Annotated in this window: 65 protein-coding genes, 3 tRNA genes and 1 pseudogene (2 of these 69 running past the window's edge); 40 read left to right on the top strand and 29 right to left on the bottom strand. The window is 67.4% G+C overall.

Annotated features, from left to right (window positions below):
- From BMW35_RS14625 to BMW35_RS14615, 3 genes are all read right to left on the bottom strand, one after another.
- On the bottom strand, positions 1-377 hold the start of the coding sequence (locus BMW35_RS14625) for a bifunctional metallophosphatase/5'-nucleotidase (RefSeq protein ID WP_089670285.1). The gene continues 1675 nt to the left of window position 1, outside the view; 377 of the gene's 2052 nt are visible here — the first part of the coding sequence; the start codon lies at positions 375-377; the stop codon falls past the left edge of the window.
- Positions 378-486: 109 nt separating this feature from the next.
- The gene (locus BMW35_RS14620; protein ID WP_089670445.1) at positions 487-1344 is read right to left on the bottom strand and encodes a DMT family transporter; all 858 of its coding nucleotides are present in this window, start codon (positions 1342-1344) and stop codon (positions 487-489) included.
- A gap of 87 nt (positions 1345-1431) precedes the next feature.
- Positions 1432-1722: a hypothetical protein gene (locus BMW35_RS14615; protein ID WP_089670284.1), complete on the bottom strand. Its 291-nt coding sequence runs from the start codon at positions 1720-1722 to the stop codon at positions 1432-1434.
- Positions 1723-1829: 107 nt separating this feature from the next.
- Between BMW35_RS14615 and BMW35_RS14610 the strand changes: the two genes are divergently transcribed.
- Complete coding sequence (locus BMW35_RS14610) at positions 1830-2060, top strand: DUF7542 family protein (RefSeq protein WP_089670283.1); 231 nt, start codon at positions 1830-1832, stop codon at positions 2058-2060.
- Between the two features lie 6 nt (positions 2061-2066).
- Here the strand turns inward: BMW35_RS14610 and BMW35_RS14605 are convergent, their stop codons facing one another.
- Positions 2067-2621, bottom strand: coding sequence for an NAD(P)/FAD-dependent oxidoreductase (locus BMW35_RS14605; protein ID WP_089670282.1), 555 nt, complete (start codon positions 2619-2621; stop codon positions 2067-2069).
- Between the two features lie 31 nt (positions 2622-2652).
- A complete protein-coding gene (locus tag BMW35_RS14600) occupies positions 2653-3135 on the bottom strand; it encodes an SRPBCC family protein (RefSeq protein ID WP_089670281.1) in 483 nt (160 codons plus the stop codon).
- Between the two features lie 118 nt (positions 3136-3253).
- Here BMW35_RS14600 and BMW35_RS14595 point away from each other — a divergent pair, with 118 nt between their 5' ends.
- Positions 3254-4396 carry a pyridoxal phosphate-dependent aminotransferase gene (locus BMW35_RS14595; protein ID WP_089670280.1) on the top strand — a complete coding sequence of 381 codons (1143 nt, stop codon included), beginning with the start codon at positions 3254-3256 and terminating at the stop codon, positions 4394-4396.
- A 6-nt stretch (positions 4397-4402) separates the two neighbouring features.
- Here the strand turns inward: BMW35_RS14595 and lrpA1 are convergent, their stop codons facing one another.
- From lrpA1 to BMW35_RS14580, 3 genes are all read right to left on the bottom strand, one after another.
- On the bottom strand, positions 4403-4831 hold the full coding sequence (gene lrpA1 / locus BMW35_RS14590; RefSeq protein ID WP_089670279.1) for an HTH-type transcriptional regulator LrpA1: 429 nt from the start codon (positions 4829-4831) through the stop codon (positions 4403-4405).
- A 114-nt stretch (positions 4832-4945) separates the two neighbouring features.
- Positions 4946-5884: a thiamine pyrophosphate-dependent enzyme gene (locus BMW35_RS14585; protein WP_089670278.1), complete on the bottom strand. Its 939-nt coding sequence runs from the start codon at positions 5882-5884 to the stop codon at positions 4946-4948.
- 2 nt (positions 5885-5886) lie between these two features.
- Positions 5887-7773 carry a 2-oxoacid:acceptor oxidoreductase subunit alpha gene (locus BMW35_RS14580; protein ID WP_089670277.1) on the bottom strand — a complete coding sequence of 629 codons (1887 nt, stop codon included), beginning with the start codon at positions 7771-7773 and terminating at the stop codon, positions 5887-5889.
- Between the two features lie 253 nt (positions 7774-8026).
- Here BMW35_RS14580 and BMW35_RS14575 point away from each other — a divergent pair, with 253 nt between their 5' ends.
- Positions 8027-11287, top strand: a complete 3261-nt coding sequence (locus tag BMW35_RS14575; protein ID WP_143052211.1) for a PKD domain-containing protein — start codon at positions 8027-8029, stop codon at positions 11285-11287.
- 136 nt (positions 11288-11423) lie between these two features.
- Positions 11424-12233, top strand: coding sequence for a hypothetical protein (locus BMW35_RS15400; protein WP_143052210.1), 810 nt, complete (start codon positions 11424-11426; stop codon positions 12231-12233).
- Here BMW35_RS15400 and BMW35_RS14570 read toward each other — a convergent pair.
- Positions 12230-12445, bottom strand: a complete 216-nt coding sequence (locus BMW35_RS14570) for a DUF7976 family protein (RefSeq protein ID WP_089670275.1) — start codon at positions 12443-12445, stop codon at positions 12230-12232. The two genes, BMW35_RS15400 and BMW35_RS14570, sit on opposite strands and share 4 nt — an antisense overlap.
- Entirely contained in the window at positions 12442-13473 is a 1032-nt protein-coding gene (locus BMW35_RS14565) for an Mrp/NBP35 family ATP-binding protein (RefSeq protein ID WP_089670274.1), read from the bottom strand. Before BMW35_RS14565 ends, BMW35_RS14570 begins: the two co-directional genes overlap by 4 nt.
- 238 nt (positions 13474-13711) lie before the next feature.
- Here BMW35_RS14565 and BMW35_RS14560 point away from each other — a divergent pair.
- From BMW35_RS14560 to rpsB, 13 genes are all read left to right on the top strand, one after another.
- A tRNA-Ser gene (locus BMW35_RS14560) sits at positions 13712-13794 on the top strand.
- A 21-nt stretch (positions 13795-13815) separates the two neighbouring features.
- Positions 13816-14328 carry a 30S ribosomal protein S13 gene (locus BMW35_RS14555; RefSeq protein WP_089670273.1) on the top strand — a complete coding sequence of 171 codons (513 nt, stop codon included), beginning with the start codon at positions 13816-13818 and terminating at the stop codon, positions 14326-14328.
- Positions 14328-14840: a 30S ribosomal protein S4 gene (locus BMW35_RS14550; RefSeq protein WP_089670272.1), complete on the top strand. Its 513-nt coding sequence runs from the start codon at positions 14328-14330 to the stop codon at positions 14838-14840. Before BMW35_RS14555 ends, BMW35_RS14550 begins: the two co-directional genes overlap by 1 nt.
- 6 nt (positions 14841-14846) lie before the next feature.
- Positions 14847-15230: a 30S ribosomal protein S11 gene (locus BMW35_RS14545; RefSeq protein WP_089670271.1), complete on the top strand. Its 384-nt coding sequence runs from the start codon at positions 14847-14849 to the stop codon at positions 15228-15230.
- A gap of 4 nt (positions 15231-15234) precedes the next feature.
- Entirely contained in the window at positions 15235-15981 is a 747-nt protein-coding gene (locus tag BMW35_RS14540; protein WP_089670270.1) for a DNA-directed RNA polymerase subunit D, read from the top strand.
- Between the two features lie 126 nt (positions 15982-16107).
- Positions 16108-16192, top strand: a tRNA-Leu gene (locus BMW35_RS14535).
- Between the two features lie 33 nt (positions 16193-16225).
- Complete coding sequence (locus BMW35_RS14530; protein WP_089670269.1) at positions 16226-16579, top strand: 50S ribosomal protein L18e; 354 nt, start codon at positions 16226-16228, stop codon at positions 16577-16579.
- Complete coding sequence (locus BMW35_RS14525) at positions 16576-17013, top strand: 50S ribosomal protein L13 (protein WP_089670268.1); 438 nt, start codon at positions 16576-16578, stop codon at positions 17011-17013. The genes BMW35_RS14530 and BMW35_RS14525 overlap by 4 nt, the downstream gene beginning before the upstream one ends.
- Entirely contained in the window at positions 17007-17405 is a 399-nt protein-coding gene (locus BMW35_RS14520) for a 30S ribosomal protein S9 (protein WP_089670267.1), read from the top strand. The genes BMW35_RS14525 and BMW35_RS14520 overlap by 7 nt, the downstream gene beginning before the upstream one ends.
- A gap of 12 nt (positions 17406-17417) precedes the next feature.
- Entirely contained in the window at positions 17418-17618 is a 201-nt protein-coding gene (locus BMW35_RS14515; RefSeq protein WP_089670266.1) for a DNA-directed RNA polymerase subunit N, read from the top strand.
- Positions 17615-17794, top strand: coding sequence for a DNA-directed RNA polymerase subunit K (locus BMW35_RS14510; protein ID WP_089670265.1), 180 nt, complete (start codon positions 17615-17617; stop codon positions 17792-17794). Before BMW35_RS14515 ends, BMW35_RS14510 begins: the two co-directional genes overlap by 4 nt.
- 1 nt (position 17795) lies before the next feature.
- Positions 17796-18992: a phosphopyruvate hydratase gene (eno, locus tag BMW35_RS14505; RefSeq protein WP_089670264.1), complete on the top strand. Its 1197-nt coding sequence runs from the start codon at positions 17796-17798 to the stop codon at positions 18990-18992.
- On the top strand, positions 18989-19744 hold the full coding sequence (rpsB, locus tag BMW35_RS14500) for a 30S ribosomal protein S2 (RefSeq protein ID WP_089670263.1): 756 nt from the start codon (positions 18989-18991) through the stop codon (positions 19742-19744). Before eno ends, rpsB begins: the two co-directional genes overlap by 4 nt.
- Before the next feature lie 75 nt (positions 19745-19819).
- On the opposite strand, the gene BMW35_RS14495 is transcribed toward rpsB, so the two are convergent.
- Complete coding sequence (locus BMW35_RS14495) at positions 19820-20635, bottom strand: VOC family protein (protein WP_245708182.1); 816 nt, start codon at positions 20633-20635, stop codon at positions 19820-19822.
- 106 nt (positions 20636-20741) lie between these two features.
- Between BMW35_RS14495 and mvk the strand changes: the two genes are divergently transcribed.
- The 6 genes from mvk (at position 20742) to BMW35_RS14465 (ending at position 27325) form a co-directional block, all read left to right on the top strand.
- Positions 20742-21728, top strand: coding sequence for a mevalonate kinase (gene mvk / locus BMW35_RS14490; RefSeq protein WP_089670262.1), 987 nt, complete (start codon positions 20742-20744; stop codon positions 21726-21728).
- Positions 21725-22462 carry an isopentenyl phosphate kinase gene (locus tag BMW35_RS14485; RefSeq protein ID WP_089670261.1) on the top strand — a complete coding sequence of 246 codons (738 nt, stop codon included), beginning with the start codon at positions 21725-21727 and terminating at the stop codon, positions 22460-22462. The genes mvk and BMW35_RS14485 overlap by 4 nt, the downstream gene beginning before the upstream one ends.
- Before the next feature lie 267 nt (positions 22463-22729).
- Complete coding sequence (locus BMW35_RS14480; protein WP_089670260.1) at positions 22730-24076, top strand: ribonuclease J; 1347 nt, start codon at positions 22730-22732, stop codon at positions 24074-24076.
- A complete protein-coding gene (gene idsA3 / locus BMW35_RS14475; protein ID WP_089670259.1) occupies positions 24077-25123 on the top strand; it encodes a geranylfarnesyl diphosphate synthase in 1047 nt (348 codons plus the stop codon). It abuts the gene before it with no gap.
- 101 nt (positions 25124-25224) lie between these two features.
- The gene (locus BMW35_RS14470; RefSeq protein ID WP_089670258.1) at positions 25225-25446 is read left to right on the top strand and encodes a hypothetical protein; all 222 of its coding nucleotides are present in this window, start codon (positions 25225-25227) and stop codon (positions 25444-25446) included.
- Positions 25447-25567: 121 nt separating this feature from the next.
- Positions 25568-27325: a glutamate--tRNA ligase gene (locus tag BMW35_RS14465; RefSeq protein WP_089670257.1), complete on the top strand. Its 1758-nt coding sequence runs from the start codon at positions 25568-25570 to the stop codon at positions 27323-27325.
- On the opposite strand, the gene BMW35_RS14460 is transcribed toward BMW35_RS14465, so the two are convergent.
- Together BMW35_RS14460 and tmcA are read right to left on the bottom strand one after the other, a co-directional pair.
- Entirely contained in the window at positions 27326-27799 is a 474-nt protein-coding gene (locus tag BMW35_RS14460) for a DUF456 domain-containing protein (RefSeq protein WP_089670256.1), read from the bottom strand.
- A gap of 52 nt (positions 27800-27851) precedes the next feature.
- A complete protein-coding gene (tmcA, locus tag BMW35_RS14455) occupies positions 27852-30080 on the bottom strand; it encodes a tRNA(Met) cytidine acetyltransferase TmcA (protein WP_089670255.1) in 2229 nt (742 codons plus the stop codon).
- A gap of 205 nt (positions 30081-30285) precedes the next feature.
- Here tmcA and rpl7ae point away from each other — a divergent pair, with 205 nt between their 5' ends.
- From rpl7ae to BMW35_RS14430, 5 genes are all read left to right on the top strand, one after another.
- Positions 30286-30648, top strand: a complete 363-nt coding sequence (gene rpl7ae, locus BMW35_RS14450) for a 50S ribosomal protein L7Ae (protein ID WP_089670254.1) — start codon at positions 30286-30288, stop codon at positions 30646-30648.
- Between the two features lie 6 nt (positions 30649-30654).
- Positions 30655-30879, top strand: coding sequence for a 30S ribosomal protein S28e (locus BMW35_RS14445; protein WP_010902833.1), 225 nt, complete (start codon positions 30655-30657; stop codon positions 30877-30879).
- Complete coding sequence (locus tag BMW35_RS14440) at positions 30879-31067, top strand: 50S ribosomal protein L24e (protein ID WP_089670253.1); 189 nt, start codon at positions 30879-30881, stop codon at positions 31065-31067. The genes BMW35_RS14445 and BMW35_RS14440 overlap by 1 nt, the downstream gene beginning before the upstream one ends.
- Complete coding sequence (gene ndk, locus BMW35_RS14435; protein ID WP_089670252.1) at positions 31068-31550, top strand: nucleoside-diphosphate kinase; 483 nt, start codon at positions 31068-31070, stop codon at positions 31548-31550. It abuts the gene before it with no gap.
- A 103-nt stretch (positions 31551-31653) separates the two neighbouring features.
- Complete coding sequence (locus BMW35_RS14430; RefSeq protein WP_089670251.1) at positions 31654-31929, top strand: hypothetical protein; 276 nt, start codon at positions 31654-31656, stop codon at positions 31927-31929.
- Here BMW35_RS14430 and BMW35_RS14425 read toward each other — a convergent pair.
- From BMW35_RS14425 to BMW35_RS15765, 9 genes are all read right to left on the bottom strand, one after another.
- Positions 31926-32990 (bottom strand): methionine synthase, encoded by a 1065-nt coding sequence (locus tag BMW35_RS14425; protein ID WP_089670250.1) that lies wholly within the window; start codon positions 32988-32990, stop codon positions 31926-31928. The genes BMW35_RS14430 and BMW35_RS14425 overlap by 4 nt on opposite strands.
- Entirely contained in the window at positions 32987-33994 is a 1008-nt protein-coding gene (locus tag BMW35_RS14420) for a 5-methyltetrahydropteroyltriglutamate--homocysteine methyltransferase (protein ID WP_089670249.1), read from the bottom strand. Before BMW35_RS14420 ends, BMW35_RS14425 begins: the two co-directional genes overlap by 4 nt.
- Before the next feature lie 60 nt (positions 33995-34054).
- Positions 34055-34630 (bottom strand): HemK2/MTQ2 family protein methyltransferase, encoded by a 576-nt coding sequence (locus BMW35_RS14415; protein WP_089670248.1) that lies wholly within the window; start codon positions 34628-34630, stop codon positions 34055-34057.
- Entirely contained in the window at positions 34623-35759 is a 1137-nt protein-coding gene (locus tag BMW35_RS14410; RefSeq protein WP_245708181.1) for a mechanosensitive ion channel family protein, read from the bottom strand. Before BMW35_RS14410 ends, BMW35_RS14415 begins: the two co-directional genes overlap by 8 nt.
- Entirely contained in the window at positions 35756-36595 is an 840-nt protein-coding gene (locus BMW35_RS14405) for a 16S ribosomal RNA methyltransferase A (protein ID WP_089670247.1), read from the bottom strand. Before BMW35_RS14405 ends, BMW35_RS14410 begins: the two co-directional genes overlap by 4 nt.
- Positions 36596-36632: 37 nt before the next feature.
- A complete protein-coding gene (locus BMW35_RS14400) occupies positions 36633-37199 on the bottom strand; it encodes a DUF655 domain-containing protein (RefSeq protein WP_089670245.1) in 567 nt (188 codons plus the stop codon).
- Positions 37200-37239: 40 nt separating this feature from the next.
- The gene (locus tag BMW35_RS14395; RefSeq protein WP_089670243.1) at positions 37240-37599 is read right to left on the bottom strand and encodes an RNA polymerase Rpb4 family protein; all 360 of its coding nucleotides are present in this window, start codon (positions 37597-37599) and stop codon (positions 37240-37242) included.
- A complete protein-coding gene (locus BMW35_RS14390; protein WP_089670241.1) occupies positions 37599-37892 on the bottom strand; it encodes a 50S ribosomal protein L21e in 294 nt (97 codons plus the stop codon). Before BMW35_RS14390 ends, BMW35_RS14395 begins: the two co-directional genes overlap by 1 nt.
- Positions 37893-37985: 93 nt before the next feature.
- Positions 37986-38129 (bottom strand): zinc-ribbon domain-containing protein, encoded by a 144-nt coding sequence (locus BMW35_RS15765; protein ID WP_177170858.1) that lies wholly within the window; start codon positions 38127-38129, stop codon positions 37986-37988.
- A gap of 109 nt (positions 38130-38238) precedes the next feature.
- On the opposite strand from BMW35_RS15765, the pseudogene BMW35_RS14385 reads away from it, so the two are divergent.
- The 4 genes and pseudogenes from BMW35_RS14385 to BMW35_RS14370 all read left to right on the top strand — a co-directional run.
- Positions 38239-38445, top strand: a pseudogene (locus BMW35_RS14385) (universal stress protein); the annotation flags it as partial.
- A gap of 110 nt (positions 38446-38555) precedes the next feature.
- A complete protein-coding gene (locus BMW35_RS14380; protein WP_089670239.1) occupies positions 38556-38930 on the top strand; it encodes an Ig-like domain-containing protein in 375 nt (124 codons plus the stop codon).
- Between the two features lie 64 nt (positions 38931-38994).
- A complete protein-coding gene (locus tag BMW35_RS14375; protein ID WP_089670237.1) occupies positions 38995-40170 on the top strand; it encodes a cystathionine gamma-synthase in 1176 nt (391 codons plus the stop codon).
- Between the two features lie 63 nt (positions 40171-40233).
- Positions 40234-40902: an MBL fold metallo-hydrolase gene (locus BMW35_RS14370; protein ID WP_089670235.1), complete on the top strand. Its 669-nt coding sequence runs from the start codon at positions 40234-40236 to the stop codon at positions 40900-40902.
- 23 nt (positions 40903-40925) lie between these two features.
- Here BMW35_RS14370 and BMW35_RS14365 read toward each other — a convergent pair whose 3' ends face one another.
- The 4 genes from BMW35_RS14365 to BMW35_RS14350 form a co-directional block, all read right to left on the bottom strand.
- A complete protein-coding gene (locus tag BMW35_RS14365) occupies positions 40926-41192 on the bottom strand; it encodes an elongation factor 1-beta (protein WP_089670233.1) in 267 nt (88 codons plus the stop codon).
- A gap of 2 nt (positions 41193-41194) precedes the next feature.
- The gene (locus BMW35_RS14360; protein WP_089670231.1) at positions 41195-41368 is read right to left on the bottom strand and encodes an HVO_2753 family zinc finger protein; all 174 of its coding nucleotides are present in this window, start codon (positions 41366-41368) and stop codon (positions 41195-41197) included.
- 72 nt (positions 41369-41440) lie between these two features.
- Positions 41441-42025: a DUF2391 family protein gene (locus BMW35_RS14355; protein ID WP_089670229.1), complete on the bottom strand. Its 585-nt coding sequence runs from the start codon at positions 42023-42025 to the stop codon at positions 41441-41443.
- A gap of 25 nt (positions 42026-42050) precedes the next feature.
- Complete coding sequence (locus BMW35_RS14350; protein WP_089670226.1) at positions 42051-43943, bottom strand: ATP-binding protein; 1893 nt, start codon at positions 43941-43943, stop codon at positions 42051-42053.
- 120 nt (positions 43944-44063) lie between these two features.
- Here BMW35_RS14350 and BMW35_RS14345 point away from each other — a divergent pair, with 120 nt between their 5' ends.
- The 3 genes from BMW35_RS14345 to BMW35_RS14335 all read left to right on the top strand — a co-directional run bounded on the left by BMW35_RS14345 (position 44064) and on the right by BMW35_RS14335 (position 46688).
- Positions 44064-44897, top strand: coding sequence for an NOP5/NOP56 family protein (locus tag BMW35_RS14345; protein ID WP_089670225.1), 834 nt, complete (start codon positions 44064-44066; stop codon positions 44895-44897).
- Positions 44894-45526: a fibrillarin-like rRNA/tRNA 2'-O-methyltransferase gene (locus tag BMW35_RS14340; RefSeq protein ID WP_089670223.1), complete on the top strand. Its 633-nt coding sequence runs from the start codon at positions 44894-44896 to the stop codon at positions 45524-45526. Before BMW35_RS14345 ends, BMW35_RS14340 begins: the two co-directional genes overlap by 4 nt.
- A 79-nt stretch (positions 45527-45605) precedes the next feature.
- Positions 45606-46688 carry a glutamate--cysteine ligase gene (locus BMW35_RS14335; protein WP_089670221.1) on the top strand — a complete coding sequence of 361 codons (1083 nt, stop codon included), beginning with the start codon at positions 45606-45608 and terminating at the stop codon, positions 46686-46688.
- Here BMW35_RS14335 and BMW35_RS14330 read toward each other — a convergent pair.
- Together BMW35_RS14330 and BMW35_RS14325 are read right to left on the bottom strand one after the other, a co-directional pair.
- Entirely contained in the window at positions 46685-47341 is a 657-nt protein-coding gene (locus BMW35_RS14330; RefSeq protein WP_089670219.1) for a potassium channel family protein, read from the bottom strand. The genes BMW35_RS14335 and BMW35_RS14330 overlap by 4 nt on opposite strands.
- Positions 47342-47343: 2 nt before the next feature.
- The gene (locus BMW35_RS14325; protein ID WP_089670217.1) at positions 47344-48789 is read right to left on the bottom strand and encodes an APC family permease; all 1446 of its coding nucleotides are present in this window, start codon (positions 48787-48789) and stop codon (positions 47344-47346) included.
- Positions 48790-49073: 284 nt separating this feature from the next.
- Between BMW35_RS14325 and BMW35_RS14320 the strand changes: the two genes are divergently transcribed.
- The 3 genes from BMW35_RS14320 (at position 49074) to BMW35_RS14310 (ending at position 51786) form a co-directional block, all read left to right on the top strand.
- Positions 49074-50525 carry a methyl-accepting chemotaxis protein gene (locus tag BMW35_RS14320; protein ID WP_089670216.1) on the top strand — a complete coding sequence of 484 codons (1452 nt, stop codon included), beginning with the start codon at positions 49074-49076 and terminating at the stop codon, positions 50523-50525.
- Positions 50526-50598: 73 nt separating this feature from the next.
- On the top strand, positions 50599-51261 hold the full coding sequence (locus tag BMW35_RS14315; RefSeq protein WP_143052209.1) for a winged helix-turn-helix domain-containing protein: 663 nt from the start codon (positions 50599-50601) through the stop codon (positions 51259-51261).
- A 39-nt stretch (positions 51262-51300) separates the two neighbouring features.
- Positions 51301-51786, top strand: coding sequence for a phosphopantetheine adenylyltransferase (locus tag BMW35_RS14310; RefSeq protein ID WP_089670215.1), 486 nt, complete (start codon positions 51301-51303; stop codon positions 51784-51786).
- On the opposite strand, the gene BMW35_RS14305 is transcribed toward BMW35_RS14310, so the two are convergent.
- Positions 51787-52098 carry a transcription initiation factor IIB family protein gene (locus BMW35_RS14305; protein WP_089670213.1) on the bottom strand — a complete coding sequence of 104 codons (312 nt, stop codon included), beginning with the start codon at positions 52096-52098 and terminating at the stop codon, positions 51787-51789.
- A gap of 133 nt (positions 52099-52231) precedes the next feature.
- Between BMW35_RS14305 and BMW35_RS14300 the strand changes: the two genes are divergently transcribed.
- Positions 52232-52315: transfer RNA gene (locus BMW35_RS14300), tRNA-Leu, on the top strand.
- A gap of 130 nt (positions 52316-52445) precedes the next feature.
- Positions 52446-52646: the start of a diadenylate cyclase DacZ gene (dacZ, locus tag BMW35_RS14295; protein ID WP_089670211.1), read on the top strand. The gene runs 612 nt beyond the window's last position; the window shows 201 of its 813 coding nt (coding positions 1-201); it begins with the start codon at positions 52446-52448; its stop codon lies off the right edge, out of view.

The following is a 52646-nucleotide window of genomic DNA, read 5'->3' as shown; positions in this document are numbered from 1 at the left end:
CCGATGCCCTCGGCGTCCGGCTGAATCTCGTTCAGCACGTCGACTGGCGTCCGCCACTGCGTGAGCGGAGACAGCGAGTGCGGGCTGACCTCGTCGCCAGCGCCGAACACGAACGTGGGGTTGTCGTGGGCGGCGCGGCGCTCGTCGACGAGCGTCGCCAGCCGCGGCACCGTCCCGTTCTGGGCGGCCGCGGTCTGGATGTCGTTGTAGGAGAGCAGTGTTACAGTAGAGTTGTTCGCCTGAGTCGTCACACCCGTAGCGACCGTCGTCCCCGCGTCTTCGGTGGGGGCGTCGGCGGGTGCTGCGGCCGCTGCTGCCGGGGCTGCCGCCGACAGCACGACCAGCGCCGCAACGAGTAGCGTCGTCGCTTTTCGCATGCAGGTACGTAGTTAGAAACGCACTGCATAAGCATTGCTCATTCGTGTCTATATATTCGGCATTTGCTCTCAGCAGTGGTGGAAAAATGCACGTTTGTGTATACTCTAGTCACGTGTTCCGGCCGGTCGCGGTGACGGCGATACCGACGAGGATGACCGCACCACCGACGACAGTAAACGGCCCCGGCACCTCCGCGAGCAGGACGAGCGCGAGCACCGCGCTCCCGACCGGCTCCCCGAGCAGGGAGACGCTGACGACACTCGACTCCACGTACTTCAGCGCCCAGTTGATGACCGTGTGCCCGAACAGCCCGGGACCGACAGCCATCCCGAGGAACAGCACCCACTCGTGGGCCGCGTACCCCGCAAGCGGCGTCCCCTGCCAGACGGCCACCGCAACCAGCGTCGCCGCGCAGACGCCGTAGACGACGAACACGTACGGTGCCAGCGAGAGCCGCTGGCGCACCGACCGCCCCGCCAGCACGTAGCCCGCGGCCGACGCCGCGCCGAGCACCGCCAGCGCGTTCCCGAGCGACGGATTCGGGCCGGCCGTCGCGCCGCCCAGCAGCCCGCCGGCCGACAGCAACACGGACCCCGCGATGGCGACGACGATGCCGCCCGCGACACGTGCGGTCACGCGCTCGTCGAGCAGCAGCCACGCGCCCACGGCGACGAACGCCGGCTGCGTCTGGACGAGCGTCGTCGACGCCGCGATGCTCGTGTAGTCGATGGACGCGAACCACGCCGCGAAGTGGCCGGCTAGCAGCACTCCGGAGACGGTCACCAGCACCCAGTCCGTCCCGGAGATCGACTCGAACTGGTCGCGCTCCCGGACGGCGAACGGCGCGACCAGCGCCGTCATGAACACCACGCGCCACACCGCCTTCACGAGGCTCGGCGCGTCGCTCACGTCCACCAGGATGGCGCTCGTCGACACCGCCACGACGGCCACCGCCAGCCCGGCCATCGGCGACACTCGGGGTTCCGTCGCGCTCACGTCTCCACGACGCACTCCGGCCCGGATAGCAATTCGGGTCCCGGTAGCGAGAAACGGCTACTCGGCGCGGTCAGCTGACCCCTCGCTGCCACCGTCTCGCGACTCGCGATTGCCGCCACCGTCGGCTCCCGCACCCGCTTCGAGGGTCGCCAGCCCGCCAACGAGGAAACTGCCGGCGAGGTAGACGAGTGGCCCGAGAAACAACAGCGGCACAAGCACGGACCGGAAGTCCGGCGGAATCCCCTGAGCGGTCAGCCACTGGACGAACGCCATCGTCAACACGCCGAGTGCGAACACGACGACTGCACCGGTCCGTCGAATCGTCCGCCGGAGGGCAGCGTTCGACATATCCCGGCGTTCGGACAGCCGCGAGCAGTGTCTTCTGCTCGCCAGACCCCATCGACTGCAGTGCCGCCGCCGGGACGATTATGTGGACGCGGCCCCGACCGGTGAGCATGGCTTCCGGCGAAACTGTCGTTCAGTGTTCGTGTGGCTTCGAGGCGGGCTTCGACCGCCTGCGGGACGCCCGGGAGGCGCTGGCCGTCCACGAAGACGCCGGCCACGAGGCCGACTGGCACATCGAGACGGTCGCCGACGGCGTCGAGCTGGCGGGCGCGGACGCAGGCGTCTGCGGGCGGCCGGAGTGTACGAACGAGGACTCACCACTCTACCGCGACGACGTCTGAAACCGGCTACGCCGCGTCGTCGGGCACGTCGAAGTCGTGGAAGTGTTCGCCTTTCTCCGCCGAGAGGATGTTCAGCGCAGCGGCGGCACCGTCCCCGGCGGCGATGATTGCCTGCCACTCCTCGGCGCGCACCATCGCGCCCGTCGCGTACACGCCCCGGACGCTCGTCTCCATGTCCACGTCCACGTCGACGACGTCCTCGTCGGTGAACGACGCGCCCAGGTCCTCCGCGAGACTGCGGTCTGCGCCCGTCGCGAGCACGACGTAGTCGGCCTCGACCTCGCCGTCTTCCGTGGCGACGGTGAAGCCGTCTTCGGCCTCACTGACGCCCGTGACTTCCGTCTCCCGGTAGTCGACACCGAAGCCCGCGACCTGCTCGCGGGCGTCTTCGACGAACGCCGTCCCGTCCTCGGACTCGATGCCGAGGTAGTTGAACAGGTGGGCCTTGTGCATCCACGTCTCGTCGGCGTCGAAGACGGTGGTCTCCAGGTCGTTTTTCGCTGTGAACAGCGCGGCGCTCAGGCCGGCGGGACCACCGCCGACCACGGCTACGTGTGTCATGTGGACTCAATCGACACGGGGGCCGATAAAACTACGCGTCGCCGAGGGAGGCTCGCGTCTCCCGGTGGCGGAAGTAGAACATCGGCCGCATGACCGCCGTCGACCCGAGCGCGCCGAGGCCGCCGAGCGGCGCGCGGTACTCGACGTGGTCACGGAGTACCGTCTGGTCGCCGTCCGCGAAGAACGAGTGCGTGTGCTCCCATGCCGGGAACGGGCCGTCCTCCATTCGGTCGACGAAGTAGGCGTGGTCGTCCTCCTCGACGCGCTCGGTGATGACCGATTTCCACGTCTGCCGCGGACCGACGCCGAGCGGTCTGACAGACATGTGGATGCGCGTGCCCTCGACGAGCACCTCGTCGTCGCGCTCGCCGCGGTCCGCGGGCCACTCCACGTCGTCGATGCGGAGGTTCGCCAGGTCCGGCGTCAGCGCCAGCAGGCCGTCGACCGTCGAGTGGAACGCCCACACCTCGTCGAGAGGTGCATCCACACGCAGGTCGCGCTCGAAAGTCTGCATACCCCTGTTTGGGAGCCAGCCCGCAAAACTCCCCGGGCCACGGCACTCGCCGGGCGACCACGTCAACGAGTCACAGTGTGGGGGAACCGTTATGCCTTCGAGCCACCTCCGCAGGAGCATGCCCTCGGAGCGCGCGACCGCGACCACGCCGTTCGCCGCCATGGACGTGCTCGAACGAGCCGGCGAAATCGACGATGTCGTCCACATGGAGGTGGGCGAACCCGACTTCCGACCGCCCGCAGCGGCCACCGAAGCGGCGGTCGACGCGCTCCGCGCAGGCGACGACGACTACACCTCCTCGCGGGGCACCGCCTCCCTGCGGGACGCAATCAGTCGTCACTACGCCGACGAGTACGGCGTCGACGTTCCCCCGGAACGCATCGTGGTGACACCGGGCTCCTCGCCCGCGCTCCTCGTCTCGATGCTCGCCGCCGTGGACCCCGGCGAGGACGTCGTGCTCACGGACCCCCACTACGCCTGCTACCCGAACTTCGTCCGGCTCGCCGACGGAACCGTCCGTACAGTCGGTCTGGACCCCGCGGACGGCTTCGAGCCGAACGTCGCCGACTACGAGCAGGTGGTCGACGACGACACCGCCGCGATGCTGCTGAACTCCCCCGGGAACCCCACAGGTGCGGTCATGGACGGCGACACACTCTCGGGACTCGTCGACCTCGCCGAGCGCACCGACACCGCTGTCGTCTCCGACGAGGTCTACCACGGCCTCGCGTTCGACGCCGAGGAACACTCGGTCCTGGAGTACACCGACGACGCGTTCGTCCTCGACGGCGTCTCCAAGCGCTACGGCATGACCGGCTGGCGGCTCGGCTGGGTCGTCTGCCCGCCGGAGTACGTCGACGCCGTCAACCGCATCGCCCAGAACGCGCTCATCTGCGCGCCGTCGTTCGTGCAGGCCGGAGCCGAAGCCGCCATCCGCGAGGGCACCGACTGGCTCCCCGAAGTCCGCGAGGACTACCGGGAGCGCCGCGACATCCTGCTCGACGCGGCCGAACGCTGGGGGTTCGACCTCGGCTACACGCCCGAAGGTGCCTACTACGTGCTGCTCGACGTCTCGGACCTCGGCGACCCCTTCGACGTCGCCGACGTGTTCCTCGAAGACGCCGGCGTCGCCATGACGCCCGGCCCCGACTTCGGCGAGGGTGCCAGCGACTGTCTGCGCGCGTCGTTCGCCACGAGCACCGAGGATGTCCGCGAGGCTGTCGAACGCATCGACGCGCTGCTCGCCGAGACGACGGTCTGAGAACGGTTACTTGAGTCGCTCCTGCAGGAAGGAGGGGTGGGCGGCGGTCACGCCGTCGATGTCGAGGACCTCGTCGCTGATGACGTCACCGAGCGCGTCCCCGTCGGCGGCCCGCACCTCCGCCATCAACATGTGGTCGCCACTCGAGGAGTACAGCGCCCGGACGGACTCCAGCTCCTGGAGCGCGCGCGTCGCCTCCACGTACTGCTCGGACGCGACGTCGATGCCCACCATCGCGATGCTCTGCCCGGAGAGCTTCTTCGGGTCTACGTCCGCGGAGTACCCGACGATGACGCCCTCGTCCTCCAGGCGGTCGATGTACTTGCGGACGGTGGGCTTGGAGACGTCCGCGCGTGCCGCGATGTCGGCGTAGGACGCCTGGGCGTCCTCCTCGAGCGCGGCGAGGATTCGCTCTTCCGTCGATTCAGTGCTCACGCTACCTGATTTGGTTGCTGCGAAAAAATATCTTCCGAATCGGCAAGCGTCTCGCGGGTGATTCGAACACCCCCGGACAGCGGCAGCGAGAACGGCCCGACGGCCGCCCGCTCGCTACTTGTGGCGGTCGACGAAGTCGAAGGAGCGCTCCCACTCCTTGTCCTCGTCGAAGTACTGCTCCGCCACCGGCTGGTCGGGCATGTCACCGCGGGACTGCTTCTCCGTCTGGTAGGACGGCCGGTCCTCGTCCTTGTAGTAGCGGCCCGTCAGGACGGTGCCCTCGTAGAGGGACTCCTCCGTCTCCGTCATCATCTCCTGAGCCTCCCGGCGGTCCGTCACGTCGAAGTCGTAGTCTTCGGACTCCTGGACGTCGACGTACGGGACGTACTGCTTCGCGTCCTTGTTCCAGGTCGGACACTGCGTCAGGAAGTCCACGTGCGCGAAGCCGTCGTGCTCGATGGCCTCCACGAGGATCTCCTGGGCCTGGTTCGGGTTCACCGCCGCCGTCCGCGCGACGTACGACGCGCCCGAGGTCAGGCTCAGCGACAGCGGCCGAATCGGGTCCTTCGCGGAGCCGTGGGGCTGCGTCTTGGACTTGTGACCCTTCGGGCTCGTCGGCGACGTCTGGCCCTTCGTCAGGCCGAAGACCTCGTTGTTGAACACGATGTAGGTCATGTCGTGGTTCTCCCGGGCGGTGTGCATGAAGTGGTTCCCGCCGATGCCGTAGCCGTCGCCGTCGCCGCCGGCCGCCACGACCTCGAGGTCGTGGTTCGCCAGCTTCGCGGCGCGCGCCACGGGCAGGGAGCGACCGTGAATCGTGTGGAAGCCGTAGCTGTCGAAGTAGCTGTTGAGCTTCCCGGAACAGCCGATACCGGTCGCGAGGAGAATCTCCTCGGGGTCCTTGCCGAGCTCTGCCATCGCCCCCTTCAGGGCTTTCAGGACGCCGAAGTCGCCACAGCCCGGACACCACGTGGGCTGTGGTTCGACACCGGGCGTGAACTCGTCCCGGTCGACCTCGCGGTCCTCACCGATTGCGCTGAATGCCTTGCTCATTGTCAGTCACCTGCCGCGGGTTCGAGAGTGGTCTGCGCGGTCGGCTCCGCGCCGCCGCCGTCCTGTGCGATCTCCACGGCCTCCACGATCTCGTGGGGCTCGAAGGGGTCGCCGTTGTACTTCAGCAGACTCGAGAGCTTGCCGCCGATGTCCCCGACCTCCTTCTGCATGAGGCCGCGGAACTGCTTCGTCGAGGACATCTCCACGACGATGGCCTGATCGACGCTCTCGACGAACTCGCGGACCTCGTCGACCGGGAACGGCATCATGTCGCTGACGCCCAGCGCCTGCACGCTGTTCCCGTCGTCGTTCAGCCGGTGGACCGCCTCCTCGACGGTCCCCTCCTGGCTGCCCCATGCGATGAGGCCGATGTCCGCGTCCTCGTCGCCGTAGTGGGTCTGCTGGTCGCGCTCGTCGAGGTCGTCGCGAATCGCCGCCAGCTTCTGGAGGCGGCGCTCGACCTGCGCCACGCGGTTGTCGCGGTCCTCGCTGATGTGGCCGTTCGGCCAGTGCTCGTTTCCGGACGCGAGGTAGTGACCGCCCTTCTGGCCCGGAATCGTGCGCGGGCTGACGCCGTCGTCGACGTCGTACTGGTAGCGGTGGTACTTCCCCGTCGCGTCGTGGGGCGCGTCCGGAATCTGGTCCTCGGTCAGCGTCTTCCCGAGGTCCGGAGCCGGCTCGCGGTCGAAGAACGACGCGTCGACGTTCCGGTACTCGCCGGACAGCTTCTGGTCGTACAGCACGATGACCGGAATCTGGTAGTCGTACGCGATCTCGAACGCGGTCCGGGTCTGCTCGTAGCACTCCTTGGGGTCTTTCGGCCCGAACGCGACCCGGTGGCTGTCGCCCTGACTCGTGTACAGGACGTGCTCCAGGTCGGCCTGTTCGGGCTTCGTCGGCATCCCCGTGGAGGGACCGGCGCGCTGGGCTTCCAGCAGCACCAGCGGCGTCTCGGTCATCTCCGCGAGCCCGAGCGGCTCGCTCATCAGAGCGAACCCGCCACCGGAGGACCCGGACATCGCCTTCACGCCGGCGTGGCTCGCACCGACCGCCATCGCCGCCGCCGCGATCTCGTCTTCGACCTGCTCGGAGACGCCGCCCATGTCCGGCAGGAGCTGGGTCATGATGGTGTACGCGTCCGTCCACGGCGTCATCGGGTAGCCGGAGATGAACCGACACCCGGCGTCGATAGCGCCGTACGCGATGGCGTGGCTGCCGGAGACGAGAACCTGCTCCTCGTCGTGGCTGCCGGTCGGCACCGTGAGGTCGTGGCCGTGCTCCATCTCCGACACCTGCTCGTAGGCGTCGTGGAGCACGTCCAGGTTCGCCTCCAGGATGTCGCCGCTCATCGCGTCCGACATCAGGTCCTCGATGTGGTCGAGGTCCATGTCGACCAGCGCCGCGGTGGCACCCACACCGGCCGTGTTCCGCATGACCTCGCGACCGTGCTCTTTCGCGAGCGCACGGAGGTCCAGCGGGTAGACGTGCCAGTCGTTCTCCTCGGCCTGCTCCTCGAGGTCGCCGACGTCGTCCTCGTCGAGCAGCCCCTCGTCGTAGACGATGATGCCGCCCTCACGGAGGTCGTCGAGGTTCTCGGTCAGCGGCTTGACCTCTTCGTCGCCGTAGACGGCCTCGTCCGTCGGATTCCGCGCGAACGAGTCGCCGAGCGCGAGCAGGAAGTTGTAGCCGTCGCCCCGGGACGTGACGTCGCCGTCTTTCGCCCGGATTTCCACGTACGTGTGGCCACCGCGGATTCGCGACGGGTAGTGGCGGTGCGTGAAGACGTCGAGGCCCGAGCGCATCAACGCCTTTGCGAAGTTCTGGCTCGTCGAGTCGATTCCGTCTCCGGAACCGCCCGCGATTCGCCAGATGAGTTCGTCGTCAGTCATAATGTGGTCTGGCCCAGCCGTGGACCGTTGTCTGAGGCTAGGCGGGGTCGGCACTAAATCGTTTGCCATCCATTAGCATTGAACGATGATGAAGGACAGCGGCTGCGCCGCCTGATTCCCCGTCTCGGGCGAAGCATCGGGAGCGAACCCACGGCGGAACCACGCAGATACATTCAACACGGATTTACTGAATTTTAAATACCGTACCGAATGTTCAGTTTTTGTTGTCGTGAAATTTACTGAGTTGCTCGCTGTGCTGTTGCTCGTCACCTCGGCGACGACAGCCGGCATCGCCACTGCGAACGAGGCACCGCTGCCGGACGCCGGCCTCGACCAGACGGTCACACGAGGCGCGACCGTCCACCTCGACGCCGGCGGCTCCCGCGACCCCGACGGGCGAATCACCGACTACGACTGGCGGGTCGAGACCCCGAACGGCTCCACGACCGAACCAGACTGCGGCGACTGCGAACGGACGCAGTTCCAGGCCGCCAGCGTCGGCGAGTACACCGTCACGCTCACCGTCACCGACGACGACGGTGCGACTGCGACCGACACACTCTATGTTCGGGTCGACCCCGGTGAACCGCCGTCGGTGTCGCTCGCTGGACCGACCCAGCTCTCCCCCGGCGAACGGGACACCTACACCGCGACGGTCGACGCCGGTGCCGCCCCGCTCGACCGACTCGTCTGGTACACCGACGGCGAACGCTACGCGACCACCGACATCGACGGGAGTGCCGCCTCCGCAGACCAACGGCTGCAGTTCCCCGATGCAGGCACTCACGACGTCAGCGTGACAGCCGTCGACGAAGACGACCAGCGCGGCGACGCCACCCACGCTGTCGACGTCACGACCCCAACGCGAGTCGCTCCCACTGAACCAGACAGCCCGACCGATTCGGACGACGACTCCGCCGTGACCACGCCCACACCGGACGTCCAGGGCCCACGAACTGTCACAGGCAACACCACCCTCGACGCCACCTACAGCCTCACCAACGAGACCACCGCCGACTGGTTCCTCGACGACCACCACGTCGATGTTGGGAGGACCGCGACGCTCACACTCTCCCCGGGTAGACACGACCTCTACGCAACACCGGACCGCGGCGGTGTGTCCACCTTTCCGGACGGCACGCAGAGCATCCTCGCCGACCCTGCCCCCGACGTCCACCTCGAACGACTCACCGAGGAAAGCATCGTCACTGTCGACGCCTACGCCACCGACGACCTCGGGAACCTCCAGTCACTGGCGGTGCTCGTCGACGGCGACCTCCAACACACGACGACCCTCGGCGGCATCCGACGGCGCTCCATGGACGGTGACCGACTCACAACGCTCGAACGACTCACTGACGTTCCACCAGGTACTCACAACGTCACCGTCAGGGCTACCGACTCCCGAGGACAGACGGATTCGAAGTCTCGAACTATCACTGTCCCCGGGCCGCCGAAAGTCATGAACGCCCGGTTCGTCAACGACGAACCGCTCACCTCGAAGCACCCGAAGCTCGACCCTGAAGACTACACCGGAGAGTTCGAGATCGATATCGATCTGAACGGCGTCGACCCGGAGTCTGTCAGCGCGGAGCTTCGAGACCCCAGAAAGGAACAGGTCTCGATCGTTCCCTCATCCGATCGATCCACGTCTTCTCCAGACAGTCTCACTATTCGACAAAATTACTCACGAGTGTACGGAGGACAAATCAACGCAAACGGTGCAGTGTACTGGGTACGGGGAAACAACCGACAGCCAGTAGACGGGGTTAGCGGAACTACACATGCGGAACTCTCGAACCCAGTTATTCAGTTAGAACTGGTTGACGATCAGAATCGGATCGGTAGCCGTGGAGCAACCTTCGACGCCTCGGAATCATTTGATCCAGACGGGTCGAAGTTAACATTCCAATGGAACGATCTCAATAGCAGCGACAAGTGGACAGGGCCGATCAAACAGCTAAATCCGCGAAAGCTAATCTATTTAAACGTGACTGACAGTCAGGAGCAGTCTAACAAGACATATAATATTCTAGGTTGGTTCACCCCCGGACTGCAAACTCCAGAGGCACAGAACCTTGAGACGATTTTTCCGCAAGATACCGTAACATACCGGGTCCGAACGAGTAGGTATGAGCTTTCTCAAGCAGTGTACGAAAAGGAAAAGTTTGGAAAAATTATTGATTTCGAATTGGTGTCTGACGTGGGAAGCATCGGCGGTTATAACCGGTACTGGGAAAATGAGAATGGCGGTAGTTTCGACCAAAGTCGTCCCGAAGGATTTGCGGATTCGTATATCTTCCACGAATGGTTTGTTTCGCTTCCCGCCAGCGAATTCTTGAGTGGAGACGAGCCGACAGTCAGAATCCAGTCGACGAGCCAACACGAATCCTTCCACGAAGTGGAACTACCAGAGCCAAAAATGGATAACCAGATCGGATCATCGGTTGACCTCTGGGAGTTTGACGTACAGTATGTTGAGGAGCGGCCCCACTACGAAGTAGAGAGAACCACAAGGTCTGAGCGGAAAGATGCACTGCAACAGATGGGGTTCAACCTCTACACCGCTCGGCAGTCCGGCACCAAATACTACCTGAAAAAGCGAGTGAAAACGCAACCTGCAAAGTGGAAGACCGACATCAGGAGCTTCGACAGCAGATTCCAGCGACAACTATTCGTTGATAGGAACGATGGCTGGCAGGCTGACGGTATGAGTGAGGAGCGACGCGAACGAACAGTCACTGATTCGGTCTGGCGAAACCATCGTGGCGGTTCTGGTGAATTTACTGGGGACACCCGGCAGATCAGGGTCGAACCTGCTGAAGTTGAGACGCTACGTGAGTACGAGTATGAGACGGAGTATACCGTAGAAGTGACTGAAGAGAAAGAGCGCAAGAGCTGCCTCCCCAGACTGGGATGCCGAACGTATTCCATCGAAACAACTACAGAGGAAACCCGGACCGCGGAGCATGACTACTGGAGTTCCCGTCCTCGGAATCCGACTCACGACTGGACTGGGGCTACCAGAACCCGGATAGTTGAGCGAGCGGAGTACGAGAAGCAGTACGAGTACCACGTCGAAGATAACGAGCTGTACTGGGAGCAGGTATACCACGCATCGATGAGGAAGAAAACTCAACCGGCACAGTATGAGTGGCAACATCACGAGACAGTAACGACTGAGCGTGCCGCGTCAATTTTAACGATGAATCCAAACATCAAACAGGCCAGAACCGAACCCACCTGCGAGTGGACGCTTCGGAGACAGGATGGAACGGTCAGTCGAATCACGGACACCCCAGAACAGCAGTCCAGCGTCGTCGAAACCAGAATGACTGCAAGGGCTCACGTCGAAGCACGGTATCTCCCACCGGATCCATCGCTTCGCTCCGATGTTGTGGTCAACGAACGAATCGTGGATGTAACTGAGACGGCCGAAGGATATTTACCAACCGAAAAGGCTAATAATATTATCAGAGAAGAAGCAAATGAAACACATGCGGAAAGCTTCTAATCTTGTATTCAGTATACTGCTCGGGACATCGTTGCTGCTAGCTACACCCGTAACAGCAGAACAAACAGTCAATGAACCGCCAGAAGTAGGGTGTGACGGTCAAACAAAGACGGGAGTGAGTGAGTTCTTCAGTCGCGTGGAGTACGCAATTACCTATAACCAAAGTACACAGCGTGTGTGTACAGTGGCAAAAAATACTGGAGATCAGAATCAGAGTTTTGGTTACAGCGTTTGGGTTGATGACAAACCTCTTGCAGACAGTGGCTCTATAAGATTAACGCCGGGCGACGAGTTCCGAGGTAATCAGGCGATTACCGATGGAATTGACGCGACGAGGAAGAACCATTCTGTGATGGTTTCTTCCCACAACGGAACCTTCTATTTTAATTTCACCCAAAATATTGACACTATGGATGAAGAGGGAGTTCCGACACCACATTTTGAGTATCTTACAATAAAGCGAGAAGAGACGAAGAGCGGGCAGCCTCGTGTTGTTCTGGAAGTCGAAAATGAAGGTAATCGTACCTACGTCCCAGAAGCGGAAGTTCGAACACTCAAATCAGACTCCCGATATTTGAGCGATGCTTCCGATGGTAACCCTGGTGGTCAGTATTCCGTACGGCTCAGTGAAGCAAACGATGACATCATTGCCGGGACAGTCCGACTCTACGGTGGTAAGTTTAACCCCGGTATTAAGTTCGACCGTGTAAGCTTCGTATCCTATCCGAATGGGACCCTCGAAACTTGGGAGCCCGAGTTCGGCGATATACCGTCCCAGCGAGAGATCGAGGAGCGAGAGGTCTACTACGAGAACGAGTCGGCGAGAGAGCAGTATACGGGCCCAGACGTGGATCCGATTTCGGACCGAGCGTCGAAAGTTGGCGCGGTGCTCGTCGTCGTTGCAATTATCGCGGGAGTCTGGTATCGACGACGGGGCCGTCGCTAGCGTTCGATGCCGCCCTGCTCGGAGATCTGGAGGATGTTCCGCATGTTGAGGTAGACGTGCTGGGCGTCGACGTCCTCGGTGTCGTCGTAGATGTCGCTCACGCGATGCACGAGTGCGGCGATGCGTTCGGCTTCCTCCGAGTCCTCCTCGCGTAGTTCGCCCGCGACTTCGCGGAGGGCGTCGCGTTTCACGTCGTCGTCGAACCCGGTCATTCGCCGACCCCCTGTCGCTGGACGAAGCCGAGCATGTCCGCGGTTTCGGCGGCGAACTCGCGGAACGATTCTCCGGTGTCGTTGTCGTCATCGAGGACGACGGGAGCGCCCTGGTCGCCGCCCTGACGGACGCTCGGGTCGAGGGGGATGGAACCGAGGAACGGGAGGTCGTTGGCGTCGGCGAAGTCCTGACCGCCGCCGGCACCGAAGATGTCGTGGGTGCCGCCGCAGTCCGGGCAGACGAACGTCGACATGTTCTCGACGACGCCGAGCACCGTGGTGTCGTGGCGGCCGAACATGCGGAGGCCCTTGCGGGCGTCGTCGACGGCGACGTCTTCGGGGGTGGTGACGACGACGGAGCCGGTGAGTGGGAGGGTCTGGAGGAGGGTGAGTTGGGTGTCGCCGGTGCCCGGTGGGAGGTCGACGACGAGGTAGTCGAGGTGGCCCCACTCGACGTCCTCGATGAGTTGGGTGAGCACCTTGTGGACCATAGGGCCGCGCCAGATGACGGGGTCGTCTTCGCCGACCATGAACGCCATGCTCATGAGCTTCATTCCGAACTTCTCTGGCGGGACGATGGTCTCGCTCTCGGTTGCTTGCGGGTGGTCGTCGGCGTCGACCATGCGGGGGACGTTGGGGCCGTAGATGTCGGCGTCAAAGAGGCCGACGCGGGCACCGCGGTCTGCGAGGCCAGCGGCGAGGTTGACTGCGACCGTGGACTTGCCGACACCACCTTTGCCGGAGGCGACAGCGACGACGTTCTTGACGCCGGGCAGGACTTCCGCTTCGGCACGGTCGGGGATAGCGGCGGTGAGGTCGGGCTCCAGCCCTTCACCCTCAAGTACTTCGCGTACGCGTGCGGCGATGTCGTTTTCGTTGGGGGAGTAGGGCGCGCCGAGCGCGAGCGAGATGGTGACGGTGTCGCCGTCGACGTCGAGGTCGTTGACGAGACCGAGCGAGACGATGTCGTCGCCCAGGGCGGGGTCCTCGACGGCTTCGAGGAGGTCCAGCACGTCGTCTTCGTTCATGAGTCGGGATAGGGGTGGGTCGGCCGATAAGGGTTGTGTCGGCGGTATGCGGCGGCACCGCGGGCCTGATTCGAGCCCTCATCAGCAGACGTGTGGGCGTCTCACACGCACCACGGCCGTGGATTCGGTCCGACGCCCTTCGTAGTGTTTAAGTACTGCGCGCGAGTTCGCACGAGTGCAGTCACTGTAGGGGCCCAGGCCCCGAGTCCGAGAGGGCGAAGATACACACGGAAAGCCTGTCGTGGTAGCCTAGCCTGGTCAAGGCGCAGGGTTGCTAACTCTGTGGCGCAAGCCTCCGGGGTTCAAATCCCCGCCACGACGCCTTTCACAGACAACCCAATCATGAGTTCGGAAGAACAAGAAGACGTGGACGAGGACATTCAGTACTTCGTCCGCATCGGTCAGACAGACCTCGACGGTACCAAGTCCGTCGAGCGTGCTCTCGCGGAGCTCGACGGCGTGGGCCGTCGCGTCGCGCGTGTCGTCGCCGACGAAGCCGGCGTCGACCGAACCGCGACGATGGGCGGTCTCGAGGACGACGCCATCGAGAGCGTCACCGAGGCCGTCGACTCCTTCACGGAGCACGCTCCGGAGTGGCTGGCGAACCGCCGGGACGACTTCTACACCGGCGAGAACCAGCACATCACGGGCAACGACGTGGAGCTCACCCGCGACCAGGACATCAACCGCATGCGGATGATTCGTTCCTACAAGGGCATCCGTCACGAGCGCGGACAGAAGGTCCGCGGTCAGCGCACGAAGTCCACTGGTCGTACCGAGGGCACCATCGGCGTGAACGTCGAGGCGATCAAGGAAGAACAGGCAGCGGAAGAAGCAGAGGGGGGTGAGGAGTAATGGCGCTCCCGGGCGAGAACACCAAGTTCTACGAGACGCCGAACCACCCCTACCAGGGCGAGCGCATCGCAGAGGAGTCCGACCTCCTCTCGCGCTACGGCCTGAAGAACAAAGAGGAACTCTGGCGAGCGCAGTCCGAACTGCGCGACTACCGCCGCGAGGCGCGACGCCTGCTCGGACAGACCGGCACGGCGTCCGGCGAGGAGTTCGTCTCCCGCCTGAAGCGCATCGGCATCCTCTCTTCGGAGGAGAGCCTCGACGACGTCCTGTCGCTGGAAGTCACGGACGTCCTCGAGCGACGCCTCCAGACGGTCGTCTACCGCGAAGGCCTGGCGAACACGGTGGGGCAGGCCCGCCAGTTCGTCAACCACGGCCACATCACGGTCGACGACAGCCGCGTCACGGAGCCGTCCTACACGGTCCCCGTCGACGAGGAGGACGCCCTCGCGTTCGACGAAACGAGCGACCTCACCGACGAACTGCACCCGGCTCGCGCCGGTGCTCAGGAGTGATAACGCATGGCTGACGACACCAAATGGGGCATCGCGCACGTCCACGCCTCCTTCAACAACACCATCATGACCGTGACGGACGAGACGGGCGCAGAGACGCTCGCGAAGTCCAGTGGCGGTTCCGTGGTGAAGCAGAACCGGGACGAGGCGTCGCCGTACGCCGCGATGCAGATGGCAGAAAAGCTCGCAGAGGAAGTACTCGATCAGGGCATCGAGAAGGTCCACGTCCGGGTTCGCGGTCCCGGCGGGAACCTCCAGCGGAGCCCGGGCCCGGGTGCGCAGGCCGCGATTCGCGCGCTCGCCCGAGCCGGCCTCGAAATCGGTCGCATCGAGGACGTCACGCCCATCCCGCACGACGGGACGCGACCGCCGAAGAACAGCGGGTACTAGAACCATGAGTAGCCAGGACTTCGACGTCGAATTCGTCGACCGCGACGACCGGGAGGCCCGGTTCGTCGTTCGGAACATCACGCCCGCATTCGCGAACGGGATTCGTCGCGCGATTCTCGCGGACGTCCCGACGCTGTCCATCGACACCGTGCGGTTCGTGGAGAATTCGAGCGTGATGTTCGACGAGCAGCTCGGGCTGCGACTCGGACTCGTTCCGTTGACGACGCCCGAGGACTACGAGGCGGGCGAGTCGGTCACGCTCGCGCTCGACGTCGAGGGTCCGGGCACCGCGTACTCCGGCGACCTCGTGAGCAACGACCCCGAGGTCGAACCGGCAGACGAGAACATCCCCATCATCGAGCTGAAAGACGACCAGCGCCTCGAACTGGAGGCCGACGCCGTGATGGGCTATGGCCGCGACCACGCCAAACACCAGGGCGGGGTGGCGGTGGGCTACCGACACCTGCAACAAATCAACGTTGTGGGTGACAGCTCCGAGTACGCGGACGACGAACCCCGGATGCTCCGGGGCGTCATCGAGGAGGACGGCGAACTGGTGCCGACCGACGACTTCGACCACGACCTGACGAACCGGTACCCCGGCAAGGAGGTCGAGGTCGAGGACGTCCCCGGCGCGTTCGTCTTCCACGTCGAATCCGACGGCTCGATGCCCGTTGAAGAACTGGTGCTGCGGGCGGTCGACACCCTGGTCGACCGCGCGGACGAACTCGAACAGGCAGTCCAACTGTAACTATGAACGTCTCCCCCCTCAACACCGAACCGGCGTCCGTTCCTGCCCCGGGAGCGACGGGACCGGCAATCGTAATCGGTAAGAAGGGGCGGGGGCTACAGAGAAGCGTAAGGTCACCGAGGCCGAGCAGGGATAGCCAAGTTTGGCCAAAGGCGCAGCGTTCAGGGCGCTGTCCCGTAGGGGTTCGCAGGTTCAAATCCTGCTCCCTGCATTCGACTTCTCACAACTTTCAGGAGTTAGGAGCATGAGCAAGACAAGTCCGAGACTCAGCAGTCTCATCGCCGAACTGAAGTCCGTCGCCCGGGATTCGGGCGCGGACATCTGGCACGACGTGGCCGACCGGCTGGAGAAGCCGCGGTCCACGCACGCCGAGGTGAACCTGAGTCGTATCGAACGGTACGCGAACGAGGACGAGACGGTCGTCGTCCCCGGGAAGGTCCTGGGGTCCGGCGCGCTGCGGAAGTCCGTCACCGTGGCTGCTGTGGATTTCTCCAGCAGCGCGGAGACGAAGATTCAGCACGCCGACGGTGACGCCGTCCACCTGGAACAGGCAGTCGAACAGAACCCAGAGGGTAGCGACGTGCGGGTGATCCGATGAGCCTCGCAGAGTTCGACGCAGACGTAGTCGTGGACGCCCGCGACTGCATCCTGGGTCGCGTCGCGAGCAACGTCGCCGAGCGCGCGCTCGCCGGCGACTCGGTCGCCGTGGTGAACGCGGAGGACGCGGTCATCACCGGAACGGAAGAGGACGTCTTCTCCACGTACCGGAAGCGCGCCGAGCTGGGGTCCGACCGGGGTCCGTACTACCCGAAGCGCCCCGACGGCATCTTCAAGCGTGCCATCCGCGGCATGCTGCCGTACAAGCAGGACGACGGCCGCGAGGCGCTGGACAGCGTCCGCGTCTACGTGGGTAACCCGACAGACGACGACGGCGAAGTGCTCGACGGCACCTCGCTCGACCGGCTGTCGACCATCCGCTTCGTCACCCTCGGCGAAGTGTCCGAAGAACTGGGGGCGAACATCACATGGTAACCAACACGTCAGGCAAGAAGAAGACGGCTGTCGCTCGCGCCACCGTGAGCGACGGAGAGGGTCGCGTGCGAATCAACTCCCAGCCCGTCGAACTCGTCGATCCGGAGATGGCGCGCCTGAAGATGCTGGAGCCGTTCCGCATCTCGGGTAGCGATCTCCGCGACGGCGTCGACATCGACGTCGACGTCGCGGGTGGCGGGTTCGCCGGACAGGCGGACGCCGTCCGCACCGCCATCGCGCGCGGGCTCGTCGAGCACTACGGCGACGCCGAACTCCGGGACGCGTTCCGGGAGTTCGACCGTAGCCTCCTGGTGAACGACGTGCGCCAGCGCGAGTCCAAGAAGTGGGGCGGTCCCGGGGCACGCGCTCGCTACCAGAAGTCCTACCGCTGAGGTGACCAGACAATGATGGTACCAGTCCGGTGTTTCAGTTGCGGTACGGTCGTCGGCGAACACTGGGAGGAGTTCAAGGCGCGAGCCGAGAGCCACGAGGGCGACGAGGATCCGGCCGACGTGCTGGACGACCTCGGCGTCGACCGGCACTGCTGTCGCCGGATGCTCATCTCCCACCAGGACCTCGTCGACGTGGTCTCCCCATACCAATGAGCGGGACACAGCACTTCAGTCGATACGAGAAGGCCCGCATCATCGGCGCGCGAGCGCTGCAGGTGGCGTACGGAGCGCCCGTCCTGGTCGACACCGACCAGACGGAGCCGATCCTCATCGCGGCCGAGGAGTACGACGCGGACGCGCTCCCGTTCACCGTCCGGAGGGAGAACTGAGATGACGCGCATCGAGGCCGTCCGGTATCGTCCGGTCCTCGACTCCCGCGGCAACAAGACCGTGGAGGCCGAGGTGACGACGGACAGCGGCGGGTTCGGTCGTGCGGCAGCGCCTTCCGGGGCGAGCACGGGCGAACACGAGGCAGTCGAGCTCCCGGTCGAGGAGGCCATCGCGGCCGGCCGAGAGCACGTCGCGCCCCGATTGGAGGGACGCGAGTTCGCGGGCGACCAGCGCGGCGTCGATTCGGCGCTGCACGCGGCCGACGGCACGGAGGACTTCTCCGAGATCGGCGCGAACGCCGCCGTCGCGACGAGTATGGCGGCGGCGAAGGCCGCCGCGGACGTCCTCGGTGTCAACACTTACCAGCACCTCGGCGGCGCGTTCCGCGGCCGGAACTTCCCGACTCCGCTCGGGAACGTCCTCGGCGGCGGCGCGCACGCCGAAGACGCGACCGCCATCCAGGAGTTCCTCGTCGCGCCGACTGGCGCGCCGAGCGTGCGACAGGCCGTGTTCGCGAACGCGGCCGTCCACGCTCGCGTGAAGGAAATCCTCGAGGAAGACGGCGTCCCGGCGGCGAAGGGCGACGAGGGCGCGTGGGCTCCCTCGGTCGACGACGCCACCGCGTTCGACGTGGTGGCCGAGGCTGCCGACGACGTCGCCGACGAGTTCGGGTTCGACGTGCAGTTGGGCCTGGACATGGCGGCTGCCGAGTGCTACGACGGAGACGAGTACGCCTACGGCGACGACCGCCGCTCCACCGAGGAGCAGATCGAGTACGTCGCCGGGCTGGTTGCCGAGTACGACCTCGCGTACGTCGAGGACCCGCTCGACGAGAACGACTTCGAGGCGTTCGCGGAGCTGACCGACCGCGTGGGCGACGAGACGCTCGTCTGCGGCGACGACCTGTTCGTGACGAACACGGAGCGCCTGCAGCGCGGCATCGACGAGGGTTCGGCCAACAGCATCCTCGTGAAACCCAACCAGATCGGGACGCTCTCGGACGCCTTCGACGCCATCGAACTCGCCACCCGGAACGGGTACGACGCAGTCGTCTCCCACCGGAGCGGCGAGACCGAGGACGCGACCATCGCACACCTCGCCGTGGCGACCGACGCGCCGTTCATCAAGACGGGCGCGGTCGGCGGCGAGCGAACCGCCAAGCTGAACGAACTCATCCGCATCGCGGACGAAGCATGAGCGAGAACGAATCCGACACCGAGGCCGACCTCGAGGACGCGCCCGACGAGACGGCGGACGACGCCGACGTCGAGGCGGCGGCCGAGAGCGAGGCCCAGACAGACGAACAGACAGAAGCCGAGGAGCCCGAGCCGGAGTCCACGGCGACGGAGGACGTGATGTCCGACGAGGAGGCCGACCTCCTCATCCCCGTCGAGGACTACCTTGGAGCGGGCGTCCACATCGGTACCCAGCAGAAGACGAAGGACATGGACCGGTTCATCCACCGCGTCCGCACGGACGGCCTGTACGTCCTCGACGTCTCGAAGACCGACGACCGTATTCGTACGGCGGCGGACTTCCTGGAGAACTACGACCCTGAGCAGATTCTGGTGACGTCGAGTCGCCAGTACGGCCGATTCCCCGCGGAGAAGTTCGCGGAGGCCGTCGGGGCGCGCGCCCGCACCGGGCGCTTCATCCCGGGGACGCTGACGAACCCGGACTACGACGGCTACATCGAGCCGGACGTCCTCGTGGTCACTGACCCGATCGGTGACTCGCAGGCCGTCAAGGAGGCGATCACGGTCGGCATCCCCGTGATCGCGATGTGTGACTCCAACAACCAGACCGGGAACGTCGACCTGGTCGTGCCGACGAACAACAAGGGTCGTCGCGCACTGTCCGTGGTCTACTGGCTGCTCGCGAACGAGACCCTCGACCGGCGCGGCGCGGAGCCGACCTACGCCCTCGAGGACTTCGAAGACGGCCTGTAGCCCGGTTTCGACACTTTTCGGTTCGCTGCTTCGTCCGCCAGCGGCAGCGTTCGACGTAGAATCAGTCTGTCCCGTCTATCGGGAGACGACACCGAGGTAGCCGTCCAGTCCGTCGATCATGCGGACGCGGCGGTCGAACCACTCGCGGCCGCCGTCGAGCGGGTGGCGGTGGCGGGCGTCGTCGACGTCCGCGGTGAGCAGCACCGTCGTGGGGACGGGGCCGAACTGGTCGACGCGGTCGGCGACCCAGCCAGAGGAAGGCTCGGAGAGCACGACGTCCTGTCCGGGGAACGCGGCGAGGTCGCCGAACTCGTCGTCGTAGTCGCGGTTCGGGTCGGGGAACCGGTAGAGCCGCTGGAAGCGGTCGAGTGCGGCCTCCAGATCCGGCACCGCGAGCACGACACAGTCGACGCCGGAGACGGGTGCACCGAAGTTGTCGGCGTCCGGCACCCGGTACTCGCGCGGAGTGCGGTCGCTCACGAGGAACGGGAGCAGGTGGCGGTCGTCGGGGTCGAGGAACGCCGAGTCCCACTCGACAGTCGTTCCGTCGGGACGCTCCCGGCGACCCCGGCTGGGGCCGTGGATTTCGACGTCGTGGTCGATCAGCCGCTGGCACTCGGCGTGGACGCTCCCGGTCTCCACACACCAGTCACTCGGCCCGGCGAGGGGGTCGGCGGCGTCGAAGAACTCGCCCCACCAGCCTGTCTCGGCCTGGGTGGGCGCGACGAGTTCGACGTACGAGCCGTCCGGGAAGACGAGCATCGACATCTCCGTGCCGGCACCGGGGTGTTCGCCGCCGTACCTGGGGTCGAACCCCGCCGTCTCGAACCGCTCGACGAGAGCGTCGAGCGACGCCCCCGTGAACGGCACGTGGTCGATGACCGGTCGCATGCCCCGCGGTAGACGGTAGGCCGGGATAAGCCTGCGGCCCGTTCGGGGCGGCGAATGTCGGTCGCGTTCCGGAACCTCTGTAACCTCCCGGGCCACACGCCGGGGTATGACGACGACTTCGAGCGCGCCGGGGAAGGTCTACCTCTTCGGCGAGCACGCCGTCGTGTACGGGGAGCCGGCGGTGCCGTGTGCCATCGAGCGTCGGGCACACGTCACGGTCTCCGAGCGCGACGATGACCGCCTCCGGGTGTCGGCCGGCGACCTCTCTATCGACGGATTCACCGTGGAGTACAGCGGTGCCACCGACGACGCGCCCGACGTCGACGTGCCCGCGCCGATCGTGGAGGCCGCGATGGGGTACGTGGACGAGGCCGTCGAGCAGGCCCGGGACGCCGCCAACGCGCCCGGTGCTGGCTTCGACGTGGAAATCGACAGCGAGATTCCGCTCGGAGCGGGTCTCGGTTCGTCGGCGGCCGTGGTGGTAGCCGGCATCGACGCCGCCACGAGAGAGCTCGGCGTCCACATCGACGCTCGCGAACTCGCCGACCGCGCGTACCAGGTCGAGCACGAGGTCCAGGACGGCCAGGCGTCCCGCGCCGACACGTTCTGCTCGGCGATGGGTGGCGCTGTCCGGGTGGAAGGCGACGACTGTACGACTATCGGCGCTCCGGACTTGCCGTTCGTCGTCGGCTACGACGGCACCAGCCACGACACCGGCGAACTCGTCGCGGGCGTCGGCGCGCTCCGCGAGGAGTTCGGCTTCGCCGCCGACACCGTCTCGGCCATCGGCGACCTCGTCCGGCGCGGCGAGGCGGCGCTCGCGGACGGCGACGTGGAGACGCTCGGCCGACTGATGGACGTCAATCACGGCCTGCTGTCCGCGCTCGGCGTCTCGGCCCGGACACTCGACAACATGGTGTGGGCCGCCCGGGACGGCGGCGCGGTCGGCGCGAAGCTCACGGGCGCGGGCGGCGGCGGCTCCATAGTCGCGCTCGACGACGGCGACGGTGCCGAGACTGCGCTGTCGCTGACGCCGGACTGCGAGGAGGCGTTCCGCGCCGAACTCGCCGAGGAGGGCGTACGCGCCGAATGACCGTCATTCTCAAGCTCGGCGGCAGCGTCGTCACCGAGAAAGACCAGCCGGAGACGGTCGCCGACGACCGGCTCGCCGACCTCGCCACAGCAGTCGCGGACAGCGACGTTTCGGACCTCGTCGTCGTCCACGGCGGCGGGAGCTTCGGCCACCCGCACGCCGCCGAGCACTGCGTCTCCAGCACCGACGGCACCCGAGACCCCGAGGCCGTCCGTGACATCGCCGCAGCGATGGAGACACTCAACCGCGCGGTCGTCGGCGCGCTCGCGGACGCTGGCATCCCCGCCGTCCCCGTCCACCCGTTCTCCACCGGCTTCCGCGATACGGACGGCGACCTCCACCTCCCCACCGACCAGGTCGCCGCGATGCTCGACGAGGGCTTCGTTCCCGTACTCCACGGCGACGTGCTGACCACGGCCGGACAGGGAGCCACCATCGTCTCGGGCGACGACCTCGTCAGCGCGCTCGCAACTGCCCTCGCCGCCGACCGCGTCGGCCTCTGCTCGACGGTTCCCGGCGTCCTCGACGCGGACGGCGACGTCGTCCCCGAAATCACAGCGTTCGAGGACGCCGCCGACGCGCTCGGTGAGAGCGACGCAACCGACGTCACTGGCGGCATGGCTGCCAAGGTCCGCGCACTCCTCGACCTCGGCTCGCCAGCCTTCGTGTTCGGTCCCGACGCCCTCGACGCCTTCCTCGCCGGCGACGACGCCGGCACCCGCATCCGCGGCTGAACCGCGGTCACTCGAACCGCTGCTTCTGGCTGCACGTCGGGGCGCTCGCGGGTCGCTGCGCTCGCCGCTCGCTAGAACGTGGCCTCGCTGCGCTCGGCCACGCAATCCCCGCTGTTTTTAACAGCGGGCCGCATACGCCCAGCCAAGCAAGACGTCGCGGGCGGCAACGCCCCGGCAGCCGACGGCTGTAAGACGCCGCGGTCCGCCGCGGCCAGTCCGCGACTGTTTCGAGACGCGCGAAAACGCGGGTTTCAGTGCTTCAGAACTATGGAAATCGAAATTGCCACAATCGGCGGCTACGAGGAGGTCGGACGGCAGATGACTGCCGTCCGCGCGGGAGAGGACATCGTCATCTTCGACATGGGCCTCAATCTCTCGCAGGTCCTCATCCACGACAACGTGGAGACAGAGAAGATGCACAGCCTCGACCTGATCGACATGGGTGCCATTCCGGACGACCGCGTCATGTCCGACCTCGAGGGCGACGTGAAGGCTATCGTGCCGACGCACGGCCACCTCGACCACATCGGTGCCATCTCGAAGCTCGCACACCGCTACGACGCGCCCATCGTGGGCAGCCCGTTCACCATCGAGCTCGTGAAGGGCGAAATCGAGAGCGAGCAGAAGTTCGGCGTCGAGAACGACCTCGTGAAGATGGAGGCCGGCGGCACGATGCCCATCGGTGACGACTGCGAGCTCGAGTTCGTTCACGTCACGCACTCCATCATCGGGGCCATCAACCCCGTCCTCCACACGCCCGAGGGCGCTGTCGTCTACGGCCTCGACAAACGCATCGACCACGACCCCGTCCTCGAGGACCCCATCGACATGGACCGGTTCAAGGAGATCGGCCGCGAGGGCGAGGGTGTCCTCTGCTACATCGAGGACTGCACCAACGCCGGCCGGAAGGGCCGCACACCCTCCGAGAGTACGGCGCGACGCCACCTCAAAGACGTTCTAACGAGCGTCGAGGACTACGACGGCGGCATCATCGCGACGACGTTCTCCAGCCACATCTCCCGGGTCTCCTCCATCGTGGAGTTCGCCAAGGAGATCGGCCGCGAGCCCATCCTGCTCGGTCGCTCGATGGAGCGGTACTCGGGCACCGCCGAACGCATGGGTCGCGTGAACTTCCCCGACGACCTCGGGATGTTCGGCCACCGGAAGTCCGTCGACCGCGCGTTCAAGCGCGTCATGAACGAGGGCAAGGAGAACTTCCTCCCTATCGTCACCGGTCACCAGGGCGAGCCGCGCGCGATGCTCACCCGGATGGCTCGCGGCGAGACGCCGTACGACATCGAGAACGGTGACAAGGTCATCTTCTCGGCGAGCGTCATCCCGGAGCCGACCAACAAGGGCCAGCGCTACCAGAGCGAACAGCTCCTCCGGATGCAGGGAGCCCGCATCTACGACGAAATCCACGTCTCCGGCCACCTCCGCGAGGAGGGCCACTACCAGATGCTGCAGGCGCTCCAGCCCCAGCACCTCATCCCCGCCCACCAGGACATGGCCGGGATGGCCCCGTACACGAAGCTCGCGAAGAGCCAGGGGTACAAGGTCGGCCGTGACCTGCACATGACGGAGAACGGCAACACCATCCAGCTCGTCGAGTAGATGTCCCAGGAAGCCCGCGAACAGGCGGTGCTCGCCGCGGTCCGCGAGCGCCGGCAGCAGGTCAACGACGCCATCGACGAGGACCTCCCGATGGCCGAGCCCGAGCGGCTCTACGAGGCCTCCCGGTACATCCTCGAAGCCGGCGGGAAGCGGCTGCGGCCGGCGGTCCTGCTGTTGACGGCGGAGGCGCTGTCCGACGTCGACGCAGCGGACGCCGAGTATCGGGCGTTCCCGGACCTGAACGACGGCGAGGTCGACGTGATGTCCGCAGCGGTGTCCATCGAGGTCATCCAGTCGTTCACGCTCATCCACGACGACATCATGGACGACGACGACCTGCGGCGGGGCGTACCCGCGGTCCACCGCGAGTACGACACCGAGACGGCGATTCTCGCCGGTGACACGCTGTACTCGAAGGCGTTCGAGATTATGCTCCAGACCGGCGCGCCGCCGGAGCGAACCCTCCGTGCGGTGCAGACGCTCGCGGAGACCTGCACCCACATCTGCGAGGGGCAGGCGCTGGACATCGACTTCGAGACCCGCGGCGACGTCGTCACCGACGAGTACCTCGACATGGTGGAGTTGAAGACCGCGGTGCTGTACGCCGCGGCCGCGACGCTCCCCGCGCTCCTCCTCTCGGCCGACGAGGAGACCATCGAGGCGCTGTACAACTACGGCGTGAAGGTCGGGCAGGCGTTCCAGATTCAGGACGACGTCCTCGACCTCACTGTTCCCTCGGAGGAACTCGGCAAGCAGCGCGGCTCCGATCTGGCCGAACACAAGAAGACCATCATCACGCTGCACGCCGAGGAGCACGGCGTGGACGTCGAGGGGCTGCTGGACGCCGACGACCCCGAGGACGTCACCGACGCGGAGGTCGAAGCCGCCGTCCAGCGACTCCGAGATGTCGGCAGTATCCAGTACGCGAGCGACCTCGCCGAGGACCTCGTCGCGGAGGGCAAGGCCCACCTCGACGTCCTCCCGGAGAACGAGGCCCGCCACCGGCTGGAGCAGATTGCGGACTACCTCATCGAACGCGGCTATTAGCGCACTCTGTCCGGGGGTCGCCGCGGACGACCGCCGTTCCCTGCTGGGCGCTCCGGCGAGCGACCCGAAATTTTAGTGACGCGTCGAGAGTACTGCGTGACGTGACAAACCGATACAACGAGTACCTGAAGCGACGGCCGTATCCCGGTGGGCTCGTCTTCGTCGGGCTGGTCCTCGTCGGGACGCTGGTGTGGGCGGTACTCGTGCAGTCGTCCGAATCGGTGTCGGAAGTCGTCGGTGACTCGGGGCTCTGGGTCGCGCTGCTCGTGCTCGCGCCGCTGTTGTACGTGACGTACGTCGCTGCGGCGCGACCGAACCAGTAGTCAGACCGGTCCGTGCAGGCGGGCACTCGGGTCGGGGTAGCCGCTCACTTCGCGTCGGTACCTCAGTCTGGATGCGCTCGAATCCAGCGGGATTTTCACCCCTCGGCGTGGAGTCGGTGGTATGGACGACGAACTCCGCGAGCGGGTCCGCCGGGCGGCAGAGCGGGCCGCACTGTTCAACGCCCTGAAACACGGGAGCGACGCACAGGTCGGGGCCATCATGGGGCCGATGATGGGAGAGAATCCCGAGTTCCGGGAGCACGGCGACGAGATTCCCGGCGTCATCGCGCCGGTCATCGAGGACGTCAACGGGATGAGCGACGAGACGAAGCGAGAGCGCCTCGCCGAACTCGCGCCCGAGGACGTCGAGGAGCTGGAGAGCGAGGACGAGGAAGACGACCAGCTGCTGCCGGACCTCCCGAACGCCGAGGAGTACGACGAGATTCGGATGCGGTGTGCGCCGAATCCGAACGGCCCCTGGCACCTCGGGAGCGCGCGGATGCCCGCCGTCATCGGGACGTACAAGGAGATGTACGACGGCTGGATGCTCGTCCGGTTCGACGACACCGACCCGGAGACGAAGCGTCCGCTGGACTGGGCGTACGACCAGATTCTCGACGACCTCGACTATCTCGGGTTCGAGGCGGACCGCGTCATCAAGGCCAGCGACCGCGTCGAGACGTACTACGAGCACGCCCGCCGACTCATCGGGAAGGGCGGCGCGTACACGTGTAGCTGTCCGGGGGAGGAGTTCTCCGAGCTGAAGAACAGCGGGGAGGCCTGCCCGCACCGCGAGAAGGACCCGGAGACGGTCGCCGAGGAGTTCGAGGCGATGGTCGACGGCGAGTACGACTCCGGGGAGATGGTGCTCCGAATCAAGACCGATATCGAGCACAAGAACCCCGCGCTCCGGGACTGGGTGGCGTTCCGCATGGTCGACACCCCGCACCCGCGCGAGGAGGCCAGCGAGTACCGCTGCTGGCCGATGCTGGACTTCCAGTCGGGCGTCGACGACCACCTGACGGGCGTCACGCACATCATCCGCGGCATCGACCTCCAGGACTCCGCGAAGCGCCAGCGGTTCCTCTACGACTACTTCGACTGGGAGTACCCCGAGGTGCTGCACTGGGGGCACGTCCAGCTCGACGCCTACGACGTGAAGATGTCGACGTCGACCATCAAGGAGCTCGTCGCCGACGGCGTGCTCGACGGCTGGGACGACCCACGTGCGCCGACCGTGATGAGCGTGCAGCGCCGCGGCATCCGCGGCGAGGCGGTCGTGGACGCAATGACGGAACTCGGTACGTCCTCGTCGGACGTCGACCTCTCGATGTCCTCTGTGTACGCGAACAACCGCGAGCTCGTCGACGACGAGGCACCGCGGCAGTTCCTCGTCCGCGACGGCTTCGAGGCCCGTGGCGACGGGAACGAGGAGTCCTACGAGGCCGTCGAGGTCCCGGTCGACGGCGGCCCGGACGAGGCCACGCCGCAGGTCCACCCCGAGCACCCGGACCGCGGCGACCGCGAGATTCCGGTCGGCGACAGCGTGCTGGTAGAGGCCGCCGACCTGCCCGCCGAGGGCGACCGCGTCTGGTTGAAGGCCTACGGGCCGGTGCGCTACGACGGCGAGCGCTTCGAGTACCTCGACGCGGACATCGACATCGTCCGCAAGGAGGGCGTCGACGTCGTCCACTGGGTGCCCGCCGACGACAACGTCGAGGTTCGGCTGCGCACGATGGACGGTGACGCGACCGGCTACGCCGAGCCCGGGTTCGTCGACCGGGCACCAGACACCGTCGTGCAGTTCGTTCGCATCGGATTCGCGCGCGTCGACAGCCACACTCCCGAGGAGTCGGTGGCGTACTACACGCACCCGTAGTCAGAGGAACTGCACCCAGAGCACGGCTCCGAGTACGACGGCGGTCAACACGACCTGCATCCCGGCCGACGCGACGACGCCGACCGTCGCGTAGGCGGCGCGGCGCGCGCTCGCTTCGGCGTCCCGGTTCGCCCGGAATTCGACGGCGAAGACGGTGCCCGCCACGCCGAGCAGGAGACCGAGCGGGCCGCCGGGGAACAGCAACACGAACCCGACGAGTCCTGCGAGTATCGACGTTCGCGTGTCGACGCCGCTGGCGCGCGCGCCGACGAATCCCGCCAGCCAGTCGACGGCGACGGCGAGCACCGAGACGCCGACGAGCGCGGCGAGCAACAGCGGCCCGGGCTGGCCGGTCTGCCACCAGTAGACGAGCAGGCCGACGAAGGAGAGCGCGCCGCTCGGGAGCAGCGGGAGGACGCTGCCGGCCACGCCGAGGACGAGCAGGGCGAGCGCGGCGGCGACCAGGAGGTCCATGCAGAGAGACGGGGAGCCGGCGGCTTCAGCGTGGCGGCAGGGTCGGCGGCGGTCAGTTCTCGAACCGACGGAGCTCCTCGCGGGCCGCCTCCGTGCCGTACTCGGCGACGAGCGGCCGGAGGGCGTCGCCGAGCGCGCGCATCGCCTGGCTCGTCGAGTGGTAGCGCAGGCGGTCTGCGAGGTCGTCCCAGAGCCGGGATTGCAGGAGCTTCCCGACGAGCAGGCGTTCTTCGTCCGCTGAGAGCAGGTCTGCGTCGCCGGCGACGAGGTGGCGGACGGCCAGTTTCCGGAACGGTCCCGGGTCGACACCGTACATTCCCGGCCCGTGGGCGGCCCCGGCGACTACCCGCCAGTCGCGCTCGCCGAGGTGGAGGTCCGGCGTCGTCGCGCAGGCTCGGAGCGCCGCCCGGGCAACGTCGGCGTCGAGGTCGCGGAGGGCGTCCGAGAGCACGCCCGAGACGCGGTCCGCGAACCAGCCGGCGTGACGGTCGTGCAGTTCGCGGCCCGCCGCGGAGAGCGGGTCGAGCATGATGGCGGAGTACTCGCCGCTGGTGTCGTTGCGCGTCGTGGAGAGCTGGACGGTGCCGTAGCCGTTGGCTGCCCAGAACGACAGCAACTCGGAGGTAGCACCGTAGCCGACGCCGAGCCAGTCCGCGTCGTCTGCGAACTCCTGACGAACCTCCCCGAGCAGGCGCGAGCCGAGCCCCCGCGAGCGGACGGCGGGATGGGTTGCGATGCGCATCACCCGGTAGCCGAACGGGACGGCGGCGTCCTCGTCCCGCAGTTGGCTGGTGAGCACGTCCGGAATCATGTTGCCCTTCACGCGCTCGCCGTCGTACATCGCAGCCCGCAGGTCGGCGTCGAGGCCGCCCTCGCGGGCGAGCAGCGCGACCGACGCGACGTGGCCGTCGACGACCAGCGCGCGCACCGCGAGATTCGGGGCGTCGAGCAGGCGCGCGAGGTCGTCGGGTTCCGTCCGGTAGTGGGCGTAGACGAGCAGCCCGAACACCTCCCGGAGCAGGTGTTCGTCCGCCGCCAAATCCGCGCCCGAGAGCGAGACGTACTCGACGGTCTCGGGAGCCGCGTCGCCGACCAGAGGGTCCACGGCCGGGCGGGCGTCCAGCAGGAGCGCGCGGAACGCCCACGCCTCCACGGGGTCGCCGCCAGAATACCGGATTGGGTCCGAGAGCGACGCCTCGTGAACGTCGTGGTCGGTCTCCGCGAGCCGGTCTCGGAAGCGCACGTCGAAGCCCCGACCGGCACCCTCGTAGCCGTGGACGGTCGTCGTGAACGCCAGTCGCGGACAGTCGAGCAGCGATTCGAGCAGGCGGACGGGAATCGCGGCCGCCTCGTCCGCGAAGACGGCGTCGGGGTCGCCCGGCAGGTCGGCGGCCTCGGGGGGCTTCGCGAACCGGATGCGGCCACCGCCGCTCGTCTCCACGGTGTCGCCGTCGCTCGCGAGGTCGCCCAGACTCCCGAGGAGTTCGCGGGCGCGAGCGAACAGTTCGGCGGCACTCCGGCGGCCGGGTGCGGTGACGAGCACGTCGAGGCCCTCGCGGGCGAGGCAGGCGGCGGCGAGGCCGGCGGCGCTCGACTTCCCGCGGCCGCGGTCGGCGTCCGCGACGACGGCGTGGCCGGGCTCTCGGAGCGACTCGAAGGTCGTGAGAGCGTCCGTCTGGTCGGCGGTCAGACAGGCCTCGTGCGATTCGCGAGGGAAAGCGGCTGATTCGGGTGGGTCGGGGAGTTGCTTCCGAAGTCTGGGCGCGGGGTTCGTGCGGCCGTCGCGAACCAACGTATTGCTGTCGGCGTCGTAGACGGCGATGCCGGGGTGCGCGCGTAGGGTCTCGACGAACCGGCGGCGGAATCGGCCGGTCACGTCGCGGGTGTCGAACGGCGGGACAGCCAGTCCCTCGTCGAAGGCGTCCCGGTGGGCCGGCCAGTCGTCGAGGTTCGGGGTCAGGAGAACGAGGAGGCCGCCGCCGTCGACAGCGCCGACGACGCGCCCGAGTGCGTTCGGCCGACAGTCCTCGTGGCAGTCGAGCACGACGGCTTTCTGGGTCGTGCCGAGCAGCCGGCCGGCGTTCCGCACCGGGACGTGCTCGCAGGCCAGGTCGTCGCTGGTGGAGACGAGACTCGTCTCCGTCAGTGGAATCGGGAGCGCGTCGAGCAGGCGGTCTGCGGCCGCGAGACCGGCGTCCCGGTCGCCCGAGAGGACGACGACGCGGCGCTCGTTCGTTCGCTCGGCCTCGGCCAACAGGTCGCGGGCGGCCGCGGTGTCCATCGACTCCCGATTGGGAAGGGGCGGGCAAGGGCGTTTCGTCCGGGCTGTGCCGGCGTGACACGGCCCGACGGCATTGAAAGCGCTTTTAGGGGAGGGCGACCCAGTGTTGGGATACAGCCTGCGGGGGTCGATGATGCTCCGGGGCCGCACGGATGTCTCTCCGCGGCCCTGAGCGCAAGCCCGTCCGCGGGAATAGGTGAACACAATGCCAGTATACGTAGACTACGACGTCCCAGCAGACCTCCAGGAGCGAGCCCTCGAAGCGCTCGAAGTGGCTCGCGACACCGGTAGCGTGAAGAAAGGAACCAACGAGACGACGAAGGCCGTCGAGCGCGGCAACGCCGACATCGTGTTCGTCGCGGAGGACGTCTCCCCCGAGGAGATCGTCATGCACCTCCCCGAACTCGCCGCCGAGAAGGGCATTCAGGTCGTCTTCGTGGAGACCCAGGACGAGCTCGGTAACGCCGCCGGCCTCGAAGTCGGCTCCGCGGCCGCCGCCGTCGTCGACGCCGGCGACGCCGAGGACGACGTCGAGGACATCTCGACGAAGGTCGAGGACCTGCAGTAACCAATCATGAGTGCAGAGGAATCCGAAGAGGGCGCCACGCCCGCCGAAGTCATCGAGGTCGTCGGCAAGACCGGGATGCACGGCGAGGCGATGCAGGTGAAGTGTCGCATCCAGGAGGGTGGCAACCAGGGCCGCATCATCACGCGGAACGTCCTGGGCCCCGTCCGAGTTGGTGACGTCATCCAGCTCAAGGAGACAGCACGCGAGGCGGACTCCATCGGTGGTCAGTGATGCCTCAGACTCGAAGCTGTGACTACTGTGGGGCTGACATCGAGCCCGGTTCGGGTACGATGTTCGTCCACAACGACGGGAGCACCGTGCACTTCTGTTCGGCGAAGTGCGAGAAGAATGCCGACCTCGGCCGCGAGCCGCGCGACCTCGAGTGGACCGAGGAAGAGGAAGCCCAGGAGGGCAACTAGATGAGCGACCACGACGAGCGCACGTTCGTGATGGTCAAGCCCGACGGCGTCCAGCGCGGGCTCATCGGCGACATCGTCGGCCGGCTCGAAGACAAGGGCCTGAAGATGGTCGGCGGGAAGTTCATGCAGATCAGCGAGGACCTCGCCCACGAGCACTACGGCGAGCACGAGGACAAGCCGTTCTTCGACGGGCTCGTCGAGTTCATCACGTCCGGGCCCGTGTTCGCGATGGTCTGGGAAGGTGCCGACGCCACCCGTCAGGTCCGCCAGATGATGGGTGCGACGGACGCCAAGGAGGCCGCGCCCGGCACCATCCGCGGCGACTACGGGAACGACCTCGGACACAACATCATCCACGGCAGCGACCACGAGGACGAGGGGGCAAACGAGCGCGAGATTGCCCTCTTCTTCGACGACGACGAACTCGTGGACTGGGAGCGCGACGCGTCTGCCTGGGTCTACGAGGACCTCGCGGACCACTGACGACGCGACCCCTTTTTGCGGCAGCGGACAGTCCACCCGCGTAGCTCTGCTTCGGGCTGTCGCAGGCCCGTAGACTCTTTGCGCTCCCGCGTCACCGCGGGGTATGGACTGCGAAGTGTGCAACCAGACCGGTGGGACGTACCGGCTGGTCGGCGGGGACCGGGTGGGCGTCTGCGAGCAGTGCGTCGCGGAGCACCTGCTGGACGAACTCGACGACGAGACGTGTATGTACTGCGGTGGGCCGGCGGACTACGACCTCGTGGAGTACACTGGGCCGCTGGCGGGTGCCGAGGCGGCAGACGGCGACCACGAAGAGTTGGTGGCAGCGGGCGTCGTCTGCGGCCGACACCTCGACGACTTGCGGAGCGAGGGCCGCTAGTCGTCGGCCGGAGTCGGTGCCGAAACGTCGATGTCACCGCTGTCGAGGTCGGCTTCGACGTTCCGGGCGGCCTCGACGAGGTTCGCCATCTTCCCGTAGGCGACCTCGCGGGGCAGTAGCTTCACGCCGCAGTCGGGGCTGACGGTCAGCTGTTCGGGCGGGACGACTTCGAGGCCCTTCCGGATGTTCGCCTCGATTTCCTCGACGGATTCGACCTCGGCGACGTGAGCGTCGACGACGCCGAGCGCGAGGTCGGCCGTGAACTCGGGGTCCTCGAAGACCGAGAGCTGGTCGTAGTCGCCGTTCGCGAGTTCGAGGTCGAACTCGTCGACCGGGAACTCCAGAATCTCGGGGTAGATGCGGGAGTAGTCGCCGTAACAGACGTGGAGACCGATGCGGACGTCGTCGGGGATGCCGGCGGCGATTCGTTCGAGGCACTCGCCGACGATGGCGTGGTCGTCGGGGGTGGTCGCGAGCGCGGGCTCGTCGATCTGGATGTAGCGCGCGCCGGCGTCGACGAGCTTCTCGATCTCCTCGTTGACGAGGTCCGCGAGGTCGTAGGCGAGACTCTCCTCGTCGTCGTAGGCCTCGTTGAAACTCCAGTTCGCGAGCGTGTACGGTCCCGTGATGGGGACTTTCACCGGGTGGTCGGCGACGTCTGCGGTGAACTCGTACTCGTCGACGAGCCACGACTCGTCGTAGCTGACCTCGTCGACGACGCTGGGTTTGTCGAAGTAGTTGTGCCCCCAGACTTTGACGGGACCGTTGAACTCGTAGCCGTCGATGCGGTGGGCGAAGAACTCCACCATCTCGTTGCGCCGCATCTCGCCGTCCACGACCACGTCGAGACCGGCGCGCTCGTGTTCCTCAGTGATGAGGCGGGCTGCGTCGTCCTTGGCTTCCGTCCACTCGTCCTCGCCGAAGTCGGCGTCGTCGTCTTCGAGGAGGTCCTTCGAGCGGTCGAGCCACTTCGGCTTCGGGTAGGAGCCGACGACGGTCGTCAGCAGGAAGTGGTCGTTCGGGTGGTCCTCGGGCCGGAACTGCTCGCGGTTCCCGCTCATGCTTCCACCTCCGCTTCCTCGACAGATTCGTCGCTGGTCGCGGCTCCGAGCGCCTGCAGTTTCTCCTCGAACCGGTTCACTGGGAGATAGAACAGTCCCGTGTTCGGGGTGAGGTAGACGTCTTCGAAGTCGTTGGGGACGCGGCCCTCGAACCAGTCGACGCGCTCGGTGATGGTGTCCGGGGACTCCACGAGCGTGTTCTGCCCGTCAACCACGCCCAGCGCGACGGAGTCCTTGGTGCCGTACTCGGCGACGTTGTAGACGTTGTCGTCGTGGTTCGACACGAGGTCGTAGCCGATGGCGTCGACGTCGGCGTCCAGCAGGTGGGCGTGGACCTTCTCGTCGAGCGCGCCCCAGTAGGGGTGGGCGACCACGTCGGCGTCGACGGCCGAGGCGACGGTGTCGATGGCGTCGCTGGCGCGCTCGTCGGCCCCGTCACCGGGCGGGTTCTCCACGAGCGACGGCTCCAGCAGGAACACGGTCTCGACGCCGTCGGGGAACGCTTCGAGTTCCGCCGCGAGGAAGTCGGCGACGGCCGCCTGGAAGTCCGCTTCGTCGCCGTAGTGGTCGTCGGTCGCGAGGTCGGCGAGCGAGTACGGACCGGGGGCGACCGCCTGCAGGTCGTCGGTGAGTTCGGCCGCGGCTTCGAGGTCGGCGGCGAGGTCGCCGGAGAACGTCAGTTCGCCCTCGACGACTGGGTCGCGGTAGAAGTTGTTGTTGTCGTAGTAGCGCACGATGCCGCCGGGCGAGACGTTATCGTGGACGGTCAGCGGGTGCGCGAGCATGTCGTCCCAGCGCCCCTGCCCCTCTGCGATTCGGTCGAGACCGGCGTCCTGCTGGGCGGCGACCAGTTCCTCGCGGACGTCGTCGTAGACGGCCGATACGTCCGCGGATTCGTCGCCAGAGACGAGGTCGCCCTTCTGGTGCCCCTTCAGGTCCGACAGCGCCTCCTTGGCGTCGTCGGGCAGCGGGAACAGGCCGGGCGTGGTGGCGATGTGTGTCATCTACGACACGCTACGCCATTCCCCTGTTTAATATTTTCTCTACGAGAATATTCTCTCCAGTTATCTTCTGAGCTTGAGGACGGTCAGCGTCTCGAACGGGAACGACTCCTCCCGGATGGCCGCCGCCGAGAACCCGCGCTCGCCTGCGTACTCGACTACCTCCTCGACGCCCGTCAGCGTGCTCACGAGCACGAGCGCGAACCCCTCGGGCGCGAGCACCCGGCCGACCGTGTCGAAGAAGTCTTCGACGACCTCCCGGCCGGTCTCCCCGCCGGAGAGCGCGACCTCCATCCAGTCGTCGCGCTCGGCGTCCTCGTCCCGCGGCAGGTACGGCGGATTGAACACCACCACGTCGAAGGCGTCCGCGCGGAACGGCGACACGAGGTCCGAACGCACCACGGGCACGCCGCGGTCGGCGGCTTGCCGCACCGCGAACGGATTCAGGTCCGCCCCCACCACGTCGGCACCCGTCTCGTCGCGCACCGTCGCCGCGACGTACCCCGAGCCGGTGCCGACGTCGAGTACGCGCGCTCGCGACGGAATCTCCCCGACCGCCGCGTCCGCCAGCAGGTGGGTATCCTCCGCAGGCTGGTAGACCTCCGTGCCCGCTCCGCGCCGGTCTGCGAGGTCAGTCATGCCCACCCTCGACTTCCCTGGCTTCCGCGGCGTCGTTCCCGTCGCCGTCTTCGGCCGGCTGGTCGCGCACCCGGAAGCCACCGGTCTCCGCGCGGCCCGACACTTCCCGCTGCGGGAACGGGATCTTGATGCCTTCCGCCTCGAAGGCCGCCTTCACCTCGCGGATGACGGCCGTCTGGGCGCGCCAGCGCCGCCGCGAACTCGGCTTGTCGATCCACACTCGCATGTCCAGCACCACTGCCGAGTCGGCCATCTCCTTCAGGACGACCTGCGGGCGCGGCACCGACAGCACGTCGTCGAGGTCGCTCAGCGTCGATTTCGCCACCTCCATCGCGTGTTCTACGTCCGTCCCGTAGTCCACGCCGACCTCAACGTGGATTCGCAGCCGCCCCTTCCGCGAACGGTTCACCACCTCGTTCGACCCGACGAGGTCGTTCGGCAGCATCACGTACTCGCCGTCGAACGTCTGCAGGCGCGTGTTCACGATGGTGATGTCCGTCACGATGCCGTGTTTGTCTCCGATTTTCACCCAGTCGCCAATCTCGAACGGGCGGGAGAACATCAGCACGAGGCCGGCGATGACCGCACCCAGGGTCTGCCGGGCGGCCATCCCGAGCACGATGCCGGCGAACCCCGCGCCGATGAGCAGGCCACCGAGGTTCACGTTCCAGAAGCCGAGGCCGGCCACCAGCGCCGCGATGTACATCGTGATCTGGAGGATGCGGAACAGAATCTCGGCCTGATGGTCGGTGACGCCGTCCTGAGTCTTCGTGAGGCGTTCGACGGTCCTGTCGAGCAGTCCCGTCGCGACGTACACCGCCGCGAAAAAACCCATCGTCAGCGCCAGCCGCACGACGACCGCCGCCCCCACCTGAAGCCCCTTGACGCGCTCCAGGGCTTCGGATTCCAGTCCCCACACCACGACCAGGGCCGCCACGACGCCGCCGACGGCGACCAGCGACAGCACGGCAACTGCGACGCGCACCACCCGCGACTCGCGGCGTCCGAACTCGCGGCGCGCCAGCCACAGCGCCCCCACCAGCGCCGCGACCGTGACGACCGACCAGACGGTGCGCTCGGCCGCGGACAGGTCACCGAGCAGACCCGTCACGGCCCCGAGCCCAGTCACCGCCCACCACCCCGCTCGATGCCGAGCGCGACGTTCGCCAGGGCCGCGAACGTCGCAGGGTCGAGGTTCCCGGGACGCTGGTCGAGGACGGACTCGTCGACGGCGTCCACGACCGCGTCGGCGTCCGAGAGCCCCGAGATGTGGGCGGTGTTCCGGATGGCGTTCCGCGTGGTCTTCCGGCGCTGCGTGAACAGCGCCTTCACGAAGTCGAGGAAGAACGCCTCGTCACCGACCTCGTAGTCCGGCGCGCGCGGCGTCAGCCGGACGACCGCGCTCTGCACCCGCGGCTGCGGGTCGAACGCCTCAGCGGGCACAGTCTCCACGAGTTCCACGTCCGCGTAGTGCTGGGCGGCCACCGACAGCCGGCCGTAGTCACTCGTTCCCGGCTCAGCCGCCATGCGCTCGGCGAACTCCAACTGGTACATCAGGACCAGCGGCTCGCCCTCGGGCAGCAGACGGAACGTCACCTCGCTGGAGACGCCGTACGGCAGATTCGACACCGAACACGAGAACTCGGGGAGGTCGACGTCGAGCGCGTCGCCCTGCAGGACGGTGAGGTCGCCGGCGGCAATCTCGTCGGCGAACTCCTCGCGGAGGAACTCGGCGTAGTCCGCGTCGCGCTCGACCGCTGTCACGTGGCCCGCGACCGCGAGCAGCCGGTCAGTGAGCGCGCCCGTTCCCGCGCCCACTTCGAGCACGTGGCTGCAGTCGAAGGCCTCAGCGTACGTCGGAATCCGGTCCAGCACCCGGTCGTCGACGAGGAAGTGCTGGTCGAACTCGGGGTCTGGTCGCCCCGCTCGTCGAATCAGCGCGTCCGGGTCCCGCGAAGCAGTCATTGCCGAGTGTATCCCCTCACCTCCCCTAAACCCCCCGCTACGAGGTCGCGAAGTTGTAGTACTTCAGGTCGTCGTCCCGGATTTCGTCGAGGATGCGCTCCACGATGACCTCCTGGGGGTTGTGCAGGCCGTCGACGCGCTCGCCGACGTCCTCGAAGCTCTCGAAGGGGCCGTGGCGCTTGCGCTCGTCGAGGATGTTGTCCCGGAGTTTGTCGCCGATGCCCGGCAGGAGGTTCAGCTGGTGGAGCCGCAGCGAGATGGGCTGGGCGTCGTTGTAGAAGTCCACGAAGCGCTGCTCGTTGGCGTCCACGACGTCCTCGACGACGTAGTCGAGTTCCGAGCGCGCGCCGTCGGAGAGGTCGTCGTACTCGACGGTGTGGCCGCGTTCGATGCCGCCTTCGAAGTCCGGACGGACCCGGACGCGGTCGAGAATGGAGATGTCGGCGTCGCCCGCCAGACTCAGCTCGTAGAGGGTGAAGTCGGCGGTGGAGACCGCGTAGGCCACCGCACCGTCCCCGTAGCTCCGGCCGTCCGACCGGCCGTGCGCGAGGAAGTCCAAGACGACGGCGTACTCCTCGTCGTCCGTCGAAGACGTATCACTCATACGAAGGGGTACGCCGACCCGACACTTAAACGGTCGGCACCTAGGCGTACTTCGCGACGACGTCCAGAATCTCGTCCAGCTCATCGCCGGACAGCGCGTACCGCTCGTTCGCGAACACCGACCGCAGCTCCGTCCGCGTCCGCGGCAGCAGGTCGACGATCTTGTACGCGACCGACTCGTCGTCGAGGACGTCCAGATCCAGCAGCTCGGTGACGAACTCCCGGGACTCCTCCGGCTCCAGCACTGCGAACCGGTTGGTGTGCTCGATGGCCCGCGCCAGCTCGAACCGCAGTTCGCGGTCCTCGTCGAGCGCTCGCTCGGCCTCGACCTCGGAGAGCAGCTCCTTGGCCTCCGAGACCGTCAGCGGCTCCGTCTCGACTGTCTCCTTGAAGATAGTCATTACTCCTCCTGCGCGCGAAGGTGGGCCGCGCCCGCGATGAGGACTTTGTCCATCCCGCCGTCGTTGACTTCGACCTTGAACGCGGAGCCCTGCGTGCCGACCACGGTTCCGGTCTGACCGCTGAACCGCGGGTGGAAGCGACCGTCCTGCACGCTCGGGTCGATCTTCAGGTGGACTTTCTGGCCCTCGTCGAAGTCGGCGATGGCGCGCTGGGGCGGCGACGTCCCCCGCTCTCGCGGGTCGTTCGTGAGCTTCCCACCACTGTTGCTGAGAGGTCCGTTGGAGTTCGGCATGGTCGTATGCACGCCAATACTGCCGTCGCAGTTAAAAAAGAACCGTTACGGACCCGACCGTCCGCCGGCAAGCACCCGCGCAGGCGGCCGCACTCAGAACTCGTAAGTCGCGACCTCGGCCGACCCGCACGTCGGGCACTCCGTCGCGTCGTCGTCGAGTGTCGTCCCGCAGACGCGGCACTCGCAGACGGTAGTGCGGCGGCAGCCGACGAGCGTTCGGAGGCGTTCGATGACCACGGCCGGTGTCGACGCACCGGCCACTTAATTATGAGTTCGTTTCGGGTCGGCTTGCACATCTTCTTCGCCGACCGGACGAGTACGTGACGGCAGGACACGGCCCGACGACGTGGACGGTGCCATCCTCGACCACGTGTTCCTCCCGGTCGCTCACGAAGACGACGCGCTGGCGACGGCGCGAGCACTCGAACCGTACGACCCCGAGGCAGTCACTGCGCTCGACGTCGTCGAGAAGAGCGGTGGCGTCCCGGACAAGACGCCCGTGGAGCAGTCCGAGCAACTCGCCGACGAGTGCTACGCCGCCGTGCGGTCGGTCTCCTCGGAGTGTTTGTACCCCTGCGAGCCCCCGACTCGCCCAGTGACGAGGGAGCGTGCGCGGTCCGGACCTCGAGAAAGCATTTACGTCAACACGGTGGAACGTGTGGCATGAAGCGGCGCGCGCTGCTGGGCGTGGCTGCGACGGCGCTCGCGAGCGGCTGCTTCGGATACGGTCGGTACCTGAGCGCCCCCGGCGGCTCGGTCGAGTTCTGGAACGAGACAGAGGAGCCGGTCTCCGTCCACGTCCGCCTCGACAACGACGCGGGCGGCGTCGCGCTGGACGACACGTACGAGGTCGCCCCAGAGAGCGACAGAGAGGTCGAGGACGCGTTCGGCGGTGGGTCCTACGACGCGACCGTCTCCGTGAACGGCGGGGAACTGACCGCCAGTGACGACCTCAACGTCGGGTCGTGCTCGGCCATCCGGTTCCTGGTCCGCATCGACGCCGACGGCCTGGACCTCTCGCAGGGCTACTGCGACTGAGGGCGATTCGGCCCGGAGCCCCGGAACGAACAGACCTAACTCCCGGGCGGGCGACCGTCCACGCATGAGTGACGACGACAGCGACGAGCGCTTCGAGACGCGCGCCATCCACGCGGGCCAGGAGCCCGACGAGGAGACGGGCGCGCTGATGACGCCCATCTTCGCGAACTCCACGTACGTCCAGGACGGCCCCGGCGAGGACCGCGGCTACGAGTACTCCCGGACCGGGAACCCGACGCGGGACGACCTAGAGGACAACCTCGCGAGTCTGGAGGGCGGCGAGTACGGCCGCGCGTTCTCCTCGGGGATGGGCGCAATCAACACCGTCCTGAACCTCCTCGAAGCCGGCGATCACGTGGTCGCAGGCGACGACGTGTACGGCGGCACCCACCGCATCTTCACGCAGGTGTACGAGGACTACGACATCGACTTCGACTTCGTGGACACGACGGACCACGACGCAGTCCGGGACGCGATGCGTGAGTCGACGGAGCTCGTCTGGGCGGAGACGCCGACGAACCCCCTGATGAACGTTAACGACATCAGCGCGCTGTCGGACATCGCCCACGACCACGACGCGCTCTGCGCCGTCGACAACACGTTCGCGACGCCGTACCTCCAGCGCCCGCTGGAGTTCGGCGCGGACATCGTCTGCCACAGCCTCACGAAGTACCTCGGCGGGCACTCCGACCTCGTCGCGGGCGCGCTGGTCACCGACGACGAGGAACTGGACGAACAGTTCGGCTTCTACCAGAACTCTGTCGGCGCGACGCCGAGCCCGTTCGACTGCTTCCTCGTCCTCCGCGGCACGAAGACCCTCGGCGTGCGCATGGACCGGCACTGCGAGACGGCCGCCGAACTCGCCGAGTGGCTGGACGACCACGAGCACGTCAGCACCGTCTACTACCCCGGGCTCGAAGACCACCCCGGCCACGAACTCGCGGCAGAGCAGATGGACGACTTCGGCGGGATGCTCTCCTTCGAGTTGGACGCCAGCCTGGAGGAAGCCAGCGAGTTCGTCAGCCAGACCGAGGTGTTCACGCTCGCCGAGTCGCTCGGCGGCGTCGAGTCGCTCATCGAGTCCCCCGCGGCGATGACCCACGCCGCCATCCCGAAAGAGGAACGCGAGGCCGCCGGGCTGACTGACGGACTCGTGCGCGCGAGCGTCGGCATCGAACACGTCGACGACCTCAAGGCCGACCTCCAGCAGGCCATCGAGGCCGCGCTGGAGACGGCGTAACCGCCAGTCGGATCGTCTTTCTCGCCCCCTACTGCTTTCCGCCGAGCCGGCGTAGGTAGCGGTATGCGACTCGCACCCAGCGTCTACGCGTTCCCTGTCACGGTCGAGCGCGACGGCCGCGAAGCCACCTACCACCCGGCGGGCGTCGAGACCGACGACGGGCTCGTGCTCGTGGACACGACGCTCCCCGGGCACCTCGACGACCTCGCGGCCGCCCTCGACGACGAGGAGTTCCGGCTGCGGGACGTCGAGTACGTCGTAATCACGCACGAGGACAGCGACCACGCGGGCTGTCTCGCGGCGCTCACCGAGGAGACCGACGCCACAGTACTCGCGGCCATCGGCGACTCGCCGGTCGTGGAGGGGGACCGCGAGCCCCGCGGCGGCAGCGCCTACCCGCCCGCCGACGTGGACGTTCGGGTCACGCACGGCACCGAACTCCACACGGACGCCGGCCCGCTCCGCGTTGTGGACACGCCCGGCCACACCGAGGGCCACGTCTCGCTGCACCTCCCCGACCGGGGCTTCCTGCTCGCAGGCGACGCGCTCACTGCCGACGGCGGCGACCTCGCCGGACCGATTCCGGAATTCACAGAGGACATGGACGCGGCGCTGGACTCGGTCGCGCGGCTCGGTGACCTCGATATCGACGGCGTGCTGGCGTTCCACGGCGGCCCCGTCGACGCCACGGACGACGACATCCGGGAGCTACACGCGTCGCTGTCGACGTGAAGAAACTGCGAGAAGTGGCGCGCTCAGATGCGGCCGACTTCCTCGACGCCGACGGACTCGACGTCGTCGACGTTCGAGAACGCCTCCTCGACGGCTTCCGTCCCGCCGGAGTCGTCCGGCACGATGACTGTGGTGAGGAGCGCGGTCAGGCCGAACGCGACCTCCTCGGTGTCGGTCCCGTTGATCTTCGCGCCTTCCGGGAGAGACTCCGAGAGCGACTCCTGGAGGTCGTCCAGATCGATCTCGGGGCTCTGGGGCATGACCTTGAGGACGGCAGCGACCTTCCCCATGGTTACGGCCCCCGGAACCCGCAGTCGGGGCACTCGTAGAGGTTGCTCTGCTTGCGGCACTTCGAGCAGCGGTAAATCTGCTGGCCGCAGTCCGGGCACTTGAACGACGCGGCGGTGGTGCCGGAGATGTTGATGCCACAGGAGACGCACTTGCGCGCCTGCGTAGCTTCGCTCATACACACGATATCGCCCGGACGCGTTTTAACCATTGTCTTTCGGCAGCGTCCCCGGGAACCGGCGGGTCGAAGTCACGAACCGGGCAGAATATCGCCGAGGGCAGCGCCGATGGCCATCGGCACCCACGCCACGAGCACGGTACCCAGTGCGACGACCGGGTCGTCGCCCGCCAGCCGACCCCAGCTCGTCAACAGGACCGCGGCCGTGCCGAGCGAGACGGCGAGCACGCCCGCCAGCCGCCGGGGGACGAACCCCAGTAGCGGGTCGGCGACCCGGACGTCCTGGAACGCCGCGACGTAGAGGACCGAGTGGACGATAGCGACCGTCGCCACTGCCAGGGCCGCGAGCAGCCACGGCGACTGCGCGACGAACGCGCCCGCCTCGTTGGTGCCGCCCTCGACCGCCATCGGGATGCCGAACAGGAGGCTGCCGAGCGCGGCCTCCGCCGCGTCGGTCCGGTCGAACCCGTAGATGACCTGTCCGAAGGTGCCATCGGACCGCATGCCGGTGGCGACCTCCTTGGCTTCGCGGAGCTGCGTCCGCGCTTCCTCGCTGTCGACGTGGTCGTCGAGGTCCTCCAGTTCGTCGAAGAGGTCCGAGAGGTCCGGCCGGTCCGCGTCGTCTGCGGGGTCGGGCGCGCCGGACTGCTGGCTCATGTCGGGGACGACTCACCACAGCGGCTTAAATCTCCGAGCCGCCGTCGACGCCGGTGAACTCGAAGCGCGCGCCGCCCGCGGCGCTGTCGGCGGCCGTCACCGTCCAGCCGTGGGCGTCCGCGACTTCCGCGACGATGCTGAGTCCGAACCCCGTTCCGTCGGCGCTCGTGCTGAAGCCGTGGTCGAAGAGGTCTTCGCGCGCCTCGGCCGGGATGCCGGGGCCGTCGTCCGCGACGTAGAAGCCGTCGTCCGTGTCACCGACCGTGACGGTCACGACCGGGTCGCGACCGTCGGAATCACCCTCACTGTCGTCCTGCGGAGCCTGCGAGTCAGGGGCCACGGAGCCGTGTTCCAGGGCATTTCGGAAGAGGTTCGACAGCAACTGCTGGAGACGGCTCCGGTCGGCGGACACGGACTGAGTGCTCTGGACGTTCAGTGCCGCGCCGTCGTTCTCGACGGTCTCCCAGGCGTCGCGAGCGACGGCAGCGAGGTCGACCGGCTCGGACTCGGAGACCGGCTCGCCCGTGCGCGCCAGCGCGAGCAAGTCCTCGACGAGTTCGTTCATGCGGTCGACGGCGCGCTGGCACCGCTGGAAGTCCTCCGGGTCGCCGGACTCCGCGGCGAGGTCGAGCGAGCCGTCGAGGACGTTCAGAGGGTTCCGGAGGTCGTGGGAGACGATGGACGCGAAGTCCGCGAGCTGCTCGTTCTGGCGCTCCAGGCGCTCCCGAATCCGGCGGTCGGTGAGTTCGTTCGCGACCCACTGCGCCATCAGGTCGACGACCGTCACCTCCCAGTCGTCGAAGCGTTCCTCGCGGGGGTCCGTGTCGTAGAAGCAGAACGTCCCGTACACCTCGCCCTCGACGACAATCGGCGCACCGAGGTACGACGAGATGCTGTCTCCGCCACCGCCGGCACGGTCCGCGAGGTCGGGGGCGTCCCGCTCGACGTTCGCCAGCACGAGCGTCTCCTCGGTCGTCGCGGCGCGCTCGCAGTTCGTCGTCTCCACCGGCACCACGTCGCCGGGCTCCAGGCCCGCGTCCGGCGGCGCGTGGACGTACTCGAACTCGTACTCGTCGCCCGAGATACGGGACAGCGTGCCGTAGTCGACGCAGAGGAACTCGGAGCCGACCGCCAGCAGCGTCTCGACGCGCTCCTCGAACGGCCGGTCGCCCGCCGACGTCACCTCGTAGAGCCGTCGAAGCACGCGCTCGCGTTCCTCCAGCGTTTCGAGGCGTTCGCGACGCCGGGTCACGTCCCGGAAGTACACGGAGAGCCCGGACTCCGACGGGAACGCCCGCACTTCGAGGTAGGCGTCGACGGGCTCGTAGTACTCCTCGAAGGACGCGGGCTCCTGTGACGCCATCGCCGCCTGGTACTGGTCGTAGAACGGGGTGTCGACGGCGTCCGGAATCGCCGTCCAGAGGTGGCGGCCGAGTAGCTCCTGCCGGGAGTAGTCGGTGCCCATGGCGCTCGCGATAATCTCGCGGGCCTCCTCGTTGACGTACGTGAGCCGCCAGTCGTCGTCGACGGCGAAGAACGCGTCCGTGACGCGGTCGACCCATGACTCTTCGAGGGGGGCTGGCGGCGTGGTGGCGACCCCGTGAATCGAGACCGTGCCGTCGACCAGCCGGGTCGCGTGGAAGTCGTACTGCACGCCGGGCGCGTTCGCGAACGCGGCTTCGACGGTCGCGTCGCCGTTCCGGCGCGCCGCGTCGACGAGTCCAGTCGGCTCCTCGGCCGCGAGCAGGTCGTCGAAGCGGACGCCGCCGAGGTGTTCGCGGCCCGTCGCGGCGGCGGCGGCCGCGTTCCACGCCGTGATGTGCCCGTCGGTGTCGTCGGCCTCGCCGCTGCCGCAGGTGAGCGAGACCCGTGGAACGTCGTCGCCGTCGCCGGGCGGCCCGCTGTCTTCGTCGTTCATCGCTCGTGGATGTGCGGTGTAGCGGCGGCGTCTACGTTAATACCGTGGGTACCCGTCCCGCCGCCGACAGGTCGCCGCCAGCGAGGTAGGTTTAACCGCGCGCGGCGGGAATCGACGGCCATGACCGACCAGGGCTGGTTCGCGGACGCCGACGTCCGGGACCCCGAGGCCGCGGGCCGCGTCGTCCGGGAGGGCCGGGCGGACGCTCCCGACGACTGGCCGACGCGAGCCGTCGAGGCCGGCGTCGCCGCCGACGAGGACGAGTACTACGAACTGCTGCGCGACGCGGCAATCGCGGGGACGCGGGCGGCGGTCCGGGAGCGCGAGCGCGCCGACGACCAGCAGCTCGTCCACGCCGTGCGGGCGATGGCTGACCTCTCGGACGCCGCCAACGAGGTCGCCGAGCGCGCCGTCGAGTGGGCTGGCAGCCTCTTCGAGGATGTCGACGCGGGCGTTGACGGGGCGCGAGCGGTCGCCGACCGGGACCCTGAGACGCTCGCAGAAGAGCGCGCCGTCTCGCTCTGCCAGCGGGCGGCCGACCTCGGCGACGAGCGCGAGCGCGTCCGCGAGTTCGTCGAAGCCCAAGCGCCCGCCGTCGCGCCGAACCTCTCGATGCTCGCCGGGCCGGTGCTCGCCGCGCGATTGATTGCGCTCGCCGGGAGCCTCGACGACCTGGCGAAGATGCCGTCGGGGACGGTGCAGGTCCTCGGCGCGGAGGACGCGCTGTTCGCGCACCTCCGCGGCCACGCGCCGTCGCCGAAGCACGGCGTCATCTACACCCACGAGTACGTCCACGGCACGCACCCCGACGAGCGGGGGTCTGCGGCGCGCGCGCTCGCCGGGAAGCTCTCGATAGCGGCCAGAGTCGACCACTACTCGGGGGACCGGCGGCCCGAACTCCGCGACGAACTCGACGAACGCATGGAGCGCATCCGCGCTCGTGAGACCGAATGAGCCTCCCCGGTGGCGTCGAACGCCGACAGTTCGACGGCGGCGACGAGGCGCTCTCGACCCGCGGCGAGCCGGCGTACGGCGAGCCGGTGGTCGACGGCTGGCGGCGCTGGGACGCCCGCCGCTCGAAGCTCGGTGCGACCCTCGAACTCGGCCTCCACACGGGGCTCTCGGCCGGCGACGCCGTCCTCTACCTCGGCGCTGCGAACGGCACGACGGTGAGCCACGTCGCTGACTTCGCGGGGCCGACGTACGCGGTCGAGTTCGCGCCACGGCCCGTCAGGGACCTCGTCGAAGTCGCCGAGGCCCGCGACAACCTCGTCCCGCTGCTGAAGGACGCGCGGCAGCCCGAGACGTACGCCCACGTCGTCGAATCGGGGCTGGACGCCATCGTGCAGGACGTGGCGACGCGCGGGCAGGCCGACGTGGCGCTCGCGAACCGCAAGTTCCTCGCCGACGACGGCCGGCTCGTGGCGGCCATCAAGGCCCGCAGCGAGGACGTGACCGAAGCCCCCGAGGACGTCTTCGAGCGCGTCCTCGACCAGCTCCGCGAGGGCTACGAGGTGCTGGCGACCGAGCGCATGGAGCCGTTCCACGAGGACCACCTCGCGGTCGTCGCGACCCCGAAGTGACGGCCCGGGCGGGCTGAATACGACCCACGCCGCCGGTTCCAGAACTATTTACGCGCTCGAACTGAAAGCTGGGGCCAGCATGGACGTGGGTTCGCCGGAGGCGTTCGCGGAGTCGGGGACGCTGGGCGTCGAGGAGGAGTTCTTCGTGGTTGACGAGCGCGGCGTGCCCACCGCGGGAAGCGACGAACTGGTGTACGAGGGCGACCCGCCGGAGCTTCTGGACGGCCGCGTGGACCACGAGCTGTTCAAGTTCGTCGTCGAGACGCAGACGCCGAAACTGGACGGTCCCGGGGAGGCCGCCGAGGCAATCGAGGAGGTCCGAGCGGCGCTGGTGGCGTACGCCGAGGAGTACGACTACCGCATCGCCGCGGCGGGCCTCCACCCGGGGGCGCGGTGGCGCGAGCACGAGCACGCGGAGAAACCCCGGTATCGCTCCCAGCTCGACCGCATCCAGTACCCCCAGCACCGGAACACGACGGCGGGGCTGCACGTCCACGTCGGCGTCGACGACCCGGACAAAGCGGTCTGGGTGGCGAACCGGCTGCGGTGGCACACGCCCGTGATGCTGGCGCTGTCGGCGAACTCGCCGTACTGGAACGGCTTCGACACGGGGCTGGCGTCGGCGCGCGCGAAGATATTCGAGGGGCTGCCGAACACGGGGATGCCGACGGCGTTCGACTCCTTCGAGGCGTACCAGAACTTCGAGCGCCGGATGGTCGAACACGGCAGCATCGCGGACCGCGGGGAACTCTGGTACGACGTGCGGCCGCACTCCGGCCACGGGACGGTGGAGGTCCGCGCGCCGGACGCGCAAGCCGACCCGGACGTGGTGTCGGCGTTCGTGGAGTACTCGCACGCGCTCGTCACGGACTACGCGGACCGCTACGAGGACCACCCCGACCCCTTCGAAGTGGACGGCCTCCGACGGGAACTGCTCGACGAGAACAAGTGGCGAGCGACCAGACACGGCCACGAGTCGTCGTTTGTGACGCGAGACGGCACCGGGACGGTCGACCTCGGCGAGGTCGTCGACCGGGAGTGCGAGCGCCTCGGCGTCTCCGGTATCAGGGACGTCTACGACGCCGCGTCCGGGAGCGAGCGCCAGCGCCGGCTGCTGGACGAGCGCGGCGAGCGCGCGCTCTACGAGTCGCTGGTCCTCTAGCCGCGGAGCAGATTCATCACTTCGTCGACGACCGCCGGCTCGGCGGCGACCACGTACACGTCGCCCGGCGAGAGTGTCGTGTCGCTGGTGGCGACGCTGTCGCCGTCCCCACCGGAGACGACGAGCGCGCCTTCCGGCAGGCGGACCTCGGCGAGGGACTTCCCCGCGCCCGGTGCCCGCTCCGCGACCTCGACGCGCATCACGTCGAGGTCGCCCGTGTGTTCGGTCAGTGAGAACACTTCGCCGCCCGCAATCTCGTTGACGGCGGCGCGAGCGCCCGCCTCCTCGGGGTAGAGCGTGGCGTCGACGAACCGCTCGTAGGCTTCCTTGTCCTTCGAGTCGATGCGCGCGACCGTTCGGGCGTCGGGGGCGAGTTCGCGGGCTTCCATGCACACCGCGAGGTTCGCGCCCGCCGACCCAGTGAGCCCGGCGACGACGTCACAGCCGCCGCCGACGGCCTGTTCGAGGATACTGGGGTTGGTCGCGTCGCCCTCCACGACGGTGGCGACGTAGGCGTCGCTGATGTGTTCACAGCGGCTCGGGTCGGCTTCGAGGACGGTGACGTCGTGGCCGCGGTCGGCGAGACGCTGGGCGGTCTGGAAGCCGACGCGTCCGCCGCCGGCGACGACGACGTCGAGTGTTCCGGGTGTCATTGTCAGTCTTCGATTGGTGTCGGGGTGTCTGGTTGTTGTGGCTGTTCGTCGGCGTCACTGCGGACCGCCCGCAGCGCGTAGAACGCGACCGCACCGAGGACGAGCCAGCCCGCGCTCAGCGCGAGCGCGAGCGGGTCCTCGGTCCAGAGGTGGGTGACGAGGACGCCCGCCAGCCCGAGGTTCAGCAGGATGGCGAGCAGGGGCGGCGCGGGGTAGAGCGGAATCTCGTAGGGCCGCGTCATGTCCGGCCGGTTCCGCCTGAGCCGGATGACAGCGGCGTTCACGACGACGAAGGAGACGAGGAAGAACAGGCTCGACATGTTGCCCGCGCTTTCCGTGGGCAGCACGACGGCGCTGAGCATCACGAGGCCGGAGACGAGGATGGCGACGAACGGCGTCCCGTAACGGTGGTGGAGGTGGCCGAACCGCGGGAGGAGTTGGCGTTCGCGCCCCATCGCGAAGGCGACGCGGGAGGACGCGATGACGACGGCGTTGAGCGCGGTGAGCGTCGAGAACACCGCGCCGAACACGACCACGACGCCGCCGTTCTGGATGACCGGGAGGTTCTTCGGCATGAACGTCGTCGCGGCCGCGGCGATGCCGGCCTCGCCGGCGTCTGCGAGGCCGCCCGCCCCGAGGGTGCCGATGGCGACGACGACGACCGCGAGGTAGACGACGACGGTCACGATGAGCGAGAGGAAGATGGCGCGCGGGATGTTCTTGCGAGGGTTCTTGACTTCCTCGGTGACAGTGGTGATGAGGTCGTAGCCCTCGAACGCGATGAACGTCAGCCCCATCGCGGGCAGGACGGCGTACGCGCCCTCGCTCTCGGGGAACAGCGGCTGGAACTCCGCGGCGGAGAAGAGGTCGCTGGTCGCGCCGAACCCAACGAACACCACGAGAATGGCGACCTTCACGAGCGTGAATATCGTCTCCGCGCTCCCGCTGGCGGCCGTCGAGACGGCGTTCAGTGCGACCAGCGCCAGCACGGCGGCGAGCGCGAGCAACGGGAGCGCGGGCACTGCGGCGTCGAGGACGGGCAGCCCGATTGCGCCGATTGTCTCCGGCCCCGGTGCGACGCCGTAGACGTGCAGCAGCTCCACGAAGTTCGGCGCGAACCCGAGAGCGTACAGCGTGCCGGCGATCATGTACGCGAACCACAGCATCCACCCCATGAGGAACGAGGGGAGGTCTGCGAACACTTCTCGGACGTACGCGTACCCGCCGCCGGACTTCGGAATGGCGGAGGCGAGTTCGGCGTACGACAGCGCCGTGAACGCGGTGACCGCGCCGTTGGCAGCGAACACGACGATGGCGGCGGGACCCGCGATGTCCGCTGCGAGGCCGGTGAGCACGAAGATGCCGGCACCGATCATGGCACCCATGCCGATCATCGTCGCGTCGAGCAGTCCGAGGTTCGCGTCCGGGCTTCTGGTCTCCTGGCTCATGTTTTTCTGGCCGGCCCGTCGGCGGACGGGTGACCGAACGTGTAAGCACGGGAGGGCGGGGGTGAAGAAGATTGTGCCAGGCGGCGACGGCGGTCTCAGTCGCTCGGTGCTGGCCGCCTCGACGTCGCCCGCACCTGAGACAGCCTCCGGGAGCGAACGTCGTCGAGGTGCGCGAGACCGACCGAGAGCGTGCGCGCCACGAGCCGGCGATTCTACTATCTCGCCCGGTCGCTGAATTTGATTCTATGACGAACGTATATAAGTCCGTATGGCGACTCGGGTGTATGCAGGCCACGACAGCTGATTCCGGAGCGGTCTCCGACTTCGACGCTCGACTACTGCTGGACGCGTTCAATCTGCCGTCGTTCGCCGTCGACGCGAGTGGAACGGTGGTCGCGTGGAACGACTCGATCGAGGCGCTGCTCGACACGCCCCGCGAGGACGCACTCGGCGTCGCCAACGTCGGTGAGAAACTGAACGACGACGGTTCGGCGACGCTCGCCAACAAGGTCGCCGAGCAGCCCGTCGAGACGCACGAAGCGTTCGACGGCGTCGGCCTCGCCGACGACGAGTACGCACTGTTGAGCGGCGAGTACGTCTACGAGGACACGACGGTCGTCGACGGCGCGGACCTCTGGTTCGTCGCCGCACCAGTCTACCGGGACGACGAGCTCGTCGGCGTCGTCGAAATCGTGCAGTCGGTGACCGACTCCGCGCGGTACCAGCGGGAACTCGAGGCGCTGTTCGACGAACTCGTCGACACGCTCAGTGCCTACCAGGACGGCCGGTTCGACGCGAGCGTCTCAGTCACACAGACGGACACGCTGCTCGACGACAGCTACCTGCGGGTGGCCGAGCAACTCGACGACTTCGGGGACATGCTCGACGCTCACATCTCGGAAGTCCACGAGGACGTCGAGCAGTTGCAGGCGGCGGCCGAGTCGGTCGCCGAGTCGTCGGCGGAAATCAACGAGGTGTCGTCCAAGCAAGCCGAGAACGTCGGGACAGTCGCCGACGAGGTCGAGACGCTGAGCGCGACCGTCGAAGAGGTCGCGTCGACTGCCGACGAGGTGGTTCAGACGAGCAGTGAGGCCGAGGACATCGCAGCCACCGGGAGCGAGGTCGCCAGCGAGGCGACCGAAGCGATCGAGGACGTGGCGACCGCCGCCGGGAGTGTCACGACAGACGTCGAGGAGCTACAGGACCGCATCGAAGCGATCGACGAGGTCGTGGACGTCATCAGCGGCATCGCGGAGCAGACGAACATGCTGGCGCTGAACGCGTCCATCGAAGCGGCTCGGGCCGGTGAGGAGGGCCAGGGGTTCGCAGTCGTCGCCGAGGAGGTCAAGGACCTCGCGGAGGACGCGCAGTCGAACGCGGGGCGCATCGAGTCGATGGTCGGAGAGATTCAGCGCGACACCGAGCAGACGGTCTCGGACCTCGTATCGACGACCGAGCGCATCGAGGACGCGGTCGGACAGGTCGAGGACGCGATGGGGCGTTTCGAGGCGATCGTGGACGCCGTCGAGGCGACCGCAGAGGGAATCGAGCAGGTGTCGGACGCGACCAGCGAGCAGGCTGCGAGCGCAGAGGAGATTGCTGCGATGGTCGACGAGACGGCGGACCTCGCGACTGAGATCTCGACAGCCGTGGAGCGCATCGTCGGTCGAACCGAGGAACAGTCGGCCATGTTGCAGGAACTGGACGCGTCCGTCGCGGAACTCCGCGGCGACTGAGACCGGCGTCTGGTTCGTCGTGGACGAAGGGTTTTTCATCCGCTCGCCGCTTTTGTCCTAGTCGAAACAACGCATGTCCGAGGACACACCTGACGACGACGGAACCTCCCCCCGGGACCGCCTCGAGGACGGGAAAGACCGCGCTGTCTCCGGGTTCGACCAGGGCGTCGTCGACATCCTCGCCTGGCTGCTCGACACCGAGACCCGCGCCCGAATCTTCGTCTACCTCCGCCAGCACCCCTGGAGCACGAGCGACGAAGTCGCGGACGGTACCGGGCTGTACCCGTCGACCGTCCGGGAGGCGCTCGCGGAGCTCTCGGAGGACGACGTGGTCGAGCGCCGCAAACGCCAGGCCGAGGGGGCCGGGAACAACCCCTACGAGTACACCGCGATTCCCCCGAGTGACCTCGTCTCCGGCGCGGTCGGCCGCGTTCAGAGCGAACTCAACACGGTGTTCAATCTCGACGCGCGCCTCGACCGCGACAGCGCCGGCGACGACGACAGCGACGCTCCCGTCCGCATCGAGGTCGAGGGCGGCCGCACCGTCGAAGCCGAAGCCGGCGACCACGAGGCGAAAGTAGACACCGACGTGAACGTCGAAGCGACGGCCGGCGACGGCGAGGAAGCCGTCGACGTGGAGGCGGACGTCGACGCGGAAGTCGACGACGCGGAGGCCGAAGTCGAGAGCGAAGCCGGCGTGGAGCGCGACGACGACGACGGCGACGACGACGCCTGAACCCAAACTGCTAAACGAGCCCGGACCGACCTCCGGGACATGAACGTCGCTCTCGGTGGCACGTTCGACCCAGTTCACGACGGCCACCGGAAGCTCTTCGAGCGCGCGTTCGAACTCGGCGACGTGACTGTCGGACTTACCAGCGACGACCTCGCAGCGGAGACCCGACACGTCGACCGTCACGTCCGCCCGTTCGACGCCCGACGCGCCGACCTCGACGACGAACTCGCTGCCCTCGCCGACGAGTACGGCCGCAGCTACGACATCCGCAAACTGGAGTCCCCGACCGGCATCGCCACCGAACCCCAGTTCGACGTACTCGTCGTGTCCCCCGAGACGGAGGACGGCGGTCAGAAGATCAACGACCTCCGCGCCGAAGGCGGTGCGGACCCCCTCGACATCGAGGTCGTCGACCACGTCGAAGCCGAGGACGGCGACATCATCTCCTCGACGCGCATCGTCAAGGGCGAAATCGACGAACACGGCACTCCCACGCCCGACCGCGACGGCCGGGACGCGAAGTAGCTACCAGGTCGGCGCGTCGAAGCCCGCTCGTTCGAGAATCTGCTTCCAGCGCTCTTGGACCACGAGCCGCGAGACGCCCGCAGCGTCGGCGACGGCGGTCTGGCTGCGCTGGTCGCCCGCGATGAGCGCGCCGGCGTACACACTCGCCGCGAGCGCCGGCGGTTTCGACCGCTCCTCGGGGCTCTCGGCCGTCGACAGGAAGAGGTCTTTCGCGGTCGACCGCGCTTCCGCGTCCAGTCCGAGTTCGTCGGCGACTGCGTCGAGCTCCTCCAGCCACTCCCGCTGGTCGAACTCGTCGCCCGCTCGGTACATACCCGACTGTACGTCGGCGCGGACGTAAACCTTCGTCCCGAACTGGCGGTAACTCAGTGCGAGCGTCTCGACTGTTCACGTCCCGGGCGCGGAGCGCAACCTCTTTTTACGCCTGCCGGGTAGCGGGGAGTGCGCGCGGGTAGCCAAGCCAGGAAACGGCGCAGCGCTTAGGACGCTGTCCCGTAGGGGTCCGCCGGTTCAAATCCGGTCCCGCGCACTGAACGGAAGCCGACGAGCGCAGCGAGTCGCGAGCACTGCGAACCGCGAACACAGTACCTGACCGGTCGTCAGACGGGCGCGTGACGTGCCAGCATCCTTTTTACCTGCGGAGCGAGAGGTACCACAAAATGAGTCGGCCACCGGACCTCGTCGGGGACATCGTAGACGGTATCGACGCGCTGGTGTTGTTCTCGCCGAGTGGTGCCTACTACGAGCGGGCGACCGACCTCGACGACACGGACGTCGTCGTGGTGGCCACGGAGAACGCCGTCGGCGCGGACGAGTTCGTGGAACTCCCGCTGGAGTTCGACGACATCCGGGAGCGCATC

The sequence above is a fragment of the Halobacterium jilantaiense genome, from assembly GCF_900110535.1.
GTDB classification, from domain to species: Archaea; Halobacteriota; Halobacteria; order Halobacteriales; family Halobacteriaceae; genus Halobacterium; species Halobacterium jilantaiense.
This window is presented reverse-complemented; position numbering and strand designations above follow the sequence as displayed.

Excerpts from the sequence above, each read along its gene's own strand:
- BMW35_RS14395 (WP_089670243.1), bottom strand. The coding sequence starts at position 37,599 with ATGACTATCTTCAAGGAGACAGTCGAGACGGAGCCGCTGACGGTCTCG.
- BMW35_RS14570 (WP_089670275.1), bottom strand. The coding sequence starts at position 12,445 with ATGACCGGGTTCGACGACGACGTGAAACGCGACGCCCTCCGCGAAGTC.
- tmcA (WP_089670255.1), bottom strand. The coding sequence starts at position 30,080 with ATGGACACCGCGGCCGCCCGCGACCTGTTGGCCGAGGCCGAGCGAACG.
- BMW35_RS14615 (WP_089670284.1), bottom strand. The coding sequence starts at position 1,722 with ATGTCGAACGCTGCCCTCCGGCGGACGATTCGACGGACCGGTGCAGTC.
- BMW35_RS14345 (WP_089670225.1), top strand. The coding sequence starts at position 44,064 with ATGACCGACCAGGGCTGGTTCGCGGACGCCGACGTCCGGGACCCCGAG.
- BMW35_RS14605 (WP_089670282.1), bottom strand. The coding sequence starts at position 2,621 with ATGACACACGTAGCCGTGGTCGGCGGTGGTCCCGCCGGCCTGAGCGCC.
- BMW35_RS14595 (WP_089670280.1), top strand. The coding sequence starts at position 3,254 with ATGCCCTCGGAGCGCGCGACCGCGACCACGCCGTTCGCCGCCATGGAC.
- BMW35_RS14445 (WP_010902833.1), top strand. The coding sequence starts at position 30,655 with ATGAGTGCAGAGGAATCCGAAGAGGGCGCCACGCCCGCCGAAGTCATC.
- BMW35_RS14415 (WP_089670248.1), bottom strand. The coding sequence starts at position 34,630 with ATGACTGACCTCGCAGACCGGCGCGGAGCGGGCACGGAGGTCTACCAG.
- BMW35_RS14370 (WP_089670235.1), top strand. The coding sequence starts at position 40,234 with ATGCGACTCGCACCCAGCGTCTACGCGTTCCCTGTCACGGTCGAGCGC.
- rpsB (WP_089670263.1), top strand. The coding sequence starts at position 18,989 with ATGAGCGAGAACGAATCCGACACCGAGGCCGACCTCGAGGACGCGCCC.
- ndk (WP_089670252.1), top strand. The coding sequence starts at position 31,068 with ATGAGCGACCACGACGAGCGCACGTTCGTGATGGTCAAGCCCGACGGC.
- BMW35_RS14375 (WP_089670237.1), top strand. The coding sequence starts at position 38,995 with ATGAGTGACGACGACAGCGACGAGCGCTTCGAGACGCGCGCCATCCAC.
- idsA3 (WP_089670259.1), top strand. The coding sequence starts at position 24,077 with ATGTCCCAGGAAGCCCGCGAACAGGCGGTGCTCGCCGCGGTCCGCGAG.
- BMW35_RS14620 (WP_089670445.1), bottom strand. The coding sequence starts at position 1,344 with ATGGCCGGGCTGGCGGTGGCCGTCGTGGCGGTGTCGACGAGCGCCATC.
- BMW35_RS14530 (WP_089670269.1), top strand. The coding sequence starts at position 16,226 with ATGAGCAAGACAAGTCCGAGACTCAGCAGTCTCATCGCCGAACTGAAG.
- BMW35_RS14440 (WP_089670253.1), top strand. The coding sequence starts at position 30,879 with ATGCCTCAGACTCGAAGCTGTGACTACTGTGGGGCTGACATCGAGCCC.
- rpl7ae (WP_089670254.1), top strand. The coding sequence starts at position 30,286 with ATGCCAGTATACGTAGACTACGACGTCCCAGCAGACCTCCAGGAGCGA.
- BMW35_RS14405 (WP_089670247.1), bottom strand. The coding sequence starts at position 36,595 with ATGACTGCTTCGCGGGACCCGGACGCGCTGATTCGACGAGCGGGGCGA.
- BMW35_RS14320 (WP_089670216.1), top strand. The coding sequence starts at position 49,074 with ATGCAGGCCACGACAGCTGATTCCGGAGCGGTCTCCGACTTCGACGCT.
- BMW35_RS14520 (WP_089670267.1), top strand. The coding sequence starts at position 17,007 with ATGGTAACCAACACGTCAGGCAAGAAGAAGACGGCTGTCGCTCGCGCC.
- BMW35_RS14305 (WP_089670213.1), bottom strand. The coding sequence starts at position 52,098 with ATGTACCGAGCGGGCGACGAGTTCGACCAGCGGGAGTGGCTGGAGGAG.
- BMW35_RS14585 (WP_089670278.1), bottom strand. The coding sequence starts at position 5,884 with ATGAGCAAGGCATTCAGCGCAATCGGTGAGGACCGCGAGGTCGACCGG.
- BMW35_RS14480 (WP_089670260.1), top strand. The coding sequence starts at position 22,730 with ATGGAAATCGAAATTGCCACAATCGGCGGCTACGAGGAGGTCGGACGG.
- BMW35_RS14515 (WP_089670266.1), top strand. The coding sequence starts at position 17,418 with ATGATGGTACCAGTCCGGTGTTTCAGTTGCGGTACGGTCGTCGGCGAA.
- BMW35_RS14335 (WP_089670221.1), top strand. The coding sequence starts at position 45,606 with ATGGACGTGGGTTCGCCGGAGGCGTTCGCGGAGTCGGGGACGCTGGGC.
- BMW35_RS14525 (WP_089670268.1), top strand. The coding sequence starts at position 16,576 with ATGAGCCTCGCAGAGTTCGACGCAGACGTAGTCGTGGACGCCCGCGAC.
- BMW35_RS14365 (WP_089670233.1), bottom strand. The coding sequence starts at position 41,192 with ATGGGGAAGGTCGCTGCCGTCCTCAAGGTCATGCCCCAGAGCCCCGAG.
- BMW35_RS14510 (WP_089670265.1), top strand. The coding sequence starts at position 17,615 with ATGAGCGGGACACAGCACTTCAGTCGATACGAGAAGGCCCGCATCATC.
- BMW35_RS14430 (WP_089670251.1), top strand. The coding sequence starts at position 31,654 with ATGGACTGCGAAGTGTGCAACCAGACCGGTGGGACGTACCGGCTGGTC.
- BMW35_RS14600 (WP_089670281.1), bottom strand. The coding sequence starts at position 3,135 with ATGCAGACTTTCGAGCGCGACCTGCGTGTGGATGCACCTCTCGACGAG.
- BMW35_RS14540 (WP_089670270.1), top strand. The coding sequence starts at position 15,235 with ATGAGTAGCCAGGACTTCGACGTCGAATTCGTCGACCGCGACGACCGG.
- BMW35_RS14380 (WP_089670239.1), top strand. The coding sequence starts at position 38,556 with ATGAAGCGGCGCGCGCTGCTGGGCGTGGCTGCGACGGCGCTCGCGAGC.
- BMW35_RS14545 (WP_089670271.1), top strand. The coding sequence starts at position 14,847 with ATGGCTGACGACACCAAATGGGGCATCGCGCACGTCCACGCCTCCTTC.
- BMW35_RS14565 (WP_089670274.1), bottom strand. The coding sequence starts at position 13,473 with ATGAACGAAGACGACGTGCTGGACCTCCTCGAAGCCGTCGAGGACCCC.
- BMW35_RS14495 (WP_245708182.1), bottom strand. The coding sequence starts at position 20,635 with ATGCGACCGGTCATCGACCACGTGCCGTTCACGGGGGCGTCGCTCGAC.
- eno (WP_089670264.1), top strand. The coding sequence starts at position 17,796 with ATGACGCGCATCGAGGCCGTCCGGTATCGTCCGGTCCTCGACTCCCGC.
- BMW35_RS14550 (WP_089670272.1), top strand. The coding sequence starts at position 14,328 with ATGGCGCTCCCGGGCGAGAACACCAAGTTCTACGAGACGCCGAACCAC.
- BMW35_RS14485 (WP_089670261.1), top strand. The coding sequence starts at position 21,725 with ATGACCGTCATTCTCAAGCTCGGCGGCAGCGTCGTCACCGAGAAAGAC.
- BMW35_RS14330 (WP_089670219.1), bottom strand. The coding sequence starts at position 47,341 with ATGACACCCGGAACACTCGACGTCGTCGTCGCCGGCGGCGGACGCGTC.
- BMW35_RS14580 (WP_089670277.1), bottom strand. The coding sequence starts at position 7,773 with ATGACTGACGACGAACTCATCTGGCGAATCGCGGGCGGTTCCGGAGAC.
- BMW35_RS14420 (WP_089670249.1), bottom strand. The coding sequence starts at position 33,994 with ATGACACACATCGCCACCACGCCCGGCCTGTTCCCGCTGCCCGACGAC.
- BMW35_RS14610 (WP_089670283.1), top strand. The coding sequence starts at position 1,830 with ATGGCTTCCGGCGAAACTGTCGTTCAGTGTTCGTGTGGCTTCGAGGCG.
- BMW35_RS14350 (WP_089670226.1), bottom strand. The coding sequence starts at position 43,943 with ATGAACGACGAAGACAGCGGGCCGCCCGGCGACGGCGACGACGTTCCA.
- BMW35_RS14465 (WP_089670257.1), top strand. The coding sequence starts at position 25,568 with ATGGACGACGAACTCCGCGAGCGGGTCCGCCGGGCGGCAGAGCGGGCC.
- mvk (WP_089670262.1), top strand. The coding sequence starts at position 20,742 with ATGACGACGACTTCGAGCGCGCCGGGGAAGGTCTACCTCTTCGGCGAG.
- BMW35_RS14425 (WP_089670250.1), bottom strand. The coding sequence starts at position 32,990 with ATGAGCGGGAACCGCGAGCAGTTCCGGCCCGAGGACCACCCGAACGAC.
- BMW35_RS14460 (WP_089670256.1), bottom strand. The coding sequence starts at position 27,799 with ATGGACCTCCTGGTCGCCGCCGCGCTCGCCCTGCTCGTCCTCGGCGTG.
- BMW35_RS14340 (WP_089670223.1), top strand. The coding sequence starts at position 44,894 with ATGAGCCTCCCCGGTGGCGTCGAACGCCGACAGTTCGACGGCGGCGAC.
- BMW35_RS14310 (WP_089670215.1), top strand. The coding sequence starts at position 51,301 with ATGAACGTCGCTCTCGGTGGCACGTTCGACCCAGTTCACGACGGCCAC.
- BMW35_RS14400 (WP_089670245.1), bottom strand. The coding sequence starts at position 37,199 with ATGAGTGATACGTCTTCGACGGACGACGAGGAGTACGCCGTCGTCTTG.
- BMW35_RS14555 (WP_089670273.1), top strand. The coding sequence starts at position 13,816 with ATGAGTTCGGAAGAACAAGAAGACGTGGACGAGGACATTCAGTACTTC.
- BMW35_RS14390 (WP_089670241.1), bottom strand. The coding sequence starts at position 37,892 with ATGCCGAACTCCAACGGACCTCTCAGCAACAGTGGTGGGAAGCTCACG.
- BMW35_RS14360 (WP_089670231.1), bottom strand. The coding sequence starts at position 41,368 with ATGAGCGAAGCTACGCAGGCGCGCAAGTGCGTCTCCTGTGGCATCAAC.
- BMW35_RS14355 (WP_089670229.1), bottom strand. The coding sequence starts at position 42,025 with ATGAGCCAGCAGTCCGGCGCGCCCGACCCCGCAGACGACGCGGACCGG.
- BMW35_RS14315 (WP_143052209.1), top strand. The coding sequence starts at position 50,599 with ATGTCCGAGGACACACCTGACGACGACGGAACCTCCCCCCGGGACCGC.
- BMW35_RS14325 (WP_089670217.1), bottom strand. The coding sequence starts at position 48,789 with ATGAGCCAGGAGACCAGAAGCCCGGACGCGAACCTCGGACTGCTCGAC.